This is a genomic window from Scytonema hofmannii PCC 7110, from assembly GCF_000346485.2.
Lineage (GTDB): Bacteria > Cyanobacteriota > Cyanobacteriia > Cyanobacteriales > Nostocaceae > Scytonema > Scytonema hofmannii.
In genome coordinates, this window is sequence record NZ_KQ976354.1 from 2,575,839 (window position 1) to 2,633,509 (window position 57,671).

Consider the following 57,671-nt stretch of genomic DNA (forward strand, 5'->3'; position numbering starts at 1 on the left):
GTTTAAAAAGCCGTTCTATGGTTGCTGATGCTGTAGCGCGAGTCACTCCTAAGTGTTCAGCTAAATCGGAAAGTGAAGCACCAGGATTGCGATCCAAAAATGCTAGCGTCCGAAATTGAGGAACGGACAATGTTGTAGAGCCTTGAGCACGCATATCTGCTCGGATTACTCTCATCACCAATGGAATTGTTTCCATTACCTTAGCAGCACATTCTTGAGAAGTTGTTTTTTGAGAAGTTTGCTTTAAACCCATCTGAATGATTAATTTTCCCTAGCACATCAATATATAATGATGCATATTTGTAACTCTACTCTAGCAATAACCGTTTCTTAATCTAAACTGTCTTAAAAATAGGGAGTAGGGAGTAGGGAGTGGGGGGAAGAAATTTTCATTCCCTCGTTGTGGGCGATTACCTCCGGTACGCTTTGCGAACGCCCATGGGGGACTGTCTTGAAAATAGGGAGTAGGGAGTAGGGAGTGGGGAGTGGGGAAAAGGTAAAGTAGCTTTGATAGACTAGGTGATGATTGAAAAATAAGTATTTTCTTCGTTTCCTTCGTGTCTATGTCAACGAGTCCATTAAACTGCCAATTGTGGGTAAAGCCGTCCGGAGATAACGGTCAAGACAACGACTGCAAAGAACAGAACACCGAAGTCTAATGCATACCCATATGTGCTTGTACCGTTTAGCAGCATCGCACCCCTTAATGCATCAACTTGATAGGTTAAGGGATTGAGGAATGAAATAACTTGTAACCATTTTGGCATCAGTGAAATAGGGTAAATGGCATTGCTGGCAAAAAACAACGGTATGGTTATTAACTGACCAATGCCTGTAAAACGTTCTCTTGATTTTACAAGACAAGCAATTATCAATGAAAAGTTTGAGAAACAGACTGCTCCCAAAACTACAATGAGTACAACTTCTAAAAGAGAAAGGGGATTAAAGTTCAATTGGACACCAAGTAGGAACGCTAGCCCGTAAATAATAATGATTTGAGGTATGCTTCGCACTCCACAGGACAAAGCTTTTCCCAATACCAAAGCTACGCGGGGAGTTGGACTGGCTAGGAATTTGTGAACCACTCCTAAGTCTTTCTCCCAAATAATTGACATCCCACCTGTAAAAGTGGGTGGTTAAAAGTACAGCAACCCAAACACTTCACCGGCTTCAACAGTGAAACTTAAGCCATTGACTGCGGTGAATTTCCCAAACTTACGAGTCAAAGCGCATACTTCCAACGCTGTGTTTTGCTCAGCTAAAGGCGGTAGCCACCGCTCTGTTCTTCCTATCAGTTCAGCCACAAATGAGATTTCCTACGTTAGTTAGTTAATCTAACAATTAGTATGGCATAGGTTTTAGTCAACGAAAAGTTGTGTTTGGTAAAATCTTCCCAAATGCCAATACGGTTCAGTTAAGAGTCGCGAGGGGAGCACCAAACCCGGTATCTCCAAGATACCGGGTTTTTAAATAACTGCTTAACTGAACTGTATTGGTCTATAACGAAACTAAATTGCTATCGCTGTCCTTTGCGAACCATACCTAGTCCATACAAGTACAACTCAGCAACACCATAGACACGCGGGGGAGGGTCTTTGGGACGAGAACGCTCTGTAAGAATACCAGCTTCGACCATGTCCTTAATGCGAAGGGCTAATGCGCCATCTTCTACATTCCATATTTCAGCTAAGCGGTTCTCATCAATAGGAGATCGTTCACCCTGAAGTCTCTCTAAAAAATTTTCTAGTTCAGGGTATTCATTACGCACTTCTGCCACACGTTGCTGGGAAACATTGGGAAAAGCATTGATCAACGCCTTTGGACGCAAAGTTATCTCTGAGCCGTATTCTGTAGAAAATTCTTTCTCAATTTTGACAGCCTCTTCTAAAAGTAATATCAAACTGCGTGGGAAACAATTCTTTTGACCGTCTGCAATACGGGTGCGAATCCAGTTATAAGTATATGCTTTATTCCCACTTCCCATCCGTTCACCCCATAACGGATACAGACTTTGACGCAATTGCTCCAGCCCAATTATATTGAGTCGCTCAACAGTAACCCCCAACTTTTGTTCTAAAGATTTTCTCAGCAAATCAGAACTTCGTAGGGCTTGGCGAAGCACTAATCGCCAGAGATCGACCTCTTCCCAACGCAGCTGAAGTGAGCGCCCACTATAATGTCCTGTATTGGTAAAGTTGAGTTGGTTCCAGATATCTTCGCGTAAAAATATTTTGGGTACAATCTGCTTTAGATTTGTGCCACTTTCTAACCACCAAGCCAGCAATGCTTCTAATGCCCGTCGGCGTCGTTCATAATCTTTTTGACTAGAACCAAAGCCAGCATCTAGTTCATCGTAAAGTAACCACACCACCTGATTATTCTGCTGCAACCATCGGTCAATTGCACGCAACTCATCAGCTGCTTGCGGTCCTGCTTGTGGCGATCGCGATCGCAAGACCAACCATGAAACAATTTGAGCATGAGACGAATTTTCTTGAGCACTCAATGTAACTAACTTTTTATCTAAATCCGTTAGTACACGTAACTCCGACTTATGACTACACAGTTGTAAAAGACCATAATTGAGCCAAAAAGATTGCCAGTCGTTTTCACCGACTTGCTGTTCATAGCTAGCCAAATCACCACTTTCTAAAATGGTTCCCGAAACTCTAGGCTGACCGTGGGCTGGAACAAAACTAATATTATTTAAATTGACATCAGACTGAGCTAATTCCTTAGCTGCGTCTGGCTTTTCTACAAATAGTCGAAATAAAAGACTTTTTCCCGTCCCCTTAGCACCACGAATTAGCCAAGTTCTATTAATTAAAAATTTAGGAAAATCTTCCGTGCGTTGAAAGATATTTGGAATATTATTTGGTTCTAATTCTTGTGCAGTTGCCGCCTGAAACCTTAACTCATTAAGAACTGTTTTTCTGTTATTAATAGTTGGAGTTATAGTTACTATCTTCGATTGAACATCTGGCAAACTAGCGTCAATAGTATCAGCCAGAGGTAGATAAGCATCTAGTAAAGTCTTGGGGACATCATTAACCAGACTAGACAAAGTTGTAATATTCGGATTGTATAGAACTTCGTAGTAAAGTTGTCCGACAGTGATTCCATTCGGTAAACCCCAGTTGTCTTCAATCCAATTTTCGACTTTATTTATCCAAATTTGATGCTGCTCAGCTGAAACGGCTGGTACAGGTGTTAATAAAAAACGTACATCTGGCTTACCTTGATATTCTTGCTGTTTACGAGCTGCCTGCACAACCCAACGCAATCCTTCAAAGCTCTGCTCAGTTGGCGAAAAACAAATAATGGCAGTGTCTGCTAAATCAAACAGTGCGATCGCACCTATATCATTAAATCCAGGACGGGCATCAATTAAAATTACATCTGGGTCTAGTTGTTTTTTAATATCTTCCATCAATTCATCAACTGCATTATGTCCAGATCTATAAAAAGATTGTATATCTAGGTCAGCTAGCCGATGAATGTAATTTTCGTTATACTCTCCTACTGATACTAAAAAAAGTTCGCCGCGAGTTTGTAAGTTTATCTGGCATATACAATCACCAATATTAGGAATATTTTCTTCAGGAGTAAGGGAGCGTTGATGTAGGTAATCTAATACTCCATACTGTTCTCCATTAGTATTTTCAATATCCTGATGCAACATAATTGAAATTCCAGGAGCTTCCAAATCAAAATCTACTATAACTACCCGACGATTGCGAGTTGCCAGTATACCTCCTACCAATCCTAAAGCTGTAGAGCGACCTACACCTCCCTTGAAAGAGTAAAAAGTAACAATCAAAGGTTTTTTCAGAGTATCTTCTTCTACTTCAGCTGACTGTTCGGGTTCTGGAGCCATTAAAATTTCTGACCATAAAGGTAACTGAATGTGTTGAAGAGGTTGATTGGTGTCTTCTTTTGGAGTTAACAATTCATAGCCAGTTATTGGATATTGTCCCAAATTCAACCCAGAGGAAAAAGATGTTAGTAAATCATCAATCTTCTTTTCACGCTCAACTAATGATTTATCTTCAAAATAGCTAGTAACAATCCTAATTTTTAGCCAACCTAGTGAAGTTCTTCTGATTTTGACCTTTGCTTTTGTATCTTCTAATGTCAATCTATCACTAAGAAACTTTTGAATATCTTGAGCTAGCGTACTGTTGTCATCTGTCATGATATCTCACCTTGTTTATCTAGCAGGAATCTATGTAAAATTTGTACTGAATCGAGGAATTTTTGGCTATCTTTTTCTTCACCACTTTTGTCTGAGTATCGTAATTCATCGTTGCGCCATAAAGATGAAACTACTTTCCATGCTTCTTTATAAGTACCAGTACGATCTAATGCTATAGTACGTTGTACTGTTGGCAAACTTTCTAACAAAAATGTTAGATTATGGAGACTTGCACCTTGGAGTCCCTTCTGAAAAATACTAGTATCTTTAAAGTTACTCTTGTTGCCCTCTTTGTTACAAATAAGGGATTTTAGAGAACATTCAATAGCATAACCACCAAGATAGATAGCACCTGTCCAACGCTTATGACTATGCAAAGCTTGAGCATCCTCAAGCCGACGACGAGAGGCACCTAGCTGGCAACGTCTATCGTAAGTATCCATTAAGTGTTATACCTTATACAAGCTTAAAAATAATGTTGTAAATATTTTAACTAATTATTTAAGTAGTTCGATTTCTAGAGCACTAGTCCAGTAGAAGATATTGACAAATCAGGCATACTGTAAGTGGGACACTCCAAAGTTTATCTTTGGAGCATTTTTAAGTTTGATAACATAATCGGCAGTTGCTCGAATCCTTGTCAGTGCTTAAAGTTCAGTTGATCGCAGGCTTGCAACCGAGCCACCATCTACCCGCCAGTTGGAGCCAAGCACAAAGCTAGATCGCTCAGAGCATAGGAAAGCAATCACCGCAGCCACCTCTTCCAATACTGCTCGGATAAGCGGAAATTAGAACCCCGGTTTCGCACTTATTTACCGGGGTTCTGAAGCCTCAACGATCATTAACCGAGCAGTATTGGGTAGACATTTACGAGCGGTGGAGTAAAACTTAAGCTACAACTTATTGGCAGAAGAGAGCGGTGAATTCTTGTCCCCTCTCCCAAAGGGAGAGGGCTAGGGTGAGGGCAAATCTTGGGGGTTTAACCCGGATTCATACATTGATTCAGCAATGCCGCATTTTGTACATTTGGGATGCTCCCAAGGCAAGTATGAATTGGAACTTTACAAACACCCTCTAAGAAGTTTTCCGAACCAGCAAAACTGACTTGATAGGTCGTTTTACAGAATTCCCTTCTAAATCAACTTTTCCAAAGAAAGTTTTACCATCATAATACAGAGAAGCAGAACTACCACCATCTAAATTCATCGCTTTTTCCGCACCCAAACTTTTCATAAAATCTGCAAGTGCAGGTAACGATATTCCAGACAGAGAAGCTTTTGGCTTTTGAGAAATCATGACCAAAATAATGCTACCGTCACGAGTAATACCCACAGCACTTCTAGCATTCAGTTGAGTACTACCCAAAGCATCGCGGGATTTGTCTGCATCGACAAAGCCCTCTTGTACCAAAGTTAAGTCAGGTAATAGCTTGGGACCACCACCTAAAGCATCAACTAACTGACAACCTACAGGCAATGGAGCGTTGTGAAAAGCAATATCATAACGGACTGTGCTATTTGCCTTAGAGTTCTCAGCTAAAGCCGTGTTGCACCCATAGCGTCTAAATTCTGTACGGTTAAAAATTTGATTGAGATAGGATTTTAAATTAGGATTGTTTACGAGGCGTTCGTTTTCTCTTGGATTGGCAACTAGCTTACCTTGTATAATAATATTTGATGTCGTTTTTTGATTGTTGGGATCGAAAAAACCACCGTTAATGGTAGCGATCGCTTGATTTTTCTGAGCAATTTTCTCGATAGTTTCTAAGTTTTGTGATACTACGGGTGTGACTACAAATTCACTCTGAGAAGGCACAAATAAAATATGGGCTTCACTCTGGTTGAGAATGCGCCTTTCATACCTTATATTTTCTTCTGCAAGAGATATTTTTGTAGGTATTGCACGTCTTAAAAGAGAATTTTCTGCGGAATCCCAAACAAGTAGCAGTAATATACCTACACTGGCTAGCATTCCGAAAAACCCCAAAACTTTTCTCATAAAATTCTCAGTAAAAAAGAAGTCATCTCCTCAATATTAAGTAAATGTTGAACAGCATTTAAAGATATTGCCTCTTTTACCATACCAAACATGGTATGTTCATTTTGGGCTAGTGTAATACCGCCTGCTTGAGAAATTGTCTGCAAGCCTTCTGCTCCATCACTCCCAATCCCAGATAATAACACTCCTGCTGTCGTTTTACCATAGTAGTCAGCGACAGATTTAAACGTAACTGTAATCGAAGGACAATGTTTCTCTCCCGGTAGAGCTTTTGAATAAATAAATGCACCTTGAGAATCCAATTCCAAATGATTTTTTTCAGGGGCAAAATAAATGGTTCCTGGTGATGGAAACTCACCCATTTCAGCAACTTTAACCCGCAATGCACACTCTGAGGACAACCATTTGAGCAATCCTGACAAAACACCTTCACCCATATGGAGGACGCAAATCACGGGTAATGGAAAATCAGACGGGAGTTGGTTGAGAATCTTTTGAATTGTTTGCAAACTCCCAGTAGAACCTCCAAGGCTGATGATTTGGACGCGAGAAGTTGCCATCAATCTCGGCGAGTCCTTTTTAGAAACAGATCCAGAAGTTGTCAATTCCGTAGAAGCAAGTTGCTTGTATTGTCGTTTGGGAACCAGTTTCATGTTAGAAAGCACTTTAATCTTGGCAATTAAAGCGGCTTTGAGTTTTTCATAGTCAGTGGGTGAATTGGTTGGAGGTTTGGGAAAAATATCTACTGCACCGGCTTGCAACAATCGGAAAACATTGTCAATGTCTGTTTTCTGCACGTAATTGCTAATCACTAAAATAGGTCGTGGATTTTCAGCCATAATGCGCCGCGTTAATTCCAGACCATCCATGTGTTCCATCAGCAAGTCCGTACAAACAACATCTGGCTGAGTTTTAATAATAACTTCCAAACCCTCTTCACCATTCCGTGCCGTGCCAACCACATCTATTTCTGATGAGGAATTTAGCATTCGTTGAAGAATCTCTAAAGCAATAGGAGAATCTTCAATTAAAACGACTTTCTTTTTCAATGAATACATTTATATTAATCCTCTCAAGATATCTAAAAATTCTCCTTGCTCAAATTGTCCTTTGGTGATGTACGCATTAGCTCCAACTTTTTTACCTTGGAGTTTGTCCTGTTCAGTTGCTAAAGTTGTGACGAGAATAACAGGCAATTCTTGATATTCTGCTAATTCGCGAATTTTCATAGTAAATTCAAACCCATCAACGTTTGGCATCTGGACATCTGAAACAACAGCATCGAATTGACTTTCACTGAGTTTTTCAAAACCGTCTTGACCATCTACAGCCACTATGACGTCATAACCAGCAGCTTCTAAAATCCGTCTCATTTGAGTACGGATAGGAACTGAATCTTCGACTAATAAAATCTTCTTTTTAATTCGTGCGATTTCTACTATTTCTTTAACTGTAATGGAGACAACTGTCTTTTTAGCTGATTTAAATAAATCTGTCGGACTCAACACCATGCAAACTTCGCCAGTCCCCAGAATGGTTGCCCCAGAAATATTACAAACTCGTTTGAGCAAACGACTTTGTGGCTTTAAAACAATTTCTTGTAACTCCAATACGGTATCTACTAGCAACCCCAAACGCTCACAACCAAGTTGTAAGATAACGCATGGAATACTTTTTAAGACAGTCGTTAATGCCTGCGTTGATGCCGGAATTTTTACGGACAAACCTAGTAAATCAGCAAGCCAACCAATAGATATGGGTTGTCCTTGAAAAGGAAAAGTCTGGCTGCCTTCAACAGCAAAGATTTCCTGAGGAGAAACCAATAGCATGGTTTCTACAAATTCAATGGGAATAGCATAGGGATTGTGGTTGACCTCTACAATTAAGACGCAAGTTGTTGCTAGTACGCTATGAATCGTAATGCGAAATAAGCAACCTCGATCGGGCGTAAATTCTACAAGTATGTTTCCCTTCAGACGCTCAACATTTGCACGTACAATATCTAAACCTACTCCTCTACCAGAAATTTCTGTCACTGAGGTGCGGGTGGAGAATCCAGACACAAAAATCAATGACTGAATTTCACCCATGGACATTCTTAAGAGTTCTTCTTCCGTGCAGATACCTCGACGGACTGCAGCCTGTTTAATAGCTTCGATATCCAAACCACGCCCATCATCTGAAACTTCTATGGTTACAGTGTTGCCAGTCTGGCTAGCCCGAATCTGAATTGTGGCTGTGGGAAGTTTGCCAGCTTGTTGGCGTTCTAAAGGTGTTTCAATACCGTGATCCACTGCATTGCGGAGGAGGTGCAACAGAGGGTCTTTCATCTCTTCTAAAATCCGCTTGTCTACACAAGTTTCTCCTCCCTCAATTTGGAGATTGACTTCTTTGCTTTGCTCCTTGGCTAAGTCCCTGACAGTACGAGGAAAGAGATTAAATATTGCTGATAATGGCACCAGTCGCACAGAAGTGATGGCTGAGTTGAGTTCATCGGATACAGCTTCAAGCTTGGTGGTGGAGTCGTTAGTTTTATTTTTCAGGTTGTTTAAATAAGTTCCTAATTGCTTGAGGCGGTTTTCCAATAAATCGTAAAACTTAAGCAGGGATTGCTGTTTTGTATCTGGTAGGTGTTGTTGTAAATCTTGAAATAACTGACGACTTGCAAAAATTTGCCGATAGACATCTTCCCATAAGGCTGTGATTTCTTCTAAATCGGCAAGTTGATCTGCAATTTGACCTTTGGTGACGACTAATTCACCTACATTAGTTAATAGTTTATCAAGTCTTTCTGATTCAACACGAATGGTGTCAATTCGGTCATCAATAAGTTCTGTTGGTTCATTGGGGTGGATTACCTGAGTGTAGACTGAGGGCTGTTCCACTCTAGTTTTGGTTAGGGTGGTATCTTGAGACTCATCTGTTGTTTCTTGAATTGCCAACCGTCTATCGTCAGGCTCAACTTTCATAAGTTGGGCTAGGACATGGAAGACGCTAACTCCCGATGGTTGTCCGGTAATGGCTTCATGAGCAATTTTACGGACAGCGTCTATTCCTTGATAAAGACAATCAAACAACTTAGGTGTCAGAACTTGTTCACTTCGCTTGACGGTTCCCAAAATTTCTTCTATTTCATGGGTTAGTGTTTCTGCATCTTTTACCCCCAACATCCGGGAATCGCCTTTGAGGGAGTGTATTTCTCGCAATAATCCCTCAAGTTTGGCATTGTCTTGTGGATTTTTCTCTAGATGTAGCAATGCTGCTTCAATCTTTTGTATGTGTTCTGCACTCGCCTCTTTGTATAGCGATCGCAACTCTTCATCTTCTATCATCATAAGTAGATCGTCACAAATAAAGCTAACTAGTCAAAACCGTCACTGGTCACTGGTCACTGGTCACTGGTTATCAAAGTACAGCCTGAAGATTTTGAGCAGCTTCGTTAAGTTCTTCGGTAGCCACTTTCACTTGAGTAATGCCTATGGCTGTTTCTTCTGCTCCTATATTGACGGCATTGATCGCAGCGACAACTTGTTGTACTGTAATTGCTTGCTGTTTGGCAGTTTGGGTAATTTGTTGGGTGTTGAGGAACACGTTGTTAACAGCATCAGCAATACTTGTGAAAGCGTCTCCCGTTTCCGCCACTAGCCTAATTCCTTGTGTTGCTTTTTTTGTACCTTCATCGGTCACCATAATTGTGGAGTTAATAGCTGCTTGAACTTCATTAACTAGAGAATTGATTCGCTCTGCTGACTTTTTACTTTGGTCGGCGAGTTTGCGAATTTCACTTGCTACAACTGCAAAACCTTTCCCTTGATCGCCTGCGCGTGCTGCTTCTACTCCTGCATTGAGAGCTAACATATTTGTTTGACTCGCCAAATCCGCCACGAGATCGGAAACGGTGGAAATTTGAGATGTTTGCTCGCTCAATCGGACAATTTGGTTGGCGATCGCAGTCACTTGATCTCGAAGTTCTGCAATCCCTTCCACTGTTAAACCCACTGTTTTTGTCCCCCCCTCAGCAAGAGTTAAGGCTTGCTTTGCTCTTTGGGCTGATACTTCTGCTTGTTCGGCAGATTGAAGTGCAGACACTCCTAATTCCTGTATTGTGTTAGTTGTTTGACCAACAGAAGCAGATTGCTCAAAAATAATCTGCTCCTGTTTGGTCACAGTGGAAGTAATATCCTTTACAGAAGATGAGACTGAATCTGAAGCTTCTTGGATTGCCTTAACAAGGGTAGACGCGAGGATATAAGCAATCACTAAAGAGATAATAACTGTGATGAATGTCCCCAATCCGGCAACAATTTGTACAATAGTCGCCGATTGTTTAATATCTTGAAGCAACACTACAACAATTCTTTCTTGCTCTCGTTCAAACTCTGTCTGCAAAGCCTCAATTTCTTCTACTAAATCTCTACTTTTTCCCTGTTGAAATATTTTGAGTGCTTCATCTTTCTTGCCAGCTTCTATCAACTTCACAATTTCTTGGGAAAATTGCTCGATTTGATTTTCCAGTTGACGAATTTTTGTCAATCTTGCTTTTTGTTGTGAAGTCAGAGAAATTTTTGCAATTGATGCAGTAGCGCTCTTATATTCAGCCAATCCTTCCTTGTAGGATGCTATCAGCGTTTCCGGGCGATCGTTAAATATCAACCAACCGCGCACGGATCTTTCAATTTTTGAAATACCTAGTGTTAAGTGAGATATTTCTTTCTGGGCATTTTTAGCTTCTTCTACTTTTTGAAAAGATGCATCTAAATTTCTATAGTTCAAGAAAGCTAACCCGTTAAGCAACATTAATAATAAAAGTGGGAAGGAGTATCCCAATATAATTCGTTCTCTCAGTTTCATTTTGGCAAACATATTTGTGTATCCTTAGGGAGTAGGGAGTAGGGAGTGGGGAGTGGGGAGTGGGGAGTGGGGAGTGGGGAATGAATGCCCAATCTAAATTTGTTCATTCACTATTAACCCTCCTTCTGTTAAGATTTTGGGTAAGTCTAGAACACAAAGAACTTTCTCTTCAAAAGGAGCAATTCCTCGAAGATACTGTACGTTGTCATCAAATGAAGTGACATTCAATGGCATTATCTCTTCATGTTTGAGAGAGACGACTTCTAAAACTCTATCCACTGGAAAGCCAGCAAGAATATCATTGACTTGAAATACAACAGCTTTAGAACCAATGTTGATGGGGGTAGTCGGAAGATTCAAAACACTGCGAATATCGACTAAGGTAATAATCTGTCCTCGCAAATTCATATTGCCGATAATATGCGTTGGACAGCAAGGAATAGGTTTCAAATTTTGAATATTGGTGAACTCTCGCACCAGTTCTAAGTCCAGACCGAAGTATTCATTGCCAAAAACAATGACTGCAAGAGAAAGATTTTGAATCTCAGATTCTGCGCCTAATGCTATGTCTTGAAGCTCTAACGTTCTTTGCTGGAAAATTGTTCTTTCTTCTAAAGTTGTATAGGGGCAATACAAGTCATAAAAGTTTGGAACTTGGATTCCCTCAAGGAGTTGATAATTAGCACGCTCATTTTGTTCTTGAAGAGCTTTTTTTCTGGTATCTAACTCACTTTCTAAATCCCAAATTAAAGTGAGTAAGAAATCTGGCTGACGGACTAATTTCTGAGAATTTAGCAACCAAACTGTTTCTGACTCTACCTGGATGAATCCAGTTATAAATGAGAGATCGTTAACAGAGAAATTTCCCTGCAGTCCTGGTGTTTCAATGACATCATCATCTAGTTCTATCATTTCAGAAATTTCGTGAACTACCATGCCAATTTGCAAGTTTTCCCACTGGATGATGATGATATAATCGCTTACATGGCAATCTTGTAGGGAAGAACCTAAAAGTAAATCAAGATGTAAGACTGGAATAAGTTGCTGTTTTAAATAAAAGACTCCAATAAGATCGATGTTGGCATCAGTAATGGGTATGAGTTCCGGAAGCAGGACAATTTCTTGAATAAATTCTGCTTCAATCCCGTATAGTGAATTATGTAGGCGAAATGTTAGATATTTATGACTCCGATACATAAAAAATACCATTTTAAAAAATATAAAAAATGTTTTTTTCAAGACGCTCTATTGTGCATCTCTCTCTATATACGAATGGATGGCAAATACTTGTTTAATTAATTTAATGACAAGACTAAATAGTGATATAAAATTCATGTCGAATGAGTTTTTGAGGTTATTTTGATTTGCCTTTTAAAAAATTTTGCTGGATGTTGTTTGACTTTGAAATCCTAAAGTACGCAAACGCGATTCACGAGAGATCGCTTCAGCATGTTTTTTTTCCTTAACACATTGAGCCACAATTTTCAGTAAAGCTTCTGGTTCAAATGGTTTTGTTAAATAATGAGTAGTACCTGCGATTTGACCTCGAAGTTTATCAGAAAATTTATCTCGTGCCGTAACCATAACAATAGGTAATTGCTTGAATTTAGGAATACTGCGAACTGTACGGCAAAACTCTAAGCCATCAATTTCTGGCATGGTCACATCCAACAGCAACAGTATAATTGGATGGGTATTCATCAGTTTCAAAGCATCTACGGCGTTGCTTGCAGAGAAAACTTGATAGTCTTTAACCAAAGCTCGCTTGATGAGAGCTTGTACAACTGGGCTGTCATCAACACTCAAAACAATGGGACGTTCTTGCTCTACAGCAACGGGAACGTCTGAAGTCAACACTTGAGTTTGGGATGGCGTTAGGAACGTGTTTTCCCTTATGGAAAGCAAATTCGAGGTTGACCAAACTTTGTAGTACTGGGCTAGTTCCAGTGGATCTTGGTCTAATTCTTCAGCAATCTCTATGAGCGATCGCTTACCATTTACCTTCTCAAGCAAGTGTTGCTGTTTGCTATTTTCTATCATGGTTCGCCAACGACCAGATAAAATCTGAGGAACAGCCTCCATACTGGGGACAATCGGAGCTAGAGCATCCCACTTTTTTTGGCGATCGCCAACCTCTTGAAGAAGCATATACCAGTTCAACTTGTGACCGTCGAGTCCATAACTGAGGTCAATCTGTACTGTATTGTCAACCTCCAACTGTCCGGGAAATGTGTTGGTCTGCTCCAAGACCTGCGCGACTTGAGTGCGGACAAATGCTTCAATATCCTCCCATTTGAACACTCGTATCCGAACGATATGTTCTAACAGTTCTCGAAAAGATGATGGATTTTGTAGCTTCTGCGCGGCGTATCTGACAGCCGTATCCGCCCAGCTACTACTGCACTTTACCCCAATTTGTCTGGCAAATTCTTGATTGGTGAGAACTTTCATCCCGCCGTAAACAATCTCGCCATTGTTGAAAACTAAAACACGAGTTCTAGGTTGTCGATCCGGATGAACGAATGCGCTAATGTCAATCAAGCCACTCGCACCCCTACATCGCTGCTCTTCAAGGAGATCCTGTAATTGCCCAGCTTGATATTGTATTTTTCTTAACATTGTCTAACTCAAACTAGCAGGTATATTTTTATACATTATTTGTAACGCGGTTCGTCGGAACACGAGTTGCGTACAATTTTGTAGAGAACCTGCCTGAGCGATAAGCTGGGTACAGCTTGCGCTTCGCGACGCACAAACGTTGCGACAATGCCAGATGTTTGAAGTGGAGTAAAAGACATAAACTGATACCTACCAATTCTATTTATCGGGATAAGCTTTGCAAATCTGGCTTTTTCTAGATGAGAAGAAAAATAATTAACTGCGTATACTAATAACAGTGTATTTAATACTACTTTCTTCTTGACCCGAATCACCTTATTTACTTAGCTTTACTAGAGAAATATATGGTAGATACACCAGAACTAAGTTGTATTTTATTGTAACAATTGAGATGCAACCACTTTAGACTTCTTAACAAAGGCTTCCTTTACAACTATCGTCTTTCTATATTCTTCGATTATAAAGACCAGTTATGCATAAAACTTTACTGCTCCGATCTCGCATATCCAAAGTTACCAGACAAAATGCCAAAAAGCAAGGATGAAGCTCACTGGTCACTGGTCACTGGTCACTGGTCACTGGTCACTGGTCACTGCAGAAACCATAGGAAACCCAATCGCGTCAAAAAAAGAAAAATATAGTGTGGACTTGATAGCTTGAAAACACGCTCTCATTACTGGCATCTCATACCATATATCCGACCCCAATGGCAAACAATCCTCAAAGGATTTGTTGGCATTTTAGGATATGTAATGGCAACCTTAGCACTCATCACTCTTGTCAAGGAATTGTCAAATGCCTTTGGCAAAGGAAACGTTATTGCAATTGCCGAGATTCTAGGCATCTTAGGTGGTGTATTTCTTGTTAGGGGCTTTTTTCAGTCCGTGCAAGATATTTACATGGCAAAAGCTGCTCTGAGAGTCGCTTTTCATCTCCGCAAGCAAGTTTACACCCATCTCCAAAAGTTAAATTTTAGCTATTTTGAAACAGCAAAAGCAGGTGATTTATCTTACCGTCTCACTGAAGATATCGATCGGGTTGGAGAAGTCGTACACAAGCTTTTTCACGACTTTATTCCCTGCTTTTTGCAATTGATAGCCATCCCCATATACATGATTTACCTCAACTGGCAACTCACACTCACTACAGTGATTGTTGCACCGTTGATGGGTCTTTTAATTGGATGGTTTGGCGAAAGGTTGCGGTTGTTCTCCCTCAAAAGCCAAAATCATGTTTCAGATTTGTCATCTATACTGACTGAAGTTTTGAGCGGTATCCGTATAGTCCAGGCTTTTGCAGCCGAAGATTATGAAATTGCCCGTTTTAGCCGCGAAGCCGAACGTGCTTTAAAAGCAAAATACTCTACCGAACAGCTCAAAGCCATTCAAATTCCCATTGTTGGTTTTTTACAAGCAGTGAGTTTTTTACTGCTTTTGTTGTTTGCAGCATGGCAGATCGATCGCGGTAACTTGACTGTAGCAGAGTTTTTCAGTTTTCTAGCAGCAGCTGCATCCTTAATCGATCCGATAAGTCACACAACCAACAATTACAACGAGTTTAAACAAGGTGAGGCGTCGGTTGACCGTGTTTTTGAGTTATTAGCTATTCAACCAACGGTGGTAGAAAAACCAGATGCTATTCTACTTCCAACTGTTACCGGAAAGGTAGAGTATCGTCACGTGTCCTTCGCCTATAAATCCGGCGAACCCGTATTAAAAGATATTAGTTTATTAGCAATGCCAGGAGAAGCCATTGCCCTAGTAGGTGCTTCTGGATCAGGTAAAACAACTTTTGTCAACCTCTTACCTCGCTTCTACGATCCAAACGCAGGTCAAATCTTGATTGATGGTGTTGATATCCGAGATGTGACACTGCACGGTTTGCGACGGCAAATTGGGATTGTTCCTCAAGAAACTATCATGTTTTCTGGAACTATTGCTCAAAATATCGCTTTTGGGCAAGATTCGTTTGATATGGCATCTGTTGAGAAAGCAGCTAAAATTGCCAATGCCCATCAATTTATTACTCAATTACCAGATGGTTACTACACCTGGCTTGGGGAACGAGGTGTCAATTTATCAGGCGGACAGAGGCAAAGAATTGCGATCGCACGTGCTGTCCTCCTCAATCCTAGAATACTGATTTTAGATGAAGCGACATCTGCCTTAGATTCTGAGTCAGAAGCTTTAGTACAAGAAGCATTAGAAAGACTTATGGAGGGGCGCACCGTGTTTATTATCGCCCATCGTTTCAGTACAGTACGAAGGTGCGATCGTATTTTAGTTCTCGAACGGGGAGAAATAGTGGAGTCGGGAACTCACGAGGAATTGTTGACGTTTGAAAACCGTTATGCACGTTTTTATTCACAGCAGTTTAGCGTGAAATAATTTAGCTTTAGGGACTTCCAAATAAAAAAATCTTCCAAAACTTCGTGGTGCGGGCGTCTCCGCCCGCCACTAATCTAGAACGGGCGGGGACGCCCGTCCCACAATCACCGGATAATTTATGTCTTGAAAATCCCTTATGATTGGAATCTTGCTTGTTAAACTGAAAAGAACCAAAACGCTTACAATTTCAAAGACTGATGAAATTCAATGTAACGCTTGACCGTGACGAAGATGGAGTTTGGATTGTAGAATGTCCCAGTATTCCTGGTTGTGTCAGTCAGGGACAGACAAAAGAAGAAGCTGTGGAAAATATCAAAGATGCGATCGCAGCTTGCTTACAAGTTCGTGCAGAACTTGGTTTACCACTTACTACCGATACAGTAGTTAAAATGGGGCAAAAAACCCCGTTTCTCTCTGTACTCAAGCTTGATATCTCCTATGCTCAACTCTAAGAAACCGGGTTTTTGGGATTACTGTACTGATGCTCTAGTATGCCAAAACTAACTTCAGGTGCAACCAAACTCTACAAAAGGAGTTTTTCGATGAAAATGTTGTTTCCTATCAACTTTAATCAATTAATAAAACTACAAGCTTTAGCTTTTATATGTATCTCTTTTCTTTTTGGTTTTCTAGTCATTAAAAATTTCTCAACTCCCTTGACAGGGTGGACTGGGCTTGGACCGTGGGGTGGGGTTAACTATGACTATGTAGAAATTCAGGAATATTCAGGATTTTATTTAGCTAAAAATTTAAGCTTTAATCCGTTTCCTCAAATTCATTTTTTAACCAATCAATCTTTTTATCCCTATGGAACAAACAGTATATTTCAACCTTGGGTCTTTGAAAAAGATATTTTTTATGCTATTTTACACTCATTTTTTGGGACTGGTCCTTGGTTGCAAATTTATTATTTAATAACTGTATTAATAACAGCATTAGGAACTTTTGTATTGTTATTAAAGGATTATGGTTTTACCCGCGCTAATGGAGCGGGATTCCTGGTTTCTTTTTGTAATTTTTATGCTATCTTAAAATATCCACATCACTTGAATATTTCTGTCGTTCACTGGACTACCCTGAGCTTAATCGCTGACTTTCTTATAGTCAAAAGAGTTGCTTTAAGGCAACATATATCTCTAAGACTCATTTTACTCAGGGCTTGCTTGCTGTTCCTTTCTTTTGGTCAGGATTTAGGATATATTGCTGGCTATGCCTTAATGTCTTTCACGGTATCGATTCTCTTTATTAGCGCGATCGCCTGCTATAGATATTTTAAGGAGAATTCAAAATTCCTTGATTTCTTTCAAAAAAAGATAGAACTCTATCAAAATGATTTTTTTGCTTCTTATCATATCTGTTTAATTTTGCTAAGCTTAACTTTTATTGCTGCTTATATCTATCTTCCTTTGAGTTTTCAAATTGTAAAAGAAGCTAAAAGTTTTGATTTCAATGGAGTCAATTTTGGAGCTTGGTGGACTAATCCTTTGAGGTTGCTTATTCCATATTTTCCAATTATAAATAATCCAAAAAAAAGCTTTGAAGACATTTTCATTGATTCACCAGAAGCTATAGGTGCTGGTAGCCCTGGATGGTTTTTCGTAATTATTGGAACTTTGGGATTGTGGCAAGCACGCAAACAAATTATTATCTTTATTCCCCTGATATTAATATTTCTACTTTGCCTCCTTTATCATCCATCACTATTTCCAACACTCAAAATATTTCCCTGGTTTACCTTTAATCGTGTAGGAGGTCGCAGCACCATTATTTATCCAGTCATACTTTGTCTTTTTGCCTTACATCTTAACTTGAATTGGCTGCGTCCATCTAAACGGCAGTTACTTTCAGGAATTTTAGTGATTTTGGGATGCATTGAAGTTTTTACTGCTTACTCCTTTAAGGTAGACTATCAACCCTACTTACTTGACAAAAGTTTTTTTACTTACATGAATTATGTTAAGAAACAGCCAGGAGAAGCAGTTTTAGATTGGCCTTTCTGCATTATAGGAGCTGGAGCAAAAAGTATATGCCCATATTATTCATTCAACAGTGGAATTTTTACACTCAGAAGGTTTCATGAGAAAAAAGTCATGGGACAATACTTTGGGCGTTTACATCCTTCCCAAGTTGAGCCTTTTTTTGAAGCTGGTTGGGATAAACTGTTTTTCCCTGACAGTACAAACTCTCGTCAATCACGTTGCTTCCGCCCAGATGAGTGGTCTTTCTTTACAGATTTTTATAAGTTCAATGACTTTGCTGGAATTAATCTCTATACAGAGCGATTCCCACAAGAATGTGTTAACGAGTTCTACACGCGTTTTGGTACTCCTACCGTAGAAACTGTCATACCTGGATCTGGTAGGGTAAAATTTATTCCAAAATCTCCTATGTTAAGAAATCAAGTTAACTCTGCTTTAGGTACAAGCCTTAAGTTTGAACCTAAACTTACGCACAAATAGATACGTGTGTTTATCTGATTGATTTGATGCTATCAATTTGCTTGGCAAACAAATCAGTAAAAATGCTCATGACTGTGCGATCGCGTACCTTAATATTTGCACTGATTGACATTCCTGATTGAATTGCTACATCTCGATTCTTAATAGTCAGAGATTGACTTTCTAAGCGGATTTTCGCAGGAAAACTATAATAAGGACGGATTTGGTCAGGTGGTAGAGCATCAGAACCAATCCAAACAATTTCACCTTTAATATCACCAAATTCACTAAAGGGAAAAGAGTCTACCCTAACATCTACTTTCATACCCTGTTTAATAAAACCAATATCTTGATTAGTGATATAAACCTTAGCCGTCAGATCTTCACTTGGAACAATTTTGAGAACTGCTTGACTGGTATTGGTCACAAAACCAGGATTGCGAGCTTGTAAATCAAAAACAATTCCATCGGCTGGAGCACGAAGTTCTTGATATTGTAAATTCAATTTTGTTTGACTAATTTGACTTTCTATTTCACTAACTCGCTTCTCATTTTCCAAAATAGCTTTATTCAATTCGCTATCGATTTGAGCTATTTGTTTGTTATTATCAGCCATTTTAGTGAGCAAATCCTTTTTAGCCGCAACAATGGTATTCCGGAGTTTTTCTCTGGATTGAGCAATGGCATACCGCAAACGTGCTTGCTCTTGTGTTAGCTGTTGGACATCAGCTTGGCGAGTGCGGAATTGCTCTTGCTGTCTGAGATATTGTAGGCGAGCAATAGCCCCTTCTTCAACTAGAGGCTCAATATTGTTGAGAATAGTTTGATTGACTTGTTGAATATCTTGAGCAGAAGCTAACTGAACTTGGTTTTCACTGAATCGTTTTTGTAATTGTTCGGTTTCAAATTGGTCAGATGCAATTCGAGTCTCTAATTCTGCTTTGCTAAACTCCAAACGAGCTTCTTCCTCTGGGGAAAATGTAATGCTTTGCTCTGTCCCATTCAGTTGACTGCGGTAAAGCCGATTTTCTGCTATTAACGCTGTACGGCTTTGAGTTAGAGAAGCCAACTCAAAGGGTAATTTGACTTGTTGAAATAATTGTGACTTCTCTAAGGAAGGATTTTTCCCAGTAAGTTGGACACGGTAAAACTGATTCTCTTGAATTAATGCAGTGCGAATTTTTATTAGAGAGATTAACTGAGCTTGCAGTGCTGTTGCATCTAGTCTTAAAAGCAAGTCACCACGGCGTACTCTTTGCCCATCCCTAACAAAGACAGCTTTGACAACTCCAGAGACAGGGGTTTGTACTTCTTTTACTTTTCCTTGAGGTTCTAGCATTCCTTGAGTAGGAATAGCTTCCTCGATTTTGGCAAAGTTAGCCCAAATTAATACTAAGGAAGTCACTCCTACAATACCCCAAAGGATTGCTCGTGACCAAAAAGGTGACTGTCGTAAAACAACATAGCGAGCAAATTTGTTATCTTCCTTAGGCGTTTTTATAGGTACTTTAACTTCAGGTTCAAGTATCCTTGGTGCTGTCAGTGGTTTTTGATCGAATTGAATGGAATTGTTCATGGTTAGTTGATAGTTGTTAGTTGTTGGTTGTTAGTTGTTGGTTGTTAGTTGTTAGTTGTAAAACCACTAACCACTAACCACTAACCACTAACTCTTGTTGTTGATAAAGGCAGTAGTAACGACCTTTTTGCGCCATAAGTTCTTCGTGGGTTCCTTGTTCTACAACGGTTCCTTGGTCTAATAACAAAATGACATCAGCGTTCTTCACAGTACTTAAACGATGGGTAATAAAAAAGACCGTGCGAGCTTCCGAAGAAGGAGATCCGCTACCGCGAAATGTCTCTGCAAGATTAAGACAAACTTGCCGTTCTGATTGGTAATCTAAAGCACTAGTGGCTTCATCTAGAATCAACAAGCGAGGATTTTGTAGAACTACGCGAGCAATGGCAATGCGCTGTCTCTGTCCTCCTGAGAGGGCTGAACCTTTCTCGCCAACTCTGGTGTTGTAACCATTGGGCAGAGACATAATGAAGTCATGGGCTGCTGCAATCTTGGCTGCTTCTATAATTTCCTCAGGTGTCGCATCTGGTTGAGTGAGTGCAATGTTCTCTTGCACTGTGCCATCAAATAAGAGCGAGTCTTGCAGCACCATGCCAATTTGACGGCGTAGGGAATAAAGTTCAACTTTGGTGATATCATAACCATCAATTAAAATTCTGCCAGACTCTGGCTCGTAAAGTCGTGGCAGCAGCTTTGTTAAAGTACTTTTGCCAGAACCACTTTGCCCCACAATGCCAATTAATAGTCCGGGTTGAAAATGCAGGTTAATATTCTTCAGTTGCAGTGGACTATTGGGGTTAAAACGAAAACAAACGTTCTCAAATTTAACATTCCCTTGAATGCTGGGCATGGGAATGTTTTGACGGTCTAATTCTGTCACTTCTGCGGGGCTATCTAAAATATCGCCAAGGCGTTCTAGAGAGAGTGCTGTTTCTTGAAAGTTCTGCCACAGTTGCGTCAAACGCAGCAAGGGAGATGTAACGTAACCAGCGATAATCCGAAAGGCAATAAGTTGTCCTAAGGTAAGTTGTCCTTGCAGAACTAAGGCTGCTCCTACCCACATCACTAATAGTGCGGAAACTTGGTTAAGAAAATTACTCGTAACGTTAGCACCAGTAGAAGTGACAACAGTTTTGAAGCCAGCATCTACATAATTAGCATAGTGTTCTTGCCACTGCCAACGGGAACGCAATTCTATATTTTGCGCTTTTACTGTTTGAATCCCTGAAAGAACTTCTACTAAGTAAGATTGAGCTTCGGCATTACGTTCGGCTTTACTTCGTAACTGCCTTCGCACAATCGGAGAAACCACCATTGTTAGGAAAGCAAATAACGGTACAGTTGCTAAAGCAACAAGAGTTAAGACCCAACTGTAGATTGCCATTACCACAATGTAGATAACGGAAAATACGGCATCTAGCACCACCGTTAAAGCAGTTCCTGTTAGAAAGGAGCGAATATTTTCCAGTTCTTGGGCGCGGGTAGCCAGTTCTCCTACAGGTCTACGTTCAAAATAGCGTAAAGGTAACCGCAGCAGATGATCGATAACTTCTGAACCTAAGGTGAGATCGATTCGACTGGTCGTATCGACAAATAAATAAGTGCGGAGACTTGTGAGAAGTCCTTCAAAAATAGCCAAAATTAATAATAAAATACCCAGTACATTTAATGTATTAAAGCTATTTTGAATAATGACTTTGTCAATAATTAGCTGAATAATTAAGGGATTAGCTAAAGTGAAAATTTGAACAAAAAAGGAAGCAATTAAAACTTCAAAGAGAACTTTACGGTATTGAATGAGGGAAGGAATAAACCAACTTAAGCTAAACTTTTGCTTGGGCGTGTATTTGGTTGGTTTGAGTAGCAAGACTTGACCTTCTTCACCCCAATTTTCAATGAAATTGGGTAACTTCTGTGGAACTATACCGACTTCTGGTACTGCCAAGACTAGCTTTTGTTCGCCGATTTCATAAAGGATGGCGAAACTATCTTGCCACCGAATCATCGCAGGGGTTTGCAGTTTAGAAATCGCGACGGCTGGTATGTTGAGAAGTTGGGCATTTAACCCTATTAATTCAGCGATCGCACCACAAAGTTGTAATGACAAGGTTTGAGTGCGTTGAATTTGATTGTCCAGTACTTTTGCGATCGCATCCCGGCGAAAGGGAATACTCCAGTACTGACTCAGCATTTGGAAGCAAGCTAAAGTAGCATCTCTTGGTCCTCTACCTTGTATGTAAGGATAACTAGGCGATCGCGATCGCCCAAAAACTGTTGCGACTTCTAGTTTGGGAGGGCTTTCCGGCGCATGGGGAATGTCTTCGGAAGGATGAAGTGTAGAAGGATGAAAATTTTCATCTTTGATACTTTCTACTTCATCTTTTTTAAATGGCAAACCAATCAAACGGACAGCAATAGAACTTTGTACCTCTAAACGCCTTGGCTCTATATTTGGTGGTAGTCGGCTTCCTAGAGAAAAATTTGCAACTCCCTGACTACTAACAAACCAGGTCAGTCGAGAGTCTAACTCTGCCTTAGGATAATTGGTATGAGTGAGAGTAAGAGCGACAGCGTCTGGTAATATCTTAAAAGTAAGCTCTGCAATATCTGAAACATTATAGGATTTCAGGACAGGCTCGCTATCTGCTCTTTGCGACAGTTCGGTACCCAGCAATTCAAAAATTTCAATAGCACTGCATTGAGTATAAAAACTTTGGGCAAATTCAGGAAAATTTTTGATTAAGCTTAAAAAATCTGTAGCAGATAAATTAATGCAAACTGTTTCTGTAGATGCAAGGACTGTTTCACAAGGAATTCCTCGTAGCAAACTCAGCCACCCCAAAATTGCTCCTGGTTTAAAAAGTTGCAGGGTGATAGGTACATCAGTATTTGGCTCTTGGGCGAGCAAGCGTGCTTGTCCTTCATAGATAATCGAAATATAAGCTGATATATAATTTGGCACTAAGATTGCCTGACCCATGCCATAACGCAAAAGCTGCAACTTGGGAAGTAATTTTACAAGTTCTTGTGCTGGTAGTAGGTTGAAAGGAGATAATTCAGTTAAAAAATTTTGAATAGAGGCTTGTTGAGTATAAGTCATTTTTATTGATTGGGCATTGGGTATTAAGCATTGGGCATTGTTCTTTTCCTCATCTCCCCATCATCCCCATCTCCCTTATTTCCTTGTTTCCTTCACTTATCAGTTTTTGAAGTTGTTCTCTCAGCCAGTTTTCATAGAGTTCATTTAACAAGCGCGATCTCATGGATTCATCTAACTGTGCGGGAATATATTTTTCTAGGCGCACAATCACAAACCATTCGCCAATCCGAGTCGGTGGTAGTAGTTTTCCCGGTTGACTGCTAGAAAGCATTTGTACCATTGTTGGGTGTAAGGTGGACAGTTCTACAGAACCAACCACTCCATCCGTTTGAGCTTCCGGTCCTTGTGAATATTCTCGTGCTAGTTCAGCAAAAGATTGTTCTTTTGCCAAAATGCGGAAGAAAAGTTCTTGACTCACTCCCCCATCCTGAGTTCGTAGTAGAGAGTAAATCACTTTATCCAGCTTTGTCTTGTACTGGAAAAAGTAGGATTCCAATTTATTTCCCCAAGTCGCTTGTTTAAACTTTTCAATTTTTAGTTTACGAGTCACAATCATTTCTAGTTGATTTAAAGCTAAACCGTAGTATGCCATCCATACCTGTATGTCAGCTTTGCTTGTGAACTGATTTTCAACACAAAATTGTTGTCGGGCTTGTGCTATTTCTTCAGGCGTACACTCTATTGGTGCAATAGCCTCATCGATAATCAGTTCCCGCCGAAACTGCGGTAGCATCAGGTAGCTTCCCAATAAGGAAAACAACTCGCTAGCCGCGATTTTGCGATTGCCTATTTGCAAAACGTCAGTCATGAACTCTTAACTAGTGAGAAGTATGAAAGAGTTTCTGTTGGTGAAATTGTAGGTAGACGTTTCTCTGAACTTAAATCTTCTGCTTGTTGGTAGATACTCCCGGCGCGAATATTATTTTTATGGAAAAAATAATAGATGCTTTTATCACATCTTAACGCTGTCCTTATTCAACTACTGTACGTTAAATAGAGTTCGTACTGCAAGAGTCTTGTTTGATTTGTAACGACTTATTTCAGTTCATAAGGATTGAAATGCCAATTGAGGAGTTTTTCCAAAATTCGGCTTTGGCGTTTGGCATTTTGTTCAATCGCCTCAAAAGCCTCAATAGTGGTACTTTGGCTAAATTGACTTTGATGCCAAAGATGAGTCAGATTCAACGTGCGATCGAGGTAAAACTTAAATTCTCTAGCTAGAGAAGATTGGTCGCGTTCAAACTGTTGATTCACAGCATCCACAATAATTGGCTTACAATCAACCCCTTCAAGTTTGTCAGAAGTGAGACGCCACTCCAAAAGTTGTTCTATGAGGAGACTCTGACATATAACGTTTTGCTCAATGTCTTCAAAAGCCTGAACGGTTGTACTATAATCCATCCGCCCTTGACGCCAAAGATGCGCCCAAGCAAGAATGCTATTGAGTGACAGTCTCAGCTCTATCGACAGAGACGATGCAAATTGTTTAAATTCTTGGTAAACCCAATCGCTATTGATATATGTCGTAGGATGGATTATTTTATTGTTCATAATAAGAATTTTAATTTAATGATTTTCTTTCTAGAAAAAATATGCGGTAATTAACGGTAAAATTCGGAAGCTAATACTACTCTATAAGCTATTCCCACTCCTTCTCCTATACCTAAAAGTAGATTTAAGATCTGTCTGGTACTGTTTTCTATCTTTGGATGTATTGATAGAATATTGCGATGAAGAGTAAGGATGCTTTTTCTGTATCAAGCGAAAGAGTTGATAGATGAGGTTTTTCCATACTTGGTGTAGCCCATTTAAGCATGACAGTTTTTTAGTGCTTAAATATTTAAGAAAACGTAGAGAGGCCAAAAATGGCAGCAATAGCAGTTAATCACAAAATTTTTGAAAAATTAAAACAAGCATATATAGAGAAATTTGGTGCTTCACCTAAATTTCTGATTACTGAGCTAAATCGTATTTATCAAGATAAAAGAGAAGATTCCAAAGATATTATTTCAGATAAAACGATTCGGAACTTCTTTAAGGATGACGAACCCACAAAGATGCAGGAGAAGAATCTCAACTTCTTATGTGGAATTTTATTAGGGTATGAAAGTTATCAAGAAGCTTTAAGGCAACAAACTGCATTGGAACAAGGAGAGAAAGCCGAGACTGACGACCGGGGAACTTGGTTTGATCGCTATCAAGAATATCTCAAGAGAAAGTGCGGTACTATCAAAGTCCTGACGATGACGCAACCCCTACAACTCGATAGTATTTACGCCCAAGTCAACGTTTTAGAAAATATTCAAGGAAAACAGTCTCAAACCATTCAAGAACTGTTTAGTCACTTTTCAAGCGAAGGTATAGGCTTTAGTCGATTTAACTATAGAATTAGAAACCATTTATCGGCTTTAGATGCTATTAAAAATTATTCTAAGCTGCTCATTTGGGGGAAACCCGGTGCGGGGAAAACAACCTTTCTCAAACATCTTGTTTTGCACTCTATTCAACAAGAAAAAAAACAAGAAATTCCGATTTTTATTTCATTAAAAGCCTTTTCTGATGAAGAAAACGAACAAAATTTTCTCGATGCTATTAAACAAGATTTGTCAGACTATATTTCCGACCCATCTCAATTTGTTCAAAATTTGCTAGAACAAGGTCGTTGCTTAATTTTATTAGATGGATTGGATGAGGTGGGAGAAACAAAAAGCGATCGCATTTATCAAAGTATTGATACTTTTGTCAAGAAATTTCCCAAGAATCGTTTTGTCCTCACTTGTCGTTCTGGCGCTGCTGATTATATATTTCCTGATTTTACAGAAGTAGAGATGGCAGATTTTGATGACAGCCAAGTTGAGATATTTGTCAGAAAATGGTTTGCGCCTAACGAAGATTTGAAGTTAGCAGATAGCTTGCTGGAAAAAATCGAAAAAAATAGAGCTATAGAAGAACTAACAGCAAATCCATTATTACTAACAATGTTATGCTTGGTGTTTGACGATCGCTACGAACTTCCAAGAAACCAGTACTCACTCATTCATGATGCGGTAGAAATCCTTTTACGTAAATGGGATGCAAGCAGACGAATAGAACGCAGTGTAACTAATAAATTCAACTTACCGTATCAACAAAAAGTTAATTTGTTGAGTAAGATAGCTTATGAGTCTTTCTTGCAAGAACCACACAAAATCCTGTGGCAACAAAGGGAATTAGAAGAAAATATTGGAAATTACATTGAAAATCTTCCTGATTTTTCTAGTGACACTTTAACTTTTGATAGTTTAGCTATCTTAAAAAGATTAGAAGCAAATCATGGATTGCTCGTTAAGCAAGCGCAAGATATTTACTCATTTTCACACTTGACTTTTCAAGAATACTTTGTAGCGAATTATATTGTAGAGAGTCGGAGCTACGAACTCTTAAAAGAAGTTGTTAAACAACACTTGGTAAACCGTCAGTGGCGAGAAGTCTTTCTCATAATTGCAGGACGGATAGCTAATGCTGATGATTTTTTAAAAATTCTATTTATTCAAATTAGTAAGCTAGTCAGCAGTAAACGATTACAAGATATGTTGACTTGGCTGGATGATGTAACAACTTATCATGGCGTCAAATCTAGCTCTTGGAGAGCTTTCTATTTATTTGTAGACCAAGAATTTGAACTTTATACAAATCAACTCTCAAAAGTCGATTCTGCCTTAGCACAAAAACTTGCCATTCTTTTAAAAGAGTTCAATCGGGAACGAAGGAATATTATCGAGCGCTCGCCCCTTTCCGATTTTGCATTATATTTAGTAGACACCCATACTAAAGTATCTGCAAGAGCGGAGAACAAGCAGTTTAAGCCTCATAAAATCAGTCCTTTGCTGAGAAAAGAACTTCCCGTAAGTGATGATACGGTCACAGATCCTCAATTAGGAGGCGAAGGTGTAACAATTGATAAAAATAGGGGTGTGATTACTCTCAGCAAACAGCAAAGACAAATTACCCTTGATAAAGATAGTTTCCCCAATCAAGTCATTTCTAGTATTACCAGCGATCGCCCTTTAAATTACGAGAGTTTGGCTGATGAACTCATATTCTTACAGGAAAGCTTTCCTAATGATAATGCACCCCAATCTGATTGGGAGGATTGGATCAAACATTTAAGAGGAGTCATGAGGTTGTATTTGAATATTGGCTATGATGATGTAAAATTTTCAACCGAACAAATCAAAACGTTAAAAGATTATTTGTACGCGAATATCCTTCTTCTAGAGTGCATTAGAGGAAGTAGTTACTCTTCTAAATATCTACGCAATCAAATTCTCGATTACCTGTTGCTACCTAACAAGCGCATTCCTGAAACTCTTATTAGAGAACAGGGGTCAGGGGCTAGAGGCTAGGGAAGAGGGATTTCTTATCTTTCTTCTTTTTACCGCATTTTACCGTAAAATGCCAGACATGGTATAATTGTGTGATATTCAACAAGCTAAGGACAAAACAAGCAAATTTAATATGGGCAAACAACAAGTAAAAAAGATGTGCGATCGCAAACCTGGTGAGAAGTGGACAGATGGTTGTTGTAGCTCAATTCCAACTGACAATTCTGAGACTAGAAAATTTGAAGACTCAATAACACACACTGCGATCGAGTCTTCTTTATTATCTGAATCAGAATCACAAATTACTACATAATACTTATGTAAATTTTCTTTACAGAGATTCCAAATAGGTCAAAAGGTCTGCCATGGCTTGAGGACTTGGCTGAAATTTTGGCATAGGTGGCGTTTCACCACTTGTGACTTGGTGTATGAGACCGTAGGGCGATTTATGTTTAGAGACCCCCTGCAAGCTCGGTCCAACACTTCCATCTGCTTGCCAGCCATGACAACCAGCACAGTTTATTTGAAAGATGGCATGTCCTTGTGCTGGGTCACCTTTGAGTGATAGAACAGCTTTGGCATAAGGATCTGAGGGTCTAGTTGCATAAACAGCAAAAACGCCCAAAAGGACTGCTAGCACGACCGTCAGGGCAATGAAAGCGATGTGCTGAATCAGAATTTTAGGTTTGGTAATCTGGTTATCCAAAAGTTTGCTGTTCAAATCAAAGTGTACAAAAATTTTTATTTCATACACATAGCTTAAAAGTTCTTGATTAAATATGCAATTGATTGTGTTTGAAAGCACAAATTGGGGATGTGTGGATTTTGGATTTTGGATTTTAGATTTTGGATTGAAGATTGGGGACAAGGGGGCAAGGGGAACAAGGGGGAGCAGGGGATGAGAAGAATGAAAGAGTTGTTGCTGAATTTGGTAGAATGAAGGGCGGGAACCAATTTTGTTGCACATAGGAGATCTAACGTGGTTGAACCCCTGCTTGACGGCATCGTACTGGGTCTTATCTTCGTAACCCTCGCCGGATTGTTTTACAAAGCCTACGAGCAGTACAAGCGTGGCAATCAGCTTGGTCTGTAAAAATTGGCAGTCGTCAGTCGGGAGTAGGAAATAATAATTCCTATTCCCCAATCTAAAATCTAAAATCCAAAATCCAAAATCCACGCATCCAAAATCCAAAATCCCTACTCCCCAGTTTTCACGCGATAAAAGGTCAAAGCCGTATTGCCATAGACTTTCTCACGGCAGATTTCCCAAGAAGAAATGATGGGCGGTGTCCAATCTTGGGGACTGTGTTCTAGTGCTATTTCGCCGTCTGTATCTAAAAGATGATGGTAAGCTAAGACTTCTAATACTGGCTGATATAATCCGCTAGCATAGGGTGGATCGAAATAAATTCTGTCAAATTGTTGCCCTGAGAGTTTTGGCAACATCTGCAAGATATCTCCTCGCAGCACTTGAAATTTTTGTTCTGCATTGGCTAGGTGCTGCCAATTTTCTTGAATAATTGCATATGCACGGCTGGACTTTTCAATGCCTGCGACTAAACTGGCTCCTCTGCACAAAGCTTCTGCGCCCATTGACCCAGTTCCAGCACACAAATCTAACCAGCGACAACCATCTATCGTTCCCTGCCAAATGTTAAACACAGCCTCCCGTACTCGCGCACTGGTGGGTCTGGTTTCTCTCCCTGGCAATGTTTTCAAGGGACGATTACCATAAATTCTTAAGCTCATTTGTCAACGGTCATTGGTCATTAGTCATTGGTCATTAGTCATTGGTCATTTGAGTAAGGACAAAGGACACTCGTACAAAGGACACTCGTACAAAACTCTATTATGCAGCAACTTGTGTCCAAACCTGAGATACGAAATTAGAGAGAATTTGCAATCCAATGTTAGAAGATTTTTCCGGATGGAATTGAACTGCCATGATATTATCGCGGGCGATCGCAGCTGTGACAGTTTGGCTACCATGAGTGACAGTTGCGGCACAAACTTGGGAATCAGTTGGCTCTACATAATAGGAATGGACAAAATATACCCATGGATTTTGCGGTAGATATTCCCACAATGTTGTTTTTGGGTGGGTAAGTTCGAGTTGATTCCAACCCATATGGGGAATTGTGATCCCCGGTTCTGGAACAAATCGCCTGACTCTTCCTTTAACAATTCCCAGTCCTGGTTCAACTCCTTCTGCACTCGATTCAAAAAGAATTTGCAAACCCAAACAAATACCTAAAAAAGGTTTGCCAGAATCAATTGCTTCTTTGATCGGTTTTTCCAAATCAAGCGATCGCAACTGTTTGACAGCTGGGTCGAAGGAACCTACTCCTGGCAAAACGATCGCATCTGCTTTTTCTAATTCTTTTGCCGAATCAGTAATCCTTGGAGTTGCGCCAGCTTTTTCTAATCCTTTGCAAACCGAGTGCAAGTTTCCCATGTCGTAGTCTACGACTGCAATCAACGCCATTTACCTGCTCCCTGCTAATTTATTATGGAGGGTACTTATATTCTAAATAATATCTCTTATGCAGAAAAGGTTTTTATTAACTTCTTTTCAAACTTGGTTACCTCATCAAAAATCAAATTCTTCTGATGATCTATTGGCAGAAGTTACCCGACTCAATTCGTTGCCTTATGAGTTAACGCTGTTGCGACAATTGCCTGTGGAAGTTGAGCAAGCCAGTTTTCGAGTCATAGAAAAGATCCGCGAACTTCAACCAGACTGCATCATTTGCTGTGGTATGGCTGAGAAACGGACGCTATTAAGTGTGGAAGTAGGTGCTGTCTGTGGGGAAAGTATGTTACTGACTACGGTTGATTTAGAAAAATTGGTGGCTGGTTCTCAGACTGTTGAGATTAGCCATGACTGTGGAAAATTTGTCTGTGAAGGTCTTTATTATTCTGTTTTAGATGAACTGCGCCTCCGGGAACTAAAAACTCCTTGTATATTTATCCACGTTCCTATTTTGACTGAAGAAAACTTCCCCTCAATTATGGAAGATTTTTTACTGATGATTCACAGATTGGCACTTTTGTAAAGATAATTGCGTCTCAAAGTAGAAAAAAATATGTCGGTATATGTTTCCATTCTTACTCATTTTTCCCATCGCCCAAATAACACCTTACCCGATCGCTCCCCCACCCGCACCGCCTGAAGAAATTGTCCAACAGCAACAAGTACGCCCTCTACCAGGAAAATTAGATGAAGTGCCAGTGTTCAATAGTAATAGTCCTGAAAAGGTTTTGAAAGAGGGGATTTTGCTCTCAACTTTTCCATCAGAGGGGAAAAAAGTTCCCACAGCACATTTAAATTTTTCTTTTAAAGGTCGATTTGATGTTTTTGCTCACCACGTAGCGGAAGCACCAACTCCTGAAGATTTGCGATCGCTGTACCTGGGAATCATCGTACATAACCCCAGTTCTCAACCAGTGACAGTGAATATTTTGCAAGCAGCTACCTATCTCAGCCAACCGGATGCACCTTTTGTTGATCTGCCATTTAAGAGTGATAATATTTTGAGCAATACCTTTGCAGGACCTGGCGATCGCGTTACAAATCAAGTTCTTCGGGGACAACGGCAAGAAATCTTCCCGGCTCAAATTATTATTCCACCAGGGGAAAGCCAAATGTTACTTAATGCACCAATTCCTGTCAAAGAACTCACGCCGCCTTTAAATGGTCGCTCGACATATATGCGACTTTGGAGTAGTGACAAAGTCTATGCAGCCAGTCTAGCAATGTTTGCACCAACCAATCCTGATGGTAGCGAACGTCCCCCTACTGTAGAAGAGTGGCAATATCTATTAAATAATAGTGAATTATCCGGACCTCGTGACAAAATCCCCACTCCTTTAGAAGAGACAAACAAACCGATAATTTACGGGCGCGTTGCTGGAGTTGCCTTAGGTTCGGAATGGAAAGGTTTACTTGTAGATAACCCTAAAAAAACATATCTCACCATTCCCAGTCCCGGACAAACCTTTTCCTATGGCGTAAGTACTTTAGATCGCGGCACTTTAGGTACTGAGCAAATACAAAGCGCTCCTATGTTGGTACGCTATCCCGACACTGCCTATCGCGCCCATGGAAACTATGGAGTCGAATACAGCTTAACTTTGCCGTTATATAACAACACTCAAAACCAGCAAACAGTCACCGTGTCAATGCAAACCCCTATTAAGGAAGACAAGTTAACTAAATCAGGACTACGCTTTTTTAATTCATCAGTACAGCCAGTCTTCTTCCGTGGATCGGTACGGGTACGTTATCAAGATGATGCAGGATTGCCTCAGACTCAGTACGTGCATTTGGTACAAAGACGCGGACAACTGGGAGAACCTTTGGTGGTGCTGAATATGAAGGGAGGTGAGAAAAGATTGGTTGAGGTGGATTTTCTTTATCCGCCAGATGCTACTCCTCCACAAGTCTTGACTGTGACCAGTAGTCAGTGACCAGTGACCAGTGACCAGTGACCAGTGACCAGTGACCAATATCCGCATTCTCTACGTTAACTTAATAACCTTGTTTGTTAGATAATTCTAAGTACAATAAAAAAGTTATCGGTGGAGCAAGTTTTGAATGCGTACCTTAAATTGGATAAAAAAGTTACCTATGGCTGTAGCTGGAGCTACATTGATGGCTTTGGTAAATCCTGGGATGGGTCAAGCCGCCATTCTAGTGACTAATAATGTGATTAAGCCTCCTCCAGGTCAAGAGATTCCTGATGTGGGAATTTGTCCTCCTTGGTGCGGAAATGGTGTAACAATCGATTTGTTTACAGATTCTTCTCCTGTAACAGCTATCAATAACACACCATTTAATATAGTGGGTGTCATCGATATTATTCCCGATGATGAAGATGCTATATGGGGTAATGCAATTTCTGATATTTTCAGCAGCCTTGTTATATCCAGCGATCGCAAAAAGTTGGTTCAAAGCGGAGGCGTAATTCGTCCTGGTGAAACCGTTTATCCATTTAGGACAACGAATCCACCTGGTAGTCGGGTTAGGTTTACGGCACAACTCATATTTGCCAGTGTTCCCGAATCGAGTTCCGTCTTCGGGTTATTGGTTTTTGCTTTACTGGGTGGCGCTGCAATTTTTAAATGCAGAAGAAATTGATTCTTCCCACCACGTAGAAAAATTTACAACCACGGGTAATTCCACCACGCAAATGGGAAAAATAAGTTTGTAGGAGCAACAAACAATTTACTTTACTAGGGGCTGCTGTGGTGAACTTGACTGGTTATCTCATTTCTCAACAAATATACCTAGGTCATAAAACTGTAGTCTATCGAGGTATAAGGGAACTAGACCGACAGCCAGTCATTATAAAAATGATGCGGAATGAGTATCCTAGCTTTAAAGAACTGATACAATTCCGCAATCAGTTCACCATAGCCAAAAATCTCCACTTAGAAGATGTTATTAAAACGTATAGTCTGGAACTCTATGAGAACAGCTATGTTTTGGTGATGGAGGATTTTGGGGGCATATCCTTAAAAGATTATGTCTGTGACAATGTAGAGACGCGCCATGGCGCGTCTCTACGTGAATTTCTGCAAATTGCTATTCAAATTGTGACTGCATTGGAAGGATTGTATCGCCATCGAATCATTCACAAAGATATTAAACCTGCCAATATCCTTATCAACCCTAGCACGAAGCAAGTCAAGCTTATTGACTTTAGTATCGCCTCTCTACTTCCTAGAGAAACCCAAACCCTTACGTGTCCTAATGTTTTAGAAGGAACTTTAGCATACTTGTCTCCCGAACAAACTGGACGCATGAATCGAGGGATTGATTACCGCAGTGATTTTTACTCCTTGGGTGTTACTTTCTTTGAACTCCTCACAGGGCAATTGCCTTTCACAAGCAACGATCCTATGGAGTTAATCCATTATCATATTGCTCAACAGCCGCCACTCGTTCATCATATCAATTCGGAAATTCCCCCAACTCTATCTGCGATCGCGAACAAACTGATGGCAAAAAACGCAGAAGATCGCTATCAAAGTGCTTTTGGTCTCAGGTATGACTTGGAAGTATGCCTCCACAGCTTAGAACAAACAGGAAATATCTATCCATTTGAATTAGCAAAACGGGACATTTGCGATCGCTTTCTCATCCCCGAAAAACTCTACGGACGGGCCAAAGAAGTCAAAACATTGCTTGAGGCATTTGGGCGCGTAGCATATCCTCTGGATATGGGAATAGCAACAGACAAGCAAACAGATATCTCATCTATATCTGTTACCCATTCGTTGCCAGAAATGATGATGGTAGCAGGTTTTTCTGGGATTGGGAAAACGGCTGTCGTTAATGAAATTCACAAACCAATTGCTAAACAGCAAGGCTACTTTATCAAAGGTAAATACGATCAGTACAAGCGTGATGTCCCCCTATCAGGAGTTGTACAAGCGTTACAGGATTTAATAGGGCAACTTCTATCAGAAAGCGATGCTCAATTACACCATTGGAAAGACAAAATTCTTGCTGCTTTGGGCGAAAATGCTCAAGTTATGATTGATGTCATTCCAGAACTCGAACAGATTCTTGGTCAGCAACCTCCTATATTAGAATTATCAGCCACTGCTGCACAAAACCGCTTTAACTTACTGTTCCAACAATTTATCCAGGTTTTCGCAACCATTGAACATCCTTTAGTCATATTTCTTGACGACTTGCAGTGGGCAGACTTAGCATCCCTGAAGTTGATGAAGCTATTAATGACAGATACACGTTGTCTGTTGATGATTGGAGCATATCGAGATAACGAAGTTTTTCCAGCACATCCATTGATGCTGATGTTACAAGATGTTAATGCTATTGTTAATACAATAACATTAACACCCCTCAGTATAACTGACATCAATGATTTGATTGCCGATACGCTTAGTTGTTCTACTCAACTGGCTCAACCTTTGGCAGAATTAGTTTATCAGAAAACTCAAGGCAATCCATTCTTTACCAATCAATTTCTCAAATCCCTATATAATGAAGGTTTAATTAGTTTTGATTTTCAAATAGGTTCTTGGCAGTGCGATATTGCTAGGGTGAAGATGTTAGCACTTACTGAGGATGTTGTGGAGTTTATGGCACGGCAATTGCAGAAACTGCCAATCGCCACTCAAACGGTTTTGAAACTAGCAGCATGTATCGGTAACTCTTTTGATTTAGCAACCTTGGCTATTGTATATGAGCAATTGCCAGATGAGACTGCAGTCGATTTATGGAAGGCTTTACAGGAAGGATTGGTTATTCCCACAACTGAGGTTTATAAGTTCTATCAAGACTCGTCATTGGTCAAGTTTCATTTGTCATTAGAAAACAGCGAACAAAGGACAAATGACAAAGAACAAATGACTGTTTCCTACAAATTCCTTCACGATCGCGTACAGCAAGCAGCATATTCTTTAATTCCTGAAGACAAAAAGCAAGCCACTCACCTGAAAATTGGACAACTGCTATTGAGCAGTACACCAAAAACTCAACAAGAAGAGAAAATCTTTGAAATTGTTAATCAATTAAATTATGGTGTGGAATTAATTATTCAGGAAACCGAGCGAGATAATTTAGCATCATTAAACTTGATAGCTGGGCGGAAATCCAAAACTGCCACTGCATACACAACTGCTCTAAAATATTTGATAACTGGAATACAACTTTTAGCTAGCAATTGTTGGGAAAATAATTACAATTTAACACTTTTTTTGTATCAGGAAGCGGCAGAATCAGCATATTTAGCTGGTCGTTTTGAACAAATGATACAGTTAGCAGATGTTGTGTTACAAAAAGCCTCTTTACTGCTAGAACAAGTCAAAGTCTATGAAGTAAAAATACTAGCTTTTGGAGCGCAAAATAAAGCTAGAGAAGCTGTGGAGATAGCATTAACTGTTCTCAAAATGTTGGGACAAGAATTGCCATTAAAACCCAACCAGTCTGATATTCAGCAAGCAATGTCAGAAACAACATTAAATCTGAATGGCAGGTGTGTTGAAGATTTAATCAATCTACCAGAAATGACAGATGTCAATCTCTTAGCAGCTATGCGTATTCTATCGCTTGTCATCACATTTTCCTATCAAGCTGCGCCGGAACTATTTCCACTTATTTTGTTGAAACAAGTCAATTTATCACTTCAATATGGCAATGCTCCTTTATCAGCTTTTGCATACGTTGCTTATGGGCTGACACTTTGTGGTGTAATGGGAGATATTGAGCAAGGATATCAATTTGGCAAACTTGCTTTAAATTTATTAGTTAAGTTTAATGCGAAAGAAGTGAAAGCCAAGGTTATTCAAACCTTTAATGCGCTCGTCAGGCATTGGAAAGAGCATACTAAGGAAATATTACCACCTTTGTTAGAAGCTTATTCTGCTGCATTAGAAACAGGTGATTTAGAATTTGCAGCCCTTTCTCTGAAAGTTTATTCTTACTCTTCATACTTCATTGGCAAAGAACTTACTCTACTAGAACCAGAAATGGCTACTTACAGTTATGCTATTAGTCAACTGAAACAAGAAATGCCATTGGCTTGGACTTCCATCTTTCGACAGGTTGTCCTGAATTTACTTGGGACAGTTAACAATCCATGGGACTTATGTGGTAAATCTTATGATGAGGAAAAAATGCTACCGCTTCTCCAACAAGCTAACGATCGCGTTGGACTTTTATTTTTATTTTTCAGCAAACTCCAACTATGCTATTTATTCGGAGAGTTCCAGCAAGCCGTAGAATATGCAACGTTAGCAGAAAAGTATTTAGATGGCGGAATAGGACAAATAGTCACTGTACTCTTCTATTTTTATGATTCACTATCTCGGCTTGCAGTATATTCTGAATCCTTACAACAAGAACAAAAGAGTATTCTTGATAAGGTGCAGATCAATCAGGAAAAGTTACAGAAATGGGCGCATCATGCTCCGATGAATTATTTGCACAAATTCTATCTAGTTGAAGCAGAAAGACACCGAGTGCTCAATCAAAAATCTGAAGCTATAGAGATGTACGATCGCGCTACCTCTTTAGCTAAAGAGAATGAATACCTCAATGAAGAAGCACTTGCTCAGGAACTGGCTGCTAAATTCTACTTGGAATGGGGTAAACAAAGAATTGCTCAAGACTCTTTTATCAACGCCTACTACTGCTATGCTCGCTGGAGTGCAAAGGCAAAAGTTTATGATTTAGAAAAACGCTATCCCGATTTACTTAAGCCCATTCTACAACAGGAAAAAATTCTTCTCACTCCTGGCGACACAGTGACAACTTCCGGTGGAACGACATCACTGACATCCATCTCTAGTACCAGTGTTTCAGAGATAATAGATTTGACAAGTGTTATCAAAGCGTCTCAAACTCTTTCTAGTGAAATTGAACTGGACAAGTTACTTGATAAATTAATGCAAGTGGTGATGGAAAATGCAGGTGCAAAAAAATGTGTCCTTATTTTACCTCATGGGAACAAGTTGGTGATAGAGGCGATCGCGACTATCTCAGAAACCCCCACTATTCTGCAATCTATTCCTGTGGAATCTTCTTCAGAAATTCCTCTTAACCTCATTTACTATGTCAAAAACACTCTAAAAACTTTAGTTATTGATGATACTACGGCTGAAACTTACTCTGTCACTGATGCTTACCTTAATCAATACAAGCCAAAGAGTGTATTGTGTACACCCATCATCAATCAAGGGAAGTTAATTGGTATTTTGTACTTAGAAAATTCTCTTACCACCGGAGCATTTACTAGCCATAGATTACAAGTGCTTAATCTTCTCATTTCTCAAGTAGCGATCTCCTTAGAAAACGCTCGTCTCTATCAAAAATCGCAAGAACTCTACCAACAAATGCAAAGCTATGCCCAACAACTAGAATACTCTCTAACTGACCTTAAGCAGATGCAACTCCAACTTATACAAAGCGAGAAAATGTCTGCATTGGGTAATTTAGTTGCAGGTGTAGCACACGAAATTAACAATCCTGTAGGATTTATTGTTAGTAATTTACAACCAACACAAGAATATATCCGCGATTTATTTCACTTAATCGACCTTTATCAGCAAAAATTTCCTCATCCGGGTGATGAAATTTTAGAAGAAATTGAAGCCATTGATTTGGAATATTTGCGAACCGATTTTCCTAAGCTTATTAACTCTTTAAAACTCGGTACTGACCGGATTCGCAACATTAGTATTAGCTTAAGAAGCTTCTCTCGTGCCGACACGACTGCAAAAGTTCTCTTCAATCTTCATGAAGGAATTGATTCTACCCTTCTGATTCTCAAGCATCGTTTAAAAGCTAACAAAGTTCATCCTGAAATTAACATTATCAAAGATTATGGTGACTTACCATTAGTGAAATGTTTACCCGGACAACTCAATCAAGTTTTCATGAATATATTAGCCAATGCTATTGATGCGATCGAAGAGTCATTGGGAGAAAAAATAGGATTTATTTGGATTCATACTCAATGCAGTTCAGAGAAACAGAATGTTATCATTCGGATTAAAGATAATGGTGTGGGAATGCCTGACGCATTGAAATCCAAAATTTTCGATCATCTATTTACTACGAAAGCTGTAGGCAAAGGAACGGGATTAGGATTATCAATTGCCCATCAAATTGTTGTTGAGCAGCACCAGGGAGTTTTGGAAGTTAATTCAGTACCGGGAGAGGGTTCAGAATTTATTATTACTCTTCCTTTGTAAGACCTCACCCTCAGTACAGACTCTTCAGGGCTACTAAAAGCCCCCTCCTTCTAGGAGTGGGGTCGTTTACTAATAACTACTAGTGGCTAACTCTACTCTATTAGGTTGGGGAAATGGCTTGCTAAAAGAGAAGGCGATGGGCGTTGAACCATAAAGACACAAATGCTCAAGCCGTTCCTTAGCTTCAGCAATTGTGGGAGTATGTCCTACAGGAACCCACCATAATGCCAAGATAGGTCGATCAGTTTTTTCAAACCAACGACGGCGATCGCGCATTATATTTGCATGAGCACCACGATAAACGTAATTTGAGAGGGCTTCTAGGGATTGCCAAACAGTTAGGGTAATTAAAATGCGCTCATCGTCAAAAGCACGGATACTGGTAGCATCGTTTGCACCTTCACTCCGCAAACGCCATACAAAACCAGGATCGGCATCCGCGATCGCATTAATACTTTCGATTTGTGCAATGAACTCTGCCATTTCTGGAGAATCTAGTGGCGCACGTAAAGTAGCGGTGTTCACTTGGGCAAGATGATAGCGTTCTGTGTTCATGTATCTATCCTAAGACTGATTGCAGGTGAGGACAGACTAGCATCACAGGTAGAACTTTGGCATCTGATAATTCTTCATTTTTGTTTTTAATACTTCATATTTAAGTGCCTAACTAAAAACGTGACCATTCATACAACAATGCTGTTGAGAAATGTTCTATGTTAACTAAACACCTTTACTTTTGTACTAACGGCGGTTCTATCCGCTAAAGAACCACCAAAGCGGCGGGAATTGCCTGCTTTCTTAGTGCCATTAAATTCATGAACTGCAATGGCATCACAGGTTGAATACGCCCATATCAACCCATTGGCAACTTTCTCCGCCCTGGTGATTTATTTGTGCAATCCTCTTTTCTTTCCTCTGCGTCCTCTGCGTCCTCTGCGGTTCCTAAAAAATTTGTAACTATATATTGTATATGTGGAGTTTTTTGACCTTTTATCGTGCTTTCATCTGAACTGTCTACAATTAACGCTCTCAAACAACCAACAAGTTCTGCATGGGTAGAACAAGCTGTTGCAAATCTAGACACCATTCTCCTCGATCACTCCCAATGCGAACGAAAAGCAGCAGGAGTTGCCTTGAACATGATATTTCGCTATCCTTCTAATGCCAAAATGGTGCGAGAGCTAACCAAAATTGCCCGTGAAGAACTAGAACATTTTGAACTTGTCAATCAATGGTTGGAAAAACGGGGTATTCCTCTACGTCCTTTGCAGCCACCGCCTTATGGTGCGGGTTTAAAATCGCAAATTCGCTCAAAAGAACCAGAGAGGTTTTTAGACTCTCTGCTAATCAGTGGTTTAATTGAAGCTCGCAGTCACGAACGTCTGGGATTGCTAGCAGTTCACTGCTCTGAACCGGAATTAGCAAAATTTTACCACAGCTTAATGGCATCTGAAGCTCGTCACTATGGCACTTACTGGGTTCTTGCAGATACTTACTTCGATCGCGATCTTGTGAGACAAAGACTAGATGAACTAGCATTCGTCGAAAGTGAATTATTAGCGACTTTACACCGAGAACCACGAATTCATAGTTAATACCATTTTGGATTTTAGATTTTAGATTTTGGATTGAGAAAGTCATGTCTAGACTTGATTTGGACTAACTATCTGTTCCATTCTTTGTTCAAATTGATATAAGCGGAGATTTCTAGTAGGGGTAATGAAAAATTACTATCAAGATTTTTTAATTCGTCACTGGGAGGAGAGCGATCGCACCGCTGCTGCCAATATTATCAGATCTGTCCTAGCAGAATACGGTTTGGGTTGGGAACCAAATGGAGCAGATCGAGATGTGCTACAGGTAGAAGAATGTTATTTAGCCATTGGGGGAGAGTTCTGGGTTATCGAACATCAAAACCAACTAGTAGGAACTGCAGCTTATTACCCTATTAAACGAGGAGAAAAAGCTGTAGAAATTCGTAAAATGTATCTTTTACCTAGTGTTAGGGGTTTTGGATTAGGTAAACATTTGTTACAACAGTTAGAGGTAGCAATTGTTTCTCAAGGCTTTCAAGAAATTTGGATTGAAACTGCTAGTGTTTTAGTAGAGGCTGTTCAACTTTATGAGAACAATGGGTATGAAAAAGCATCAGGTGTAGAAACAGCCCGTTGCGATAGAGTGTATGTTAAGAAATTTTATTGTTAGTTGTTAGTTGTTGGTACCCTACTCCCTCACTCCCTACTCCCTACTCCCTTTTTCATAAAGGTAAGAGAATTTGAAATTCTGTGCCTTTGCCAAGTTCAGAATACAAATTTAACTCACCACCATGTCTCGCTTTAACAATTCGATAACTGACTGATAAATTGGTTTCTTTATCAGCGCGTTTTTCTATGGAAAAAGAATCAGTAATTTGCTGTTGCAATTCTTGAGACATTCCCGGACCGTTATCAGCAATACAAATTGATACCCACCGAGAATCTGGTGTATCTGGTAAATTAACTTTTCGCGAAATGACTTGAGTCGTAATTTCAATTCTTGGTTTTTGAGCCGTGACTGCAGTTTCTAGATGCATTTGCTGTCTAACTGCTTCATTCAGAAGTGTATCTACAGCTTGACTCAAAATGTTCATAAAGACCTGATTTAATTGTCCAATAAAGCAAGATAATGGTGGTAGATGACCGTAATTTTTAACTATTTCAATTTCTCCAGTAATTCTGCTATTAATTAATAGTATGATGCCGTCTATATTGGCGTGTATATCTGTAGGTTTTGGATACACTTCATCAATATGACAAAAAGTTTGTAATCCTGTCACCAACTTTTTTAATCTTTCTGCTCCAGCACGGATACTAGCGATCGCTCTTGATAAATCTTGTTGTAAAAAATCTAATTCAATTTCTTGTTTAAGTTGATTTGTTTCTTCCGACAGAGGTAAATTTTCTTTTTCATAGGCATCAACCAACTTCATCAAGTCTTGGCTGTAGTTAGCAACATGAGCCAAATTACCCCAAATAAAATTTAAAGGGTCTAGAATTTCGTGCGCCACCCCATCTACTAAACGACCTAAATTGGCCATTTTATCATTTTGAACCATCAGAGCTTGACTGCGCTCGTACCGCACTTGAGTTTCTATTCCTCGAATTTGCCAAGAGGCAATATTTAATTCTTGTACATCCAATAACCTGTAGATATCAGGTGCTGTATGTACAACCACAGGTTCTCCCAAGAGTTCAGCAGAACGTCTTAATGCAAGTTGTATCGCTGCTAATATTGGGGTAGTCTCTGTAAGTAACAAAATTTCTGTGCGAGCATAACTGTAAAGAACACTGAGTGGTTGCTGAAGAAATAACTCCTGTCCGTATGGGCGAATTAAAAATTCCAGCAGTCGCCGCCGTGAAATCATTCCCATATACTTTCCCTCCTCTACTAAAATGACTCCTGGTAGAAGTGGGTATTTGTCGAAATATATAGCAATTTCAGCACCAGTGCAATTTGTCTCCGCAAAAAAGTTGTATGCTGGCAGTTCTCTTAACGTAGACTCTAAACCTAAGTCACTGTTACTGCTACCAGATAAAAATGGTGGTGATATTCGCGAACTGGATTCTTGTGACACTAGAAACCCTGATCTGAAAAGCTCAACAATAAATTAGCATATTAATCTCCTATCACCCAGTACGGTTCAGTTAAGGGTCGCGAGGGGGTAGAAACCCGGTATCTCCAAGATACCGGGTTTCTAAATAACTGCTTAACTGAACTGTATTGTCCTATCACCCACAATAAAGTAGAGTGGTTTGGAACGCTGAAGTAGCTATTAAGACATAATCTTTTGTTTTAGTCAATTGTAAATATGCTATTTGTAATGTTTCTGTAATAAGGTATTGAATCCTATTTTCAATTCTTCTACTAACTATTAACCACTAACTACTAACCAATTGCAGCGTTCTAGTCCCCAGTCCCTATCTTCACTATAAAAGCAACCTTCAGTGCTTGGGGACTTAGTCATCAGGAACCTCAACCATCCCTACAAGGGTATTAAAAAATTCCCATGCATCCTCTGTTGTTGTCGTTGCTGCCAATGGTGGTGATTCCAAGGGGAATTCATCAATCATGGGAGCTTCATCGATCGCGACTACAACTCTATAATCTCCTGGAGGCATATCATACGGTAACTGTACCGTAAGTTTGCCATCAGGACTAACGTTGGCAATTGTTTCAATGCTTCTCATTGATTTATCTTACATTTTTTTTAAAATTAAGACCACGAGTTCATTTGCATTAGTGAGTAGGGGTGCAATGCGATCGCGCCCGTATATGGTTGGTGGTTAGTGTCTGACTGAAGGAAGAATCTTAATGAATTTGTCCATTTTGGTCTTGAAGTTTTATCTTTTTTATAGTAAGTAATTATACGTAGCTCTTTTGGGAGAGGTTGTCAAAACTAGTCTTGACTCACAGTTGACGGAAATGAACGGTGTTTTCTTTATGTTTAGAAACTGTAAATCCTTTATAAAAATTTTTAGAAGATAATATAACATCAAGGAAAATTACTTGACTTATGAGAATAAATAATCAGACTTATCCTACTTAAGGAGGTAGCGAGTGAAAATCGGAACCATTTACTGAACTTGGCAATCATCTACGAAGTGCTGTTGTTCCCACTCAATGAAGGCAAGTATAAATATTTATGCCAAAATCTTTATACTCTTCACGGTTTACGCAACCAATGCTATTACGCAAATGATAAGAGTAAAGTTAGCATTTAACTATCTTGTTTTTTGTCAACAACCACCTACTGACTCTTCTGAACGCTAGAATGACTTTTCACACCCTTAGAACTTAACACCGCTTTGATAAGCGACACCCATGAATCAATTGAACAATGGTTTCACTCTATTTCTTAGTCTGCTAGTCGAGGCGATCCCTTTTTTGTTACTGGGAGTTTTGTTCTCCAGTTTGTTGCTATTTTTTGTAGATGAGCGCAAATTGGCGGAAAAAATGCCTAAAAATCCAGTAATGGGCGCTTTATTTGGCAGTTTAGTGGGATTTCTGTTTCCTGTTTGTGAGTGTGGCAACGTACCGGTGGCGCGGCGATTGCTGATGCAGGGAGTCCCTACACCAGTGGCAATTGGTTTTTTGCTAGCAGCACCGACTATTAATCCTGTCGTTATATGGGCCACTTGGACTGCATTTCGAGACCAACCGGAAATAGTGGTGTTAAGAGTTTTATTCTCCTTGTTAATTGCAGTTATTGTTGGGACAGTCTTTAGTGTTCAAAAAGACTTAACTCCGATAGTCCAACCTTCAATAGCTCGTTATCTAAAATTTAATCCACCAAAATCCTCTAAATCCAAACGAAGCACAAAAGACAAAAAGAATAACTTATTGCAGCAAGGACTAGGAGTTCCCACTGTATTACAATCAGGAACTTATATGTTAGGAGGGCAAGCAGGGCAAACTATACGGATGGATGCAACTGCTTTGCAAGCAGCTATGGCGGATTCTAGTCCGAGTAAACCCCTGATGGATAAGTTGCGGTTGTTGGTAGACAATTGCATACAGGAACTGCGTGAACTAGGCGCGGTTTTGGTTATGGGAAGCGCCATTGCAGCAGCAGTTCAAGTACTTGCTCCCCGCGATCTTATTATCAGCTTAGGTTCCGGTCCGATTAGCTCCATTGCTGCTATGCTCATCCTGGCTGGAGTCGTATCGATTTGTTCAACTGTTGACTCATTTTTTGCCTTGTCTTTTGCCTCGACTTTTACCAGTGGTTCCTTAGTGGCTTTTCTGGTATTTGGACCGATGATTGATATCAAAGGTGTTGGTTTAATGTTATCAGTCTTTAAACCAAAGGCTGTTCTATACTTATTTGCTCTTGCAGCACAACTCACATTTTTATTTACCCTTTTTGTTAACTTACACGTCTTTTAAATCAGTGACCAGTGACCAGTGACCAGTGACCAGTGACCAGTGACCAGTGACCAATGACTTCCCAAAATCGAAAAGCAAAAATCAAAAATACATTACTACCCTGGTTGGATGTTTTAGCACTGACAGCTTGGGGAGTTTTAATTCTAAAGTATTGGTTGACTAACAAACTCGTCTTATTAATTCACCCTGATTACTTTTGGTTGGCAGTAGCAGGTGCTATAGGACTGCTCGTTCTCAGTTTCTTAAAAGCGGGGCAACTTTTACAACGAAGACGAGGTGAGGTTACTCCCGATATGCAACATTTTACTGTTTTTCCGCCCGGATTCGGTAGTATTTTGCTGTTGATTGTAGCAATTCTGGGATTAGCGATAACACCGCGTGTCTTTGCCAGTCAAACAGCACTTCAACGAGGTGTGACGGATTTTGTAGGAACATCACGCGTCCAACCTCAAGCTTTCCGTACTTCTGTCCGTCCGGAGGAGCGAACTTTAGTAGACTGGGTCCGCACGCTTAATGTTTATCCAGAACCCGATGCGTATACGGGACAAAGAGCTAAAGTACAGGGGTTTGTTATTCACCCACCGGAACTTGGAAAAGAATATTTGTTCATAGCACGATTTGTGCTCACTTGCTGTGCTGCAGATGCTTATCCTATAGGATTACCTGTAAAATTAAAGGAACCTCGCGATAAGTATCCACCCGATACTTGGTTGGAAATTGAAGGGCAAATGGTAACAGAAACCATAAAGGATAAGCGCCAACTTACCATCGCAGCTTCCTCTTTCAGAAAAATCTCTCAACCAAAAAATCCTTATAGTTATTGAAGTTAGTGGTTTGGTGTAGGACAGGCGAGACGCCTGTCCGGAGTGAGTGGTTAGCAGTCAAGAACAACCAACAACTAACAACTAACAACTAACAACTAACAACTAACCATCGACAAATGACTACCAAAGCTTTTTTCAACCCTATAGATCGTGTTGCAATATCGTTCTTGCTTATCCTTAGTCTGCTGACAGGGCTGTTGATATTACAAGGTGATGCGGTCAAACCTAGCGTCAGGCATTTTAGTTGGGAAAATCAAAAAATAGGCGCAGATGATTCTTCTTTCGCCCTCACTTTTAGTCGTCCCATGGATACAAAAACGGTTGAGGAAAATTTGAAGATCGATCCACCTTTAGCAGGTAAAGTGAGTTGGGCGGGGCGGCGAATGGTTTACACGTTGCTCACACCAGCTCCTTATGGAACTAACTATAATGTCAAATTACAAGGCGCAAGAGATAAATTTTTGGAACAAGAAGGGAAAAACAGGTTGATAGAACCTTTCACAGGTACTTTCCGCACGAGAGATCGCGTTATCCTTTATGTAGGAGCTGATAAAGAAGATAAAGGGCAGTTGGTTCTTTACAACTTGACTCAAGAGCAAAGAAAAGTCCTGACGCCTAAAGATTTAATTGTCATGGACTATAAGCCATTTCCAAATGGAGAGAAAATTTTATTTTCAGCTCGTGCTAATACTCAGGATTTAACCTCGTCTCAACTATACACTGTAACCACAGGTATTTCTGCAATTTCCAATAAAAAATCAGAACCATCTAGTAAAATCAATCTGATTTTAGATAACAAAGAATATCAAAACCTGAAATTTGACTTATCTCCAGATGGTCAAACTATTGTTGTCCAACGAGGCAAAAAAGATGACCCCGGTGACTTTGGGTTGTGGTTTCTGCCTGTAAACAAAAAAAATGATGGTGAGAATTCTGAAGAACAACCAGTTCTGAAACGCTTGCAAAGTCAACCTGTAGGAGACTTTGTTATTACACCAGACAGTAAAGCTGTAGCAGTTGCACAAGGGCAAGGTGCGGCCATACTACCATTACAAACGGATGCTAGCAAACCCTTAGATTTTTTACCGCAGTTTGGTCTAGTGCAAGCTTTTTCTAAGGATGGTTCTCAAGCAGCAATGGTTAAGTTTAATACGGACTACACAAAAGATTTGTTTTTGGTGACTAACCAGGGCATTCAGAGACAATTACTACGTACTCCGGGATCGATTCTCAGCTGCCAGTTTGATACTGCCTCACCTACTCTGTATTGTTTGCTGACCCAAATACTACCAGGCGGTCTGTATCAAGAGCAACCATACTTAGTCGCGATCGATCTTAAAAGCGGGCAACAGAAACCTCTCATGGTACTTCCTGCAGAGCAGAGGAACGTCGAAATGAGTTTAGCACCTGACGGGTTGGGATTGCTGTTTGACCAAATTGTGCCACAATCAACTGCTACGGGTTCCTCGCCTGCAAATCTATTGACGACTGATGACGGTCAAGCAATATCTACTAGCCGTTTGTGGCTGATGCCTTTGCTACCTATCTCTGACCCCTCTGCATCTGTTGATATTAAGCCAGAACAGCTTCCTCTAGTGGGGTTTCATCCACGTTGGTTACCATAAACTTTCACGTGACTCTTGCCGAATCAAACCAGCCATTGCAGCTTCTTGTAAAGTCATAAAAGCGTTGAAATCTTCTAAGTCATATTTTGTTCTTAAAAGTTGCCGTAGTTGTTCTTCTGTCGCAACACTAAGAAAACCAGTTATCATAACTTGTCTAACCAGATCGCGAATCAATATCATACACACACCAATGGGTTTAAAAACAACCATGCCCAGAGCCGATGCTTTGCTCTAAGTATTTCTCATGAGCAGACGGGCTGTTTTATGAAAATTTTAACGAATCTTTATAGAATTTGCACGAAAAATTTTATTATTGAGAATTTTAGGGATTTCCAAGAAATAAACAATCCCAGATTGTGGGGCGGGCGAGGACGCCCGCCCCTTACTAACGGGCGGGACGCCCGTTCCACAAGAAATTTTTGGAAACTTTTTTATTTGGAAGTCCCTTACCTATAGCAATCCTATCTGATTTTTGGAAGTCCCTTACCTATAGCAATCCTATCTGATTTTTGGAAGTCCCTTACCTATAGCAATCCTATCTGATTTGTGAAAAAATCTAAGTACTTGTAGGTAGGGCTAAAGCCCACTCTCTAAGGCTTTTCTGCGGCAAAGCCCTACCTACGTGTATTTCAAAAATCAAATAGGAGTCCTATAGAGCGTTCCTTTTGCCTTCTGCCCTATTTCTTCTGTCTTCTTCAAAAAGACTCAAAAACTTTACTTCACCAATTACTGTCTGAAAAATTATCTAAACTGAAATATTTTTTTTCTCATCTTCTGAAAAAAATTGATTTTCGCTTTAGGTTCATCATTAACGTAACTGGGCAAAGAATCAGCTAATTTCTCAATCAAGCTTGCTAAAAGCAAAACACTTTCTTCACTGCTGATACTTGGGTCTAAGTGTTGTTTAACAGCTAGTATGTACTTATTAAACGCACCCATTAAAACACTATAATTCTCTGAAGACTGAAACAGTAAAGTCTGCAACTCTTGGTTAAAATCGTCAACCTTACCATTTTCTAATGAGATGTATATATCCTTTGATTCAGTTTTCATATTATAATTTTCCCTACTCGAAAAACATCCATTTTTTAAAAAGTTAAGTGTCAGACAGGCAACATAAGGTTAACTTGTCTTTTCTAAGTTTGCTATTTTTGCTTTTAGATTGATACCCCATGATAAATTTTTACCACCTTATAGTAAGGATTATCAAGTTAATTGTTGAACTTTGCTAAGACTTTACGATGCCTGTACAGGACTATATCGGAAAACCTTGATTTAACTACTGTCATCATCAATGAGCAGTTGTTTTAGCGATACTATTCCTTTACAAAAAATTCATATTTTCTCCATATATTTGTCCTAAGTAACAGGTAAAAACCCTGTTTGACAAAAGTATTTGACAACACAGGGTTTTAAATTGATTGTTGTTGCAGCATTTAATGAGTTATCGGTAAACTACAGAATAATTATGCAAAATTTCTGAGATTTTTACATAACTTTACAAAATTCTTTTTCAGAAAACTCTTATCTAACTTTGTCATATCATGTCCAGTTGATTAGTTATAAAAAAGGATATCTGTGCAAAAGGCTGAAATCCTCTTTCCCCCTACCTCCTGCCCCCTGCGGTCTTTATGATAAGTCTTGAACCGGACTTGATATCATGGGACAATTAGGGGGAGTATCCTACATAGAAAAATGCGGTAAGTACAGTCTAACAAAGGCGATCGCAATTCTCCGTATATGCCACGCGTGGATTTGGATTAAAGCGTTGATGGGTCAATGCCCATTTCTCGTAACTTCTGTGCCATGCGTTCAGCTTTTTGCCGCTCTTCATCTAGTTGATATTCTACTTGTTCTGCACGTTGGCGCTCCTGTTCTGCACGTTGGCGCTCCTGTTCTGCGCGTTGCTGCTCTTGCTGTGCGGCTTCCTCAGGAGTGAGTAATAACTGTCCTTCATCTGTAAAGAAACGTAGCTGAGACTGAGCTACACCCAAATATAGGTTGAGTTGCTGACTCCACAGCCACCCACTGGTGTTGGGCTGGAGTTCCTGATATTGCCCTTCAACCAAATGGAATCCTTTGAATTCCAGACTCAGTGGGTCAAACCAAAAATAGTCTAGAGTGCGAAAGATATCTTGGTAAATTTGCTTTTTTAACCCCCGGTCTGTTGCTGCTGTTGTTGGTGAGAGTATCTCCACAATTACATTGGGATACTTGCCTTCTTCTTCCCAAACTACCCAACTTGTACGCAGTTTGCGCTCGGTACCCAAGACCACAAAGAAGTCTGGACCGCGAAATTGTTCCGATTTGCGCTGGCGTGGACTGTAGTAAATGGTGAGATTGCCACAGGCATAGAAATCTTGGCGTTCGCGCCACAGCCATTCCAAGCATTGAATCAGCAGCATCATTTGCCGTAGGTGCAGTTCACTTTCCAAGGGCGGTTCATCACTCAGTAAATTACTTGGTGGAAATATAACATTTTTTGACTGTAATTCTTCTGAGATGTTTAACTCTTGAGCAAAAGACATGGCAATCCAGGAATCAACACGAGTAGAGAAATGCGATAACTACAGTCTAACAAAGGCGATCGCAATTCTCCATATATGCCACGCGTGGATTTGGATTAAAGTGCTGATGGGTCAATGCCCATTTCTCGTAACTTCTGTGCCATACGTTCTGCTTTTTGTCGCTCTTGTTCTGCTTTTTGTCGCTCTTGTTCTGCTGCTTCCTCTAGAGATAGTAATAATTGTCCTTTATCTGTAAAAAAGCGCAGTTTTGACTCATATACTCCCAAATACAAATTCAGTTGCTGACTCCACAGCCAACCAGAGGAGTTAGGTTGGAGTTCCTGATATTGTCCTTCAACCAAATGGAATCCTTTGAATTCTAGACTGATTGGGTCAAACCAGAAATAGTCTAGAGTGCGAAAGATGTCTTGGTAAATTTGCTTTTTTAACCCCCGGTCTGTTGCAGCTGTTGTTGGTGAGAGAACCTCCACAATAACATTGGGATATTTGCCTTCTTCTTCCCAAACTACCCAACTTGTGCGTGGTTTGCGCTCGGTACCCAACACTACAAAGAAGTCTGGACCGCGAAATTGTTCCGATTTACGTTGGCGCGGGCTATAGTAAATGGTGAGATTGCCACAAGCATAAAAATCTTGGCGATCGCGCCACCACCATTCTAAACATTGAATCAGCAGCATCATTTGCCGCAAGTGCAGTTCACTTTCCAAGGGCGGTTCATCACTCAGTAAATTACTTGGTGGAAATATAACATCTTTTAACTGTAATTCTTCTGAGATGTTTAACTCTTGAGCAAAAGACATGGCAATCCAGGAATCAACACGAGTAAAGAAATGCGGTAAGTACAGTCTAACTAATAAAGAACGGGCAAGGATGCCCGTACCACATTCTGGAGGTCAGAGGTCATTGATTAAAGTAAATCTTAAATCGCCAAATGTATTGTGTGGTTTGGGTAGAACCGAAATGACACCTAATAATTTGATGAAATGTTGGGTTTCGTTCCTCAACCCAACCTACAAATGTCCAAACACGATCGCCTGAAATGGTCGCCCCGTTGTTCAAAATTGGCGTATTGGTCGAAACTCGCACACGCAGGAGATAATAGAACCACTGCGGCTTGATACTGTTTTGCCAATTCTGCCGATCTGGAAACAGCCCTATCCATTGTTTCTACAATCTCATAGCTATGATACCCTTCTTGTTGCAAACGTTGGGCAAATGTGGGCGCTGCATTACCAATCAGTAATACAAAAGCGGCTTTGGCTTTGATTTTTGCTAAAAAACCTGTATCGTCGCCAGCTTTAGCTTCTCCACCAGCGATTAAAATGAGTGGGCTTTTCACAGAGGCTAAACCCACTTCCGCCGCATCATAGTTTGTTGCTTTGCTGTCGTTGATAAAATCAATACCTTCCCAAGTACAGATATGTTCGAGACGATGGGGAACGCCGGGAAATTCGCGGATAGATCGAGCGATCGCATCTTTATCAATTCCCGCTAACCTTGCTGCAGCGACTGACATTAACAAATTTTGCAGGTTGTGTTCTCCTACCATTCGCAACGTGGAGGCTTCTACAATACGTTCATCTTCTGAAGACGCGCCACCTTTTGTCTCTACAACCCAACCATCTTCAATATAGTAACCTTTAGAGTTTAATAAACTATCCTTCCCCGTGATACTTGTCCAATAAGCACTCGACCAATCTTTTTCTCCCACTTGTCTCAAGTATGGATCGTCACCATTAAACACTTGCAACTCAGATTGCTTGAGTAAGTGAGCTTTGATGTTGTAGTAGTTTTCTAATGTTTTATGACGACTGAGGTGATCTGGCGTAAAAGTTGTCCAAATGCCAATTCTGGGTGCAACTGAAGCTGATGATTCTATTTGATAACTGCTTAGTTCTGCTATTACCCAATCTATTTGATTTTGGATTTTGGATTTTGGATTTTGGATTTGAGAGTCTGGATTTTGGATTGAAGTTTCTCCCCCATTCCTCTCAAGGTATAAGGCAACTTCACAAGCTGCGTAGCCAATGTTACCGCAAGCCGGAGCATTTAAGCCTGCTGTTTGAAAAATGGCAGCAATTAGGGATGTTGTCGTCGTTTTACCGTTGGTACCCGTGACTGCAACCCAGGGTATCGATCGCAAGTGTCTCCAAGCAAGTTCCATTTCGCCAATGGTTTCTATCCCCATTTCTCGTGCCTTAATTAATGGAGGTATATCCCAAGGCACGCCGGGACTCACAACGATTAACTGGGGTAAATCTGATGAATTGAGTTCTAGCGAATACCCCAGTTTTACAGCGATCTGTTCTGCGGCAAGTTCTTGTTGTTGTTTCAGGAGGTCGGGGGAAGTACTGCGATCGCCCAGATCTACCTCCCAACCATCCCGTTTCAACAATCTCGCCGCAGCAATACCGGACTTTCCTAATCCAATTACATGAGCTCGTGGCATAGACTGTGGCAGAGTCTCCCTGGTCAAGCTCTCATATCCTAGCGTTTATTGGTAATTTTTACACAGTTTTTTTCCTAATTTGTGCTACAAGTTTTTGACAACAGAACCAAAATCTGCTAAGACACGGGCATGATTGCGGAGTAGCCCCAGTAAATTTAACCGATTCTGTTTGATTTGGGGGTCGGAATCCATAACCAATACGCTATCGGAACCGTCAAAAAAGTTGCTGACTGTGGTCGTAATCTTCTCTAATGCTGTAACCAACTGTCTGTAATTTCTTGACTCTTTAGCCGCTTGCGTTTGAGGGACTAAATCTACAATGCCATTGTAGAATGCTTCTTCTGAAGGTTTTTGGAAAAGGGAAGTGCGAACTACTGTTGTTGGGTCAAGCTGTTGTGTATCCAAATTTCCCTGTGTTGCCAAACGAGCCGAACGGTTGACTGTTTCATAAATCTTATCCAACGTACCATCATTCCGGATTTGTTTAAGGAACAAGGCGCGATCGCGAACATCCAATAAATCCTTTAATGACCTTTCCGCATATTCTGGGTCATTTTCTCCCAAAACAGCATTTACCAAGTCATAATCGATTTGTTTTTCTTCTTGTAGCAATGTCCTAATCCGTTGCAAGAAGAACTCTTCTAGAGTCGTCACTAATTGCTGTTTGTCTTTGTTATATGCCTTAACAAAATCTGTAGCAATTTGCTCTAATAACTGTTGTAAATTAATTGGTAAGTTTGCCGCCCAAGTAATATTAATAACAGCATTGGCTGCTCGTCGTAAAGCAAAGGGGTCAGAAGAACCTGTAGGAATCATCCCTAATCCAAAGATACTGACTAACGTATCAAGCCTATCTGCCAAACCAACAATTTGACCTGTTAAAGTTTGGGGTAAAATATCATTTGCCCCTCTGGGTAAATAATGTTCAAAAATTGCTGTTGATACTTCTTCTGATTCTCCACTCGCTGCGGCATATTTTTGTCCCATAATTCCCTGTAATTCAGGAAATTCATACACCATTTGAGTGACAAGGTCGGCTTTGCAAAGTAAAGCCGCTTTGAGAATATTTTCTCTCTCGTTTTCTTTTAATTGTAATTGTTCTGTAATTTGCTGGGCAATTTTACCAATCCGATCTACTTTTGCACGTAAAGAACCTAAATCTTCTTGGAATGTGACTTTTTCCAATTGAGGCAAAAAGTTTTCTAATGGCTTTTCTAAATCTGAGTTGTAGAAAAAGCGACCATCATACAAGCGAGCACGAATAACTCTTTCATTTCCTACAGCAATAAGTGCTGATTTTTCAGGATTGCCATTGGAAATAGTTATAAAATATGGTAATAACTCCTTAGCGTTAATTGTTTTAAAGACAGGAAAATAACGTTGGTGACTCACCATAACAGTAGTAATCACCTCAGTTGGCAGGTTCAAAAACTCAGATTCAAATTTACCAACGACGGCTGAAGGAAATTCTACCAGATTTGTGACTTCCTCTAACAAATCTGGGTAAACTTCTGCATAACCATTTAACTTTTGTGCTGACTCTTTGACTTGCTGTGTAATGGTATTTTTCCGTTCTTCAGTATCTACAACAACACCAGCAGAACGCAACACGTTGACATAATCAGTTGCTTTTGTAACTGTTACTGGTTGCGGATGCAAAACCCGATGACCTTGTGAAATGCGATCGCTTGTTACCGACTCAGAACCATTCTCTAACTTAATTGGTAAAACTGCCTCATCTAACAAAGCGATTAACCAGCGAATGGGTCGAGAAAACTTTTGCTCTCCATCGCCCCAGCGCATCAACCGCTTACCCTCTAAACTCCAAATCCACTCCGGTACAAGTTCTGTTAAGATTTCTGCAATTGAGCGACCGGTGATAACTTTCTGTACAAAGACAAAATCTCCCTTATCTGTGGCGCGAACTTCCAATGCATCAAGTTCCACACCTTGCTTTTTAGCAAAACCTTGGGCTGCAGGTGTTGGTTTGCCATCTTTGAATGCAGCTTGAGCTGGTGGTCCCTTAATTTCTTCCTCCCTATCTAGTTGTTGAGAAGGTAAACCTTTGATGAGAACAGCTAACCGACGGGGAGTACCGTAAACTTCCACAGCATCGTAAGTGAGGCTGTTGGTTGAGAGTGTTTTTGGAATGTGCGATCGCCATTGAGTCAGAGCATCACTCAGAAAACTCGCAGGTAGCTCTTCTGTCCCAACTTCCAATAAAAACGCCTTCATCCCTTTATTTTCAATATTTTCTGCCATTAATTTTGTTTTGCTACATAAAATAATGTGGTTTATCAGTATATCGCAATAACTACTGTATATATTGTTACTTTCGCGTTACACAATGATTATCCACCATATATACTATCAGATCCCCGACTGGAAAATGGGGAGCGGGGAGTGGGGAGTGGGGAGTGGGGAGTAGTTCCTTCGTTCCGAGTCTGTGTCAGAACCCCGGTTTCTTTAAAAAACCGGGGTTCTAATTTCCGCTTACTGGTCACTGGTCACTGGTCACTGGTCACTGGTCACTGGTCACTGGTCACTGGTCACTGGTTACCGTTTAACTGCCAAATTTTGATTGTTTTGTCAGAACTACCACTGACGATAAATTTACCACCTGGACCGATCGCAATGGAATTCACGACTGCGGAATGTCCAGAAAAAGTTTGTAGCAATTCCCCCGTCTGCAAACACCAAATCTTGATTGTTGTGTCCGCACTAGCGCTGAGGATACTTTGCCCATCTGGACTAATGGCTACCGATTTTACCTCATCTGAATGCCCAATTAAAGTATGGAGGACTTGACCACTATCTAAATGCCAAATTTTTACAGTTGTATCAGTACTACCACTGACAAGAATTTGTCCATCTGAACTCATAGCTACCGAATTGACAGCACCTGAATGTCCGCTAAAGGTATGTAATGGGTCTCCTGACCGTGGATTCCACAATCTTATTTTGTGGTCACTGCTACCGCTTGCTAAAATCGTACCATCAAAGCTAATAACAGCACCATAAACGACAGATGAATGCCAAAGGGTACAAATGCGATCGCCTGTTTGCAAGTTCCAAATCTTGATTTTATTACTCCCTGTCGCTAAAATTTGTCCATCAGGGCTAATAGCTATACAGTTCACTGGTTTTTGATGTCCCAGCAAAGTGTGTAGTAGCTTACCTGTTGGAAGATACCAGACTTTAACGTTACTTTTAGGATGCTCGCAACTACCAACAGCCAGAAAATTTCCATCAGGGCTAACTGCAACAGATGAAACTTCTCCGATATTTCCTGTCAGCGTGCGAATAACTTTACCAGTTGCAAGATTCCATACCTTGATAGTTTTATCTGCAGAGCCACTGACTACAGTCAGCCCATCAGGACTCATAGCAACTGATGTAATTTTGTCAGAATGTCCGGTTAAAGTGTAGCTTAAATTATAAGCATATTCCTGTTTTCGTTGTGCTTTGAGGTTAGCTATGATATTCAAAAGGGCTTCAACATAGGCCATACTTTGACTGTCGCCAAGCATAGCAAAACATTGTTTTAACTTTTCAAGGTATTCTTCATCTTGTACCCTCACGACAGATCGCATGACTTCTAAAGAATGATTTCCTGGCTGATGGGGAACTTGACGCAGTCGCAACCAAGCGTTGATGGAATAGTCAGCTTGTTGCTTTGCCCAACTGCGATCGCTTAAGTGAGATAAACTTTGAGCTAGTTGCAAAGCTAATTCAGGAATCCAGTAGTCGCGTTCTATCTCTAAAGCTTGGTAAAGTTGCTTGTAACCTGTTGCGATCGCTTGTAGTGTTACGACATCAAGATTATCTTCCAGCAAACCGGGCAGCAATTCTGGTAATAGAGGAGGAACATCGTGGTATATTAGGTGGTAAGAATCTGTGACCCAACTTGCGGCTAGAATGTGACAGGTAACCAAAACCTGGCACAGTTTTTCAAGGTCTTGACGATTCACTTGGTATTTTAAGGATAATTTACTGACGTCAATTCCCTTAGCTTTCCATCTTTCCTCCTTTTCCAACATTTCTAAGTTAGCAGCGTTGTCTTGACCGAGACTGTTAATGACCTCTAAATCTTCTCCCAACGATATCAGTTCATCTCTCATGCGTCTCCACTCTAAAGCACGGTTTTTCGCTGATTGATAAACAATTTCTTTGAGTGGAAGTTGAGCAATTGTTTTATAATAGTAGTTATCTTGTCCAATTCCCCAGTAACCAATGCGGAAATTGAGATAATCTCCACTAGCCTCAGACTCTAAAATCAAAATAGGCTCTGTTTTTAACATTCCATACAAAGCTTTGATACTGGATTCGCTGTGAAAACGTTTGCTATTCCATGCTCCTGCTAAAAACTCTGTTGGTCTAACAGGATTGTGAAGGGAATAATAGTTGTTGAGAAAATCTCGCACTCCTTCAGCTAATTTTAACTCGATATCTAAAATATCTTCTTCACGGCGATCGTACTTATCAAATTTGACTTTAGGAGGAGCAAGGAAAATTTTGAGCGGAGTGCGTTTATTTTGAGAATGAGACTCTAAAATTTGTGAAGGTGATAATCGCAAAGGCCAACTATCAAAAACTTTATTGACTTCAGGTAACTTAAGTGCAGTTTCACGCTGATATGTTGCTAGCTGTAATTGTGCTTTATGATGATCGACTGCTAACTGTTGTTGCTGAATTTTTTCTTGCTCGACTTCTCTTCCATAACTCATGCTTTGACTTACATTGCTGACAGTCTGAAGGACTTGCTGAATTTCCTCTGAAGGCATAAACTTTGTTAGAGAGGAACTAGCTTCACTTCTTTTTTCTATAAAATTTGCAATCACAGGTGCAAACTCTAATACAAGTTGAATGAGTATCTTTAATCCGGGCTCCATAAATAGATGTTTGTAAGATAATTATCATTGAATGATGGCTAAGATTTACTTCAATGATAGCTTTGTTATTTCCCGGAGAATTTGTGAGCAGTGACAAATTAGAACCCCGGTTTCTTAGAGAAACCGGGGTTCTGATACTCAATTATCATATCCCTTGCAGTATTGACCAGTGACCAATGATCGAGACTGACTGTTGCTATGGAGATGGCGATCGCGGTACAAAAGGCGTTCCAACATATGATGGGTGTGCTTTGCGGTAATATTGATAGCACCTTTATCTGAGGGAAATGGTTAAAACAGTACCTAATGCAGGTGCTGCACAAAGCTATTCATGAGATTTTCAGGTAATAATGACACCAAATACCACTTACTATCCTGCTTACATAGATCTACCTGAAGAATTGGTTCAAATTAAAGCTACATTGAAAGCAACAGCTCAACAAGTTAGGTTGCAGTATATTCGACGGGGTAAACTAACCAGTGGAAATGTTGCTGTTTCAAAGCTTGTTCTTTCAACTGATAAGAGTTACGAGCTAAAAGCCACAAGCAAGGCAGAACCTTTAAATATACCTGGTCAAGAAGGGGGACTGAACAAATATTATGAACCGCATTATGATACTGTAGGCGATCCACCCTATCCTAATGAAGCTCATGCAGAATATAAGGTATTCAATGCACTTACTCAAGCAATTGAGGAAGATGGGTTGACAGAAGACGTAGAAGGAACACTATATCTTTACACTGAAAGGGATATGTGTCCAGGCTGCGTGATTTCCTGTGAACAAGATTTTCAAGGCAAATTCCCTAAAATTAAAATAATTGTCTTCTCTGATATTCCTTACCAAAAAAAATAAATTACCTTTATAATTGCAAAGAGCGGTAATCAAACATCCTCTAAGAAAAAATGTCTTGGAGAACTGATTGGAAAAATTAATAATTATGATAGAGAGTTAAGAAATGAAAACTTTTGCTGGTTACTATACAGAATTCAAATTGCCTCAAGATTTTGAGCTTCCGAATAATTTGCTTATCATAATTCGTGAAGTTTGGGATAGAAAATATCGGGATTTATATGAGAATGGGAGAAAGTGCAATGTAGAAGAAGCATTTGAAGAGATTATGCAAACTTTTGGAATGCCTATTAATACTATTGAACATCAGCGCTATGTATA

At 40.0% G+C, this 57,671-nt stretch carries 46 protein-coding genes and 2 pseudogenes (1 of these 48 only partly in view); 17 read left to right on the forward strand and 31 right to left on the reverse strand.

All coding sequences use genetic code 11. The features are described from left to right. The 13 genes and pseudogenes from WA1_RS59640 to WA1_RS56840 form a co-directional block, all read right to left on the reverse strand. A pseudogene (locus tag WA1_RS59640) lies at positions 1 to 253 on the reverse strand (MarR family winged helix-turn-helix transcriptional regulator); the annotation flags it as partial. Positions 254 to 578: 325 nt separating this feature from the next. Further along, positions 579 to 1,127 (reverse strand): annotated as a pseudogene (locus WA1_RS11095) (ABC transporter permease); the annotation flags it as partial. 9 nt (positions 1,128 to 1,136) lie between these two features. Beyond that, entirely contained in the window at positions 1,137 to 1,304 is a 168-nt protein-coding gene (locus tag WA1_RS59645) for a hypothetical protein (RefSeq protein ID WP_017748407.1), read from the reverse strand. A 212-nt stretch (positions 1,305 to 1,516) separates the two neighbouring features. Then, positions 1,517 to 4,195, reverse strand: a complete 2,679-nt coding sequence (locus WA1_RS11100) for a tyrosine-protein kinase family protein (RefSeq protein WP_066612836.1) — start codon at positions 4,193 to 4,195, stop codon at positions 1,517 to 1,519. Further along, complete coding sequence (locus WA1_RS11105; RefSeq protein ID WP_017748405.1) at positions 4,192 to 4,638, reverse strand: hypothetical protein; 447 nt, start codon at positions 4,636 to 4,638, stop codon at positions 4,192 to 4,194. The genes WA1_RS11100 and WA1_RS11105 overlap by 4 nt, the downstream gene beginning before the upstream one ends. Before the next feature lie 204 nt (positions 4,639 to 4,842). Then, complete coding sequence (locus WA1_RS61650) at positions 4,843 to 4,953, reverse strand: hypothetical protein (protein ID WP_419183588.1); 111 nt, start codon at positions 4,951 to 4,953, stop codon at positions 4,843 to 4,845. 316 nt (positions 4,954 to 5,269) lie between these two features. Beyond that, complete coding sequence (locus WA1_RS11110) at positions 5,270 to 6,193, reverse strand: phosphodiester glycosidase family protein (RefSeq protein ID WP_017748404.1); 924 nt, start codon at positions 6,191 to 6,193, stop codon at positions 5,270 to 5,272. Beyond that, the gene (locus WA1_RS11115) at positions 6,190 to 7,251 is read right to left on the reverse strand and encodes a chemotaxis protein CheB (RefSeq protein ID WP_017748403.1); all 1,062 of its coding nucleotides are present in this window, start codon (positions 7,249 to 7,251) and stop codon (positions 6,190 to 6,192) included. Before WA1_RS11115 ends, WA1_RS11110 begins: the two co-directional genes overlap by 4 nt. Continuing rightward, entirely contained in the window at positions 7,252 to 9,528 is a 2,277-nt protein-coding gene (locus tag WA1_RS11120) for a hybrid sensor histidine kinase/response regulator (protein ID WP_017748402.1), read from the reverse strand. It abuts the gene before it with no gap. A gap of 70 nt (positions 9,529 to 9,598) precedes the next feature. Beyond that, positions 9,599 to 11,056 (reverse strand): methyl-accepting chemotaxis protein, encoded by a 1,458-nt coding sequence (locus tag WA1_RS11125; protein WP_017748401.1) that lies wholly within the window; start codon positions 11,054 to 11,056, stop codon positions 9,599 to 9,601. An 81-nt stretch (positions 11,057 to 11,137) separates the two neighbouring features. Further along, positions 11,138 to 12,241 (reverse strand): chemotaxis protein CheW, encoded by a 1,104-nt coding sequence (locus tag WA1_RS11130; protein ID WP_017748400.1) that lies wholly within the window; start codon positions 12,239 to 12,241, stop codon positions 11,138 to 11,140. Between the two features lie 174 nt (positions 12,242 to 12,415). After that, positions 12,416 to 13,663, reverse strand: coding sequence for a response regulator (locus tag WA1_RS11135; protein ID WP_017748399.1), 1,248 nt, complete (start codon positions 13,661 to 13,663; stop codon positions 12,416 to 12,418). A 35-nt stretch (positions 13,664 to 13,698) separates the two neighbouring features. Continuing rightward, a complete protein-coding gene (locus WA1_RS56840) occupies positions 13,699 to 13,842 on the reverse strand; it encodes a hypothetical protein (RefSeq protein ID WP_158516626.1) in 144 nt (47 codons plus the stop codon). 477 nt (positions 13,843 to 14,319) lie between these two features. Here WA1_RS56840 and WA1_RS11140 point away from each other — a divergent pair, with 477 nt between their 5' ends. The 3 genes from WA1_RS11140 to WA1_RS11150 all read left to right on the forward strand — a co-directional run bounded on the left by WA1_RS11140 (position 14,320) and on the right by WA1_RS11150 (position 18,509). Beyond that, positions 14,320 to 16,050: an ABC transporter ATP-binding protein gene (locus tag WA1_RS11140; protein ID WP_017748397.1), complete on the forward strand. Its 1,731-nt coding sequence runs from the start codon at positions 14,320 to 14,322 to the stop codon at positions 16,048 to 16,050. 197 nt (positions 16,051 to 16,247) lie between these two features. Beyond that, on the forward strand, positions 16,248 to 16,502 hold the full coding sequence (locus WA1_RS11145; RefSeq protein ID WP_017748396.1) for a type II toxin-antitoxin system HicB family antitoxin: 255 nt from the start codon (positions 16,248 to 16,250) through the stop codon (positions 16,500 to 16,502). Between the two features lie 90 nt (positions 16,503 to 16,592). Further along, on the forward strand, positions 16,593 to 18,509 hold the full coding sequence (locus WA1_RS11150; protein WP_017748395.1) for a hypothetical protein: 1,917 nt from the start codon (positions 16,593 to 16,595) through the stop codon (positions 18,507 to 18,509). Positions 18,510 to 18,519: 10 nt separating this feature from the next. Here the strand turns inward: WA1_RS11150 and WA1_RS11155 are convergent, their stop codons facing one another. The 4 genes from WA1_RS11155 to WA1_RS11170 all read right to left on the reverse strand — a co-directional run bounded on the left by WA1_RS11155 (position 18,520) and on the right by WA1_RS11170 (position 24,715). Further along, positions 18,520 to 20,064 carry a beta-barrel domain-containing protein gene (locus tag WA1_RS11155; protein ID WP_017748394.1) on the reverse strand — a complete coding sequence of 515 codons (1,545 nt, stop codon included), beginning with the start codon at positions 20,062 to 20,064 and terminating at the stop codon, positions 18,520 to 18,522. Between the two features lie 73 nt (positions 20,065 to 20,137). Further along, a complete protein-coding gene (locus tag WA1_RS11160; protein ID WP_017748393.1) occupies positions 20,138 to 23,164 on the reverse strand; it encodes a peptidase domain-containing ABC transporter in 3,027 nt (1,008 codons plus the stop codon). Positions 23,165 to 23,213: 49 nt separating this feature from the next. Continuing rightward, the gene (locus WA1_RS11165) at positions 23,214 to 23,972 is read right to left on the reverse strand and encodes a peptidylprolyl isomerase (protein ID WP_017748392.1); all 759 of its coding nucleotides are present in this window, start codon (positions 23,970 to 23,972) and stop codon (positions 23,214 to 23,216) included. Between the two features lie 227 nt (positions 23,973 to 24,199). Then, positions 24,200 to 24,715, reverse strand: coding sequence for a hypothetical protein (locus WA1_RS11170; protein WP_017748391.1), 516 nt, complete (start codon positions 24,713 to 24,715; stop codon positions 24,200 to 24,202). A 314-nt stretch (positions 24,716 to 25,029) separates the two neighbouring features. Here WA1_RS11170 and WA1_RS11175 point away from each other — a divergent pair, with 314 nt between their 5' ends. Next, a complete protein-coding gene (locus WA1_RS11175) occupies positions 25,030 to 27,549 on the forward strand; it encodes an NACHT domain-containing protein (protein WP_017748390.1) in 2,520 nt (839 codons plus the stop codon). A 112-nt stretch (positions 27,550 to 27,661) separates the two neighbouring features. Beyond that, positions 27,662 to 27,841: a hypothetical protein gene (locus tag WA1_RS11180; protein WP_017748389.1), complete on the forward strand. Its 180-nt coding sequence runs from the start codon at positions 27,662 to 27,664 to the stop codon at positions 27,839 to 27,841. 18 nt (positions 27,842 to 27,859) lie between these two features. Here the strand turns inward: WA1_RS11180 and WA1_RS11185 are convergent, their stop codons facing one another. Continuing rightward, on the reverse strand, positions 27,860 to 28,234 hold the full coding sequence (locus WA1_RS11185) for a c-type cytochrome (protein WP_026135204.1): 375 nt from the start codon (positions 28,232 to 28,234) through the stop codon (positions 27,860 to 27,862). A gap of 273 nt (positions 28,235 to 28,507) precedes the next feature. On the opposite strand from WA1_RS11185, the gene petG reads away from it, so the two are divergent. Beyond that, positions 28,508 to 28,621, forward strand: coding sequence for a cytochrome b6-f complex subunit V (petG, locus tag WA1_RS52585; RefSeq protein WP_048871568.1), 114 nt, complete (start codon positions 28,508 to 28,510; stop codon positions 28,619 to 28,621). Positions 28,622 to 28,725: 104 nt separating this feature from the next. On the opposite strand, the gene rsmD is transcribed toward petG, so the two are convergent. Both rsmD and hisH read right to left on the reverse strand, forming a co-directional pair. Beyond that, positions 28,726 to 29,277, reverse strand: coding sequence for a 16S rRNA (guanine(966)-N(2))-methyltransferase RsmD (gene rsmD / locus WA1_RS11190; protein WP_017748387.1), 552 nt, complete (start codon positions 29,275 to 29,277; stop codon positions 28,726 to 28,728). 100 nt (positions 29,278 to 29,377) lie between these two features. Next, the gene (gene hisH / locus WA1_RS11195; protein WP_017748386.1) at positions 29,378 to 30,013 is read right to left on the reverse strand and encodes an imidazole glycerol phosphate synthase subunit HisH; all 636 of its coding nucleotides are present in this window, start codon (positions 30,011 to 30,013) and stop codon (positions 29,378 to 29,380) included. A gap of 58 nt (positions 30,014 to 30,071) precedes the next feature. Here hisH and WA1_RS11200 point away from each other — a divergent pair, with 58 nt between their 5' ends. The 4 genes from WA1_RS11200 to WA1_RS11215 all read left to right on the forward strand — a co-directional run bounded on the left by WA1_RS11200 (position 30,072) and on the right by WA1_RS11215 (position 38,256). Further along, entirely contained in the window at positions 30,072 to 30,584 is a 513-nt protein-coding gene (locus tag WA1_RS11200) for a C15 family peptidase (protein ID WP_017748385.1), read from the forward strand. A 40-nt stretch (positions 30,585 to 30,624) separates the two neighbouring features. Continuing rightward, on the forward strand, positions 30,625 to 31,998 hold the full coding sequence (locus WA1_RS11205; RefSeq protein WP_017748384.1) for a DUF3370 domain-containing protein: 1,374 nt from the start codon (positions 30,625 to 30,627) through the stop codon (positions 31,996 to 31,998). Between the two features lie 127 nt (positions 31,999 to 32,125). Continuing rightward, complete coding sequence (locus WA1_RS11210) at positions 32,126 to 32,668, forward strand: hypothetical protein (RefSeq protein WP_017748383.1); 543 nt, start codon at positions 32,126 to 32,128, stop codon at positions 32,666 to 32,668. A 110-nt stretch (positions 32,669 to 32,778) separates the two neighbouring features. Further along, positions 32,779 to 38,256 carry a trifunctional serine/threonine-protein kinase/ATP-binding protein/sensor histidine kinase gene (locus tag WA1_RS11215; RefSeq protein ID WP_017748382.1) on the forward strand — a complete coding sequence of 1,826 codons (5,478 nt, stop codon included), beginning with the start codon at positions 32,779 to 32,781 and terminating at the stop codon, positions 38,254 to 38,256. 69 nt (positions 38,257 to 38,325) lie between these two features. On the opposite strand, the gene WA1_RS11220 is transcribed toward WA1_RS11215, so the two are convergent. Further along, positions 38,326 to 38,811, reverse strand: coding sequence for a DUF3291 domain-containing protein (locus tag WA1_RS11220; RefSeq protein WP_017748381.1), 486 nt, complete (start codon positions 38,809 to 38,811; stop codon positions 38,326 to 38,328). A gap of 440 nt (positions 38,812 to 39,251) precedes the next feature. Between WA1_RS11220 and WA1_RS11225 the strand changes: the two genes are divergently transcribed. Further along, on the forward strand, positions 39,252 to 39,851 hold the full coding sequence (locus tag WA1_RS11225; protein WP_017748380.1) for a MiaE family protein: 600 nt from the start codon (positions 39,252 to 39,254) through the stop codon (positions 39,849 to 39,851). 124 nt (positions 39,852 to 39,975) lie between these two features. Next, positions 39,976 to 40,461, forward strand: coding sequence for a GNAT family N-acetyltransferase (locus tag WA1_RS11230; RefSeq protein WP_017748379.1), 486 nt, complete (start codon positions 39,976 to 39,978; stop codon positions 40,459 to 40,461). Positions 40,462 to 40,513: 52 nt separating this feature from the next. Here WA1_RS11230 and WA1_RS11235 read toward each other — a convergent pair whose 3' ends face one another. Both WA1_RS11235 and WA1_RS11240 read right to left on the reverse strand, forming a co-directional pair. Next, positions 40,514 to 41,869 (reverse strand): sensor histidine kinase, encoded by a 1,356-nt coding sequence (locus WA1_RS11235; protein ID WP_017748378.1) that lies wholly within the window; start codon positions 41,867 to 41,869, stop codon positions 40,514 to 40,516. Between the two features lie 382 nt (positions 41,870 to 42,251). After that, complete coding sequence (locus WA1_RS11240; RefSeq protein WP_017748377.1) at positions 42,252 to 42,482, reverse strand: hypothetical protein; 231 nt, start codon at positions 42,480 to 42,482, stop codon at positions 42,252 to 42,254. A gap of 634 nt (positions 42,483 to 43,116) precedes the next feature. Between WA1_RS11240 and WA1_RS11245 the strand changes: the two genes are divergently transcribed. The 3 genes from WA1_RS11245 (at position 43,117) to WA1_RS11255 (ending at position 46,630) form a co-directional block, all read left to right on the forward strand. After that, positions 43,117 to 44,181 carry a permease gene (locus tag WA1_RS11245; RefSeq protein ID WP_017748376.1) on the forward strand — a complete coding sequence of 355 codons (1,065 nt, stop codon included), beginning with the start codon at positions 43,117 to 43,119 and terminating at the stop codon, positions 44,179 to 44,181. A gap of 53 nt (positions 44,182 to 44,234) precedes the next feature. Then, positions 44,235 to 45,005 carry a TIGR03943 family putative permease subunit gene (locus WA1_RS11250; protein ID WP_017748375.1) on the forward strand — a complete coding sequence of 257 codons (771 nt, stop codon included), beginning with the start codon at positions 44,235 to 44,237 and terminating at the stop codon, positions 45,003 to 45,005. Positions 45,006 to 45,121: 116 nt separating this feature from the next. Then, complete coding sequence (locus WA1_RS11255; protein WP_017748374.1) at positions 45,122 to 46,630, forward strand: Ig-like domain-containing domain; 1,509 nt, start codon at positions 45,122 to 45,124, stop codon at positions 46,628 to 46,630. Here the strand turns inward: WA1_RS11255 and WA1_RS11260 are convergent. The 8 genes from WA1_RS11260 to WA1_RS11290 all read right to left on the reverse strand — a co-directional run bounded on the left by WA1_RS11260 (position 46,622) and on the right by WA1_RS11290 (position 56,499). Then, entirely contained in the window at positions 46,622 to 46,810 is a 189-nt protein-coding gene (locus WA1_RS11260; RefSeq protein ID WP_026135202.1) for a hypothetical protein, read from the reverse strand. The two genes, WA1_RS11255 and WA1_RS11260, sit on opposite strands and share 9 nt — an antisense overlap. A gap of 561 nt (positions 46,811 to 47,371) precedes the next feature. Beyond that, positions 47,372 to 47,683: a hypothetical protein gene (locus WA1_RS11265; protein WP_017748372.1), complete on the reverse strand. Its 312-nt coding sequence runs from the start codon at positions 47,681 to 47,683 to the stop codon at positions 47,372 to 47,374. A 707-nt stretch (positions 47,684 to 48,390) separates the two neighbouring features. Further along, entirely contained in the window at positions 48,391 to 49,158 is a 768-nt protein-coding gene (locus WA1_RS11270) for a Uma2 family endonuclease (RefSeq protein WP_017748371.1), read from the reverse strand. 95 nt (positions 49,159 to 49,253) lie between these two features. Then, entirely contained in the window at positions 49,254 to 49,958 is a 705-nt protein-coding gene (locus WA1_RS11275) for a Uma2 family endonuclease (protein WP_017748370.1), read from the reverse strand. A 200-nt stretch (positions 49,959 to 50,158) separates the two neighbouring features. Further along, the gene (gene murD / locus WA1_RS11280) at positions 50,159 to 51,607 is read right to left on the reverse strand and encodes a UDP-N-acetylmuramoyl-L-alanine--D-glutamate ligase (protein ID WP_017748369.1); all 1,449 of its coding nucleotides are present in this window, start codon (positions 51,605 to 51,607) and stop codon (positions 50,159 to 50,161) included. Positions 51,608 to 51,691: 84 nt separating this feature from the next. Continuing rightward, positions 51,692 to 53,842 carry a glycine--tRNA ligase subunit beta gene (gene glyS / locus WA1_RS11285; protein WP_026135201.1) on the reverse strand — a complete coding sequence of 717 codons (2,151 nt, stop codon included), beginning with the start codon at positions 53,840 to 53,842 and terminating at the stop codon, positions 51,692 to 51,694. A gap of 116 nt (positions 53,843 to 53,958) precedes the next feature. Then, positions 53,959 to 54,111 (reverse strand): hypothetical protein, encoded by a 153-nt coding sequence (locus WA1_RS56845; RefSeq protein WP_158516627.1) that lies wholly within the window; start codon positions 54,109 to 54,111, stop codon positions 53,959 to 53,961. A 45-nt stretch (positions 54,112 to 54,156) separates the two neighbouring features. Beyond that, a complete protein-coding gene (locus WA1_RS11290) occupies positions 54,157 to 56,499 on the reverse strand; it encodes a WD40 repeat domain-containing protein (RefSeq protein WP_017748367.1) in 2,343 nt (780 codons plus the stop codon). Between the two features lie 350 nt (positions 56,500 to 56,849). Between WA1_RS11290 and WA1_RS11295 the strand changes: the two genes are divergently transcribed. Together WA1_RS11295 and WA1_RS11300 are read left to right on the forward strand one after the other, a co-directional pair. Further along, positions 56,850 to 57,353 carry a deaminase domain-containing protein gene (locus WA1_RS11295; protein ID WP_017748366.1) on the forward strand — a complete coding sequence of 168 codons (504 nt, stop codon included), beginning with the start codon at positions 56,850 to 56,852 and terminating at the stop codon, positions 57,351 to 57,353. 103 nt (positions 57,354 to 57,456) lie between these two features. Next, positions 57,457 to 57,671 carry the 5' end (the start) of a hypothetical protein gene (locus WA1_RS11300; RefSeq protein WP_017748365.1) on the forward strand. 439 nt of this gene lie beyond the right edge of the window, so only the first 215 of its 654 coding nucleotides appear in the window; it begins with the start codon at positions 57,457 to 57,459; its stop codon lies beyond the right edge, outside the window.

Bases quoted from the DNA above. Each gene is read 5' to 3' on its own strand.
- WA1_RS11100 (WP_066612836.1), bottom strand. From the start codon at position 4,195: ATGACAGATGACAACAGTACGCTAGCTCAAGATATTCAAAAGTTTCTT.
- WA1_RS11105 (WP_017748405.1), bottom strand. From the start codon at position 4,638: ATGGATACTTACGATAGACGTTGCCAGCTAGGTGCCTCTCGTCGTCGG.
- WA1_RS11110 (WP_017748404.1), bottom strand. From the start codon at position 6,193: ATGAGAAAAGTTTTGGGGTTTTTCGGAATGCTAGCCAGTGTAGGTATA.
- WA1_RS11115 (WP_017748403.1), bottom strand. From the start codon at position 7,251: ATGTATTCATTGAAAAAGAAAGTCGTTTTAATTGAAGATTCTCCTATT.
- WA1_RS11120 (WP_017748402.1), bottom strand. From the start codon at position 9,528: ATGATGATAGAAGATGAAGAGTTGCGATCGCTATACAAAGAGGCGAGT.
- WA1_RS11125 (WP_017748401.1), bottom strand. From the start codon at position 11,056: ATGTTTGCCAAAATGAAACTGAGAGAACGAATTATATTGGGATACTCC.
- WA1_RS11130 (WP_017748400.1), bottom strand. From the start codon at position 12,241: ATGTATCGGAGTCATAAATATCTAACATTTCGCCTACATAATTCACTA.
- WA1_RS11135 (WP_017748399.1), bottom strand. From the start codon at position 13,663: ATGTTAAGAAAAATACAATATCAAGCTGGGCAATTACAGGATCTCCTT.
- WA1_RS56840 (WP_158516626.1), bottom strand. From the start codon at position 13,842: ATGTCTTTTACTCCACTTCAAACATCTGGCATTGTCGCAACGTTTGTG.
- WA1_RS11145 (WP_017748396.1), top strand. From the start codon at position 16,248: ATGAAATTCAATGTAACGCTTGACCGTGACGAAGATGGAGTTTGGATT.
- WA1_RS11150 (WP_017748395.1), top strand. From the start codon at position 16,593: ATGAAAATGTTGTTTCCTATCAACTTTAATCAATTAATAAAACTACAA.
- WA1_RS11155 (WP_017748394.1), bottom strand. From the start codon at position 20,064: ATGAACAATTCCATTCAATTCGATCAAAAACCACTGACAGCACCAAGG.
- WA1_RS11160 (WP_017748393.1), bottom strand. From the start codon at position 23,164: ATGACTTATACTCAACAAGCCTCTATTCAAAATTTTTTAACTGAATTA.
- WA1_RS11165 (WP_017748392.1), bottom strand. From the start codon at position 23,972: ATGACTGACGTTTTGCAAATAGGCAATCGCAAAATCGCGGCTAGCGAG.
- WA1_RS11170 (WP_017748391.1), bottom strand. From the start codon at position 24,715: ATGAACAATAAAATAATCCATCCTACGACATATATCAATAGCGATTGG.
- WA1_RS11175 (WP_017748390.1), top strand. From the start codon at position 25,030: ATGGCAGCAATAGCAGTTAATCACAAAATTTTTGAAAAATTAAAACAA.
- WA1_RS11180 (WP_017748389.1), top strand. From the start codon at position 27,662: ATGGGCAAACAACAAGTAAAAAAGATGTGCGATCGCAAACCTGGTGAG.
- rsmD (WP_017748387.1), bottom strand. From the start codon at position 29,277: ATGAGCTTAAGAATTTATGGTAATCGTCCCTTGAAAACATTGCCAGGG.
- hisH (WP_017748386.1), bottom strand. From the start codon at position 30,013: ATGGCGTTGATTGCAGTCGTAGACTACGACATGGGAAACTTGCACTCG.
- WA1_RS11200 (WP_017748385.1), top strand. From the start codon at position 30,072: ATGCAGAAAAGGTTTTTATTAACTTCTTTTCAAACTTGGTTACCTCAT.
- WA1_RS11205 (WP_017748384.1), top strand. From the start codon at position 30,625: ATGTTTCCATTCTTACTCATTTTTCCCATCGCCCAAATAACACCTTAC.
- WA1_RS11210 (WP_017748383.1), top strand. From the start codon at position 32,126: ATGCGTACCTTAAATTGGATAAAAAAGTTACCTATGGCTGTAGCTGGA.
- WA1_RS11220 (WP_017748381.1), bottom strand. From the start codon at position 38,811: ATGAACACAGAACGCTATCATCTTGCCCAAGTGAACACCGCTACTTTA.
- WA1_RS11230 (WP_017748379.1), top strand. From the start codon at position 39,976: ATGAAAAATTACTATCAAGATTTTTTAATTCGTCACTGGGAGGAGAGC.
- WA1_RS11240 (WP_017748377.1), bottom strand. From the start codon at position 42,482: ATGAGAAGCATTGAAACAATTGCCAACGTTAGTCCTGATGGCAAACTT.
- WA1_RS11245 (WP_017748376.1), top strand. From the start codon at position 43,117: ATGAATCAATTGAACAATGGTTTCACTCTATTTCTTAGTCTGCTAGTC.
- WA1_RS11250 (WP_017748375.1), top strand. From the start codon at position 44,235: ATGACTTCCCAAAATCGAAAAGCAAAAATCAAAAATACATTACTACCC.
- WA1_RS11255 (WP_017748374.1), top strand. From the start codon at position 45,122: ATGACTACCAAAGCTTTTTTCAACCCTATAGATCGTGTTGCAATATCG.
- WA1_RS11260 (WP_026135202.1), bottom strand. From the start codon at position 46,810: ATGATATTGATTCGCGATCTGGTTAGACAAGTTATGATAACTGGTTTT.
- WA1_RS11265 (WP_017748372.1), bottom strand. From the start codon at position 47,683: ATGAAAACTGAATCAAAGGATATATACATCTCATTAGAAAATGGTAAG.
- WA1_RS11270 (WP_017748371.1), bottom strand. From the start codon at position 49,158: ATGTCTTTTGCTCAAGAGTTAAACATCTCAGAAGAATTACAGTCAAAA.
- WA1_RS11275 (WP_017748370.1), bottom strand. From the start codon at position 49,958: ATGTCTTTTGCTCAAGAGTTAAACATCTCAGAAGAATTACAGTTAAAA.
- murD (WP_017748369.1), bottom strand. From the start codon at position 51,607: ATGCCACGAGCTCATGTAATTGGATTAGGAAAGTCCGGTATTGCTGCG.
- glyS (WP_026135201.1), bottom strand. From the start codon at position 53,842: ATGAAGGCGTTTTTATTGGAAGTTGGGACAGAAGAGCTACCTGCGAGT.
- WA1_RS11290 (WP_017748367.1), bottom strand. From the start codon at position 56,499: ATGGAGCCCGGATTAAAGATACTCATTCAACTTGTATTAGAGTTTGCA.
- WA1_RS11295 (WP_017748366.1), top strand. From the start codon at position 56,850: ATGACACCAAATACCACTTACTATCCTGCTTACATAGATCTACCTGAA.